Origin of the sequence: Yersinia kristensenii (assembly GCF_900460525.1) — a bacterium.
Lineage (GTDB): Bacteria > Pseudomonadota > Gammaproteobacteria > Enterobacterales > Enterobacteriaceae > Yersinia > Yersinia kristensenii.
Genome location: NZ_UHIY01000001.1, coordinates 4,377,741 through 4,435,411, shown reverse-complemented (window position 1 = coordinate 4,435,411; position 57,671 = coordinate 4,377,741). Strand labels below are relative to the sequence as shown.

Below are 57,671 nucleotides of genomic sequence, written 5' to 3'. Positions count from 1 at the left end.
GCCATGTCGGCGGCGATCGGCTTGTCACATAATATGTTTGACGGCGCTTTGTATCTCGGCGTGTGCGACAAAATTGTCCCGGGGCTGCTGATGGCAGCGCTGTCATTCGGTCATTTACCGGCGGTTTTCGTTCCGGCCGGGCCAATGGCCAGCGGCTTGTCCAATAAAGAAAAAGTGCGCGTGCGCCAACTGTTTGCCGAGGGGAAAGTCGACCGACATGCTCTGCTGGAGGCGGAGTCAGCCTCTTATCACAGCGCGGGAACCTGCACATTTTACGGTACCGCCAATTCGAATCAGATGGTGATGGAAGTGATGGGGCTACATTTGCCCGGTTCCTCCTTTATCCAGCCCAATACTCCACTACGTGATGCGCTGACCGCCGCTGCGGCACGACAAGTCACGCGCTTGACGCAAACCAGCGGCAATTATCTGCCGGTCGGCCAATTAGTGGATGAAAAAGTGGTGGTGAATGGCATGGTGGCGCTGCTGGCAACCGGCGGTTCGACCAATCACACCATGCATTTGGTGGCGATGGCGCGTTCGGCAGGCATTATCATTGATTGGGATGATTTTTCCGAATTGTCGGAAGTGATTCCGCAGTTATGTCGCATTTATCCTAATGGCCCGGCGGATATTAACTATTTCCAGGCCGCTGGCGGGGTAGCATTGTTGGTAAAAGAGTTATTGCAAGGCGGTTTGCTGCATGAAGATGTTCACACGGTGGCTGGTTTTGGCCTGCAACGTTACACGCAGGAACCTTATCTGGAGGAGGGGCAGTTGCAATGGCGTAGCGGGCCAGAGTGCTCACTGGATGACAGCGTGATTGCCAGTATCACCAAACCTTTCTCGCCCCATGGCGGCACCAAAGTATTGAGTGGCAATCTGGGGAGAGCAGTGATGAAAACCTCGGCAGTGCCGCATGATCATCAGATTATTGAAGGGCCAGCCGTGGTGTTTGACAGCCAACATGATGTCGGGCCAGCTTTTGAATCCGGTGCGCTGGATCGCGATTGTGTGGTGGTGGTGCGCTATCAAGGGCCACGGGCTATTGGTATGCCGGAGTTGCATAAACTGATGCCGCCGCTGGGGGTATTATTGGATCGTGGTTTTAAGGTAGCGTTAGTCACCGATGGCCGTTTGTCTGGCGCATCCGGTAAAGTGCCGTCAGCTATTCATGTCACACCAGAAGCGTATTGCGGTGGTTTACTGGCGAAAATCCGCAATGGTGACCGGCTGCGGGTCGATGGTGTCAGTGGGGAGCTTTCGCTGCTGGTGGATGAAGCCGAGCTGGCAATCCGTTTGCCCACAGCCCCGGATATCTCGGCTTTCCATGTGGGATGCGGCCGTGAGTTGTTTGGTGCTTTGCGAGAACAATTGAGCGGCGCGGAGCAAGGAGCGTGCTGCATCCGTTTCTGATGGTTTGTGAGTGGCAAAAGGGGCTTCAATTCCCCTTTTTGCACTCAAAATATTTGCTATACAGATTAATCCTGAAAATTCCTATCCCGCCCTGAATCAATACCGCGCTGACTATTTTCGACTAAGCTTAAAAAATGCACTTTTTTCACTCATGGAGAATCTACATGAACCGAGATAAAGAACAGCAAACTTCGCTGGACGACGATCTGACTATGCTCACTGATACGCTGGAAGAAGTGTTGCGCGCCTCGGGCGATGCGGCTAATGAAAGCTATAAGGAAATCAAAGCTCGCGCGGAAAAAGCCCTAAAGGAGGTTCAATACCGTTTGAGTGGCCGCAGTAAATGCTATATCAAACGGGCGAAAACGCTCGCGTGTTGTACTGATGATTATGTGCGCGACAAACCTTGGTGCAGTGTCGGGATTGGGGCGACCGTCGGGCTGGTGGTTGGGCTATTGCTGGCGCGACGTTAAACAGGCTAAACCATATAGAGGGTGTTGTTATTTGCACCCTTTCCCTCTATTAACTCCCTCTATTAACTCCCCCTATTAAGAGGTAAAGATTTGCGTCGACATCAAAGATTAGTGTGATAACTCACAATAACTTTTCAATCTGACTTTTCTTATTATTCACGGCCCGTATAATCCCACTCTTTCTGTTGATTTGCCGAGGTGGTCGTGAAGCAACTTTCTGGTTTGTTGGGTGAATTACGGCAAAAGTTACGCGCCGGCTTCCCTGACCAGGCGGGTATTCGGCAAATTACCTTGCCCGCACCGGGGCAGGTGGGTAATCAATTGCTTGAGTGGCTTGCCGCACAAGACCATTTTCCTCAATTCTATTGGTATCATCGCGATGGCCATGAAGAGGCGGCGGTCTGTGGTCAAACCCGGCAATTTAACGATGCGCAAGCGGCGGACCAATTTATCCGGCAGCATGGTATTATCCAACAAAATAGTGCAGTGACAGGGTTACGCATTTGGGGGCTGAATGCGTTTGAGCCGGTCACTATTATTGTTGAAACAGCACATATTGTCGCGCCCGCCGCTGAAGCCCCGCAGCAAACCCAGACCAGTTTCTTGTTTTTACCGCGCATTGAAATTTTGCGGCGCGGTAATCATACCCATTTGACCCTTAATCTGGTGAGTGACTATTCCCTCGCGCAAGACGCACTGCTCGCCATCGCTTTTATTGACCAATTGGTTGCCGCCAAGCCCCTGCCCACATTGGACGTGGTAGTTGAAGATGCCAGCCATATGCCGGAATACCCACAGTGGAGCCGCCTTATTGAGCGGGCATTGGGCGATATTGAGCAGCAAAAAATGGAGAAAGTGGTGCTGGCGCGGGCGACCCGCTTGCAACTGGATAAACCGCTCTCTTGCACGGCTTTTATGGCCGCCAGCCGCCAGGTCAACCACCACTGTTTCCACTTTATGCTGCGTTTTGATGATTCGCGGGCATTTTTGGGTTCCAGCCCTGAGCGCCTGTATTTGCGCCAGCTTCACCACCTGGAAACAGAAGCTTTGGCGGGCACCGCGTCAAACGATGACGACACCGCGCAAGCCGCTGAGTTGGCTGATTGGTTAATGCATGATGAAAAAAATCAGCGCGAAAATTTGCTGGTGGTCGATGATATATGCCAGCGCTTACAAGGCGGGGTAGTGGCGGTGGATGTGATGCCACCAGAAATCATCCGCTTGCGAAAAGTGCAACATTTGCGCCGCCGTATTCATGCGCAGCTTAACCGCGCCAATGATGCTGATTGCCTACAGCGACTGCAACCGACGGCAGCGGTGGCTGGGCTGCCACGCAATGTTGCCCGCCAGTTTATTAGCGAAAATGAGCCTTTTTCTCGTGGCTGGTATGCCGGTTCGGCGGGCTATCTTTCCCTGAAACAAACCGAATTCACGGTGACATTGCGTTCGGCATGGCTGGAAGAGAGACAAATTCATCTGTATGCCGGTGCCGGTATTGTCGCCGGTTCGGATGCTGAGCAGGAATGGCAGGAAATTAACAATAAATCGGCGGGGTTACATACCTTGCTGACTAATAATTATAATCCTAAAATAGAGTAAATAACCGCACTTACCATGTGGTCGAATGATGGCTCCTATGGCGGTTTTGGGTAGATAACGATAAAAATTTTACTATTAATCAGTCACTCCGGGCTTTTTCAGAGGAAAACATCTTCCTCATGCTGATTATCTGGATCGCAGTGTCTGTTAACTGACTTTTGGGCGAACCATGTCGACAAGCGTTTTTAACCGTCGTTGGGCGGCATTGCTACTGGAGGCGTTAAGTCGCCACGGTGTGCGTCATATTTGTATTGCACCGGGTTCCCGTTCGACACCGCTAACCTTAGCGGCGGCGGCCAATCCCTCACTGGTTTGCCATACCCATTTTGATGAGCGCGGCTTAGGGCATCTGGCATTAGGGTTAGCAAAAGCGTCAACTGAGCCGGTGGCGGTGATTGTCACGTCCGGCACGGCAGCGGCCAACCTTTATCCGGCCTTAATTGAAGCTGGATTGACCGGTGAGCGCCTGATTTTATTGACCGCCGATCGCCCGCCGGAATTGATTGATTGTGGTGCTAATCAGGCCATTCGTCAGCAAGGGCTGTTTGCCAGCCACCCGACGGTCAGCCTTAATTTACCCCGGCCAACACCGGATATTCCCGCCCGTTGGCTGGTTTCCACTATCGACAGTGCCATGGCGCAATTACACCATGGCGGGCTGCATATTAACTGCCCGTTTGCTGAACCGCTGTATGGCGGCGATGAGCAACTTTATGCTGACTGGTCTGCGACCTTGGGGGACTGGTGGCAAGATTGCCATCCTTGGCTGCGCCAATCCGGTTATTTGCCGCAAATTCAGCAAGCTGACTGGTTTGTCTGGCGTCAAAAGCGCGGGGTTATTATTGCCGGGCGCATGAGCGCAGAAGAGGGGGAACAGCTAGCGGAATGGGCAGAATTACTCGGCTGGTCATTGATTGGTGATGTGCTCTCACAGACCGGCCAGCCGCTACCTTGTGCGGAGTTGTGGCTCCAGGATCCCGATGCGCAGCGCGTGCTGGCGCAGGCGCAGATTGTCTTGCAGTTTGGCAGCAGCCTGACCGGCAAGCACCTGTTGCAATGGCAAGAGCAATGCCAGCCGCAAGAATACTGGCTGGTCGATAACTTACCGGGCCGCCTTGATCCCGCGAATCATCGTGGGCGCAGAATTATTTCTCCGGTGAATGAATGGCTGAAGCAACACCCGGCACAGCGCCGCACCCCTTGGGCTGGCGAACTTATTTTATTGTCGGAAAACGCTCATGCTCATGTCGCTGAGGCGCTGAACGAACAATTCAGTGAGGCGGCGGTGGCCCATCTGCTGGCTGAATTATTACCCGAAAATGGGCAGCTTTTTGTCGGTAACAGCTTGATTGTCCGCTTGATTGATGCACTTGGTCAATTACCGGCGGGCTACCCGGTTTACAGCAACCGCGGTGCCAGTGGCATTGATGGTTTGCTGTCGACCGCCGCCGGTGTCCAGCGCGCCACCGCCAAGCCGACGCTGGCTATTGTCGGGGATTTATCCGCCCTCTATGACCTTAATGCGCTGGCCTTATTGCGCCAAAGTTCCGCCCCCATGGTGTTGTTGGTGGTGAACAATAATGGCGGGCAGATTTTCTCTCTGCTGCCAACCCCAGAGGCCGACCGCCAGCGTTTTTATTGCATGCCGCAAAATGTGAGTTTTGAGCATGCCGCCGCGATGTTTGGTTTAGGTTATGCCCGCCCAGAGAGCTGGCTGATGCTCCAGCAACAGGTAGAACAATGCTGGCACCACGGCGGTGTCACACTGATTGAAATACAGGTGCCGCCGAGTCAAGGGGCAGAAACCCTGCAACAACTGGCGCAACAGGTGGCCCAATTATGACGCTGGCATGCCGGAAACTCAGCCCGCATTCCCAATCTTCGGCGCAGCAATATAGCGGGCCGTGGCTGGTATGGCTGCATGGTTTGTTGGGAAGCGGCGAGGATTGGCTGCCCGTTGCACAATTATGCGGCGACATTCCCTCACTGCTGGTCGATTTGCCGGGCCATGGCAAATCGGTGGCCCTGACCACCCGTGGCTTTGAAGATATCAGCCGCCAGTTAAGTGAAACATTGCAAGCTAATGGCATTCGCGAATATTGGCTGGCGGGCTATTCTTTAGGCGGCAGAATCGCGATGTTTCATGCGGGTTATGGCAACCCTGTTGGCTTGCAAGGGCTATTGGTCGAAGGGGGCAACCTTGGGCTGGAAAGTGATGAGCGGCGAGAAGCGCGCTTTCAGCAAGATAGCCAATGGGCAGAGCGCTTTCGCCATGAACCTTTGCCACAAGTGCTCACCGACTGGTATCAGCAGGAGGTATTTGCTGACTTAGCGCCACAACAGCGTGAGCAATGGGTGGCGGTGCGCGCCAATAATTATGGCCCAGCGGTGGCTGATATGCTGGAAGCCACCTCACTTGGGCATCAGCCTTGGTTGCTACCGGCGCTGCAACAGCTTCGCGTCCCGTACACTTATCTGTGTGGTGAGCGCGACCACAAATTCCAGCAATTAGCTCATCAATATACATTGCCATTACGAACACTGGCCCGTGCCGGACACAATGCTCATCGGGCGAACCCCGGCGCATTTGCTGCACAGGTGCTGTCGTTTTTGTCGCAGTCTTCATATTTATCATTTACCCGTTAAAGGAATGCTTATTATGCTTTATCCGAGCGAAGAACAACTGTACGCCGCGATTGACTGGCAGGATTGCTCCGCCGGATTTGAAGATATTCGCTATCACAAATCCAGTGATGGGATCGCCAAGATCACCATCAACCGCCCTCATGTGCGTAATGCATTCCGCCCATTGACGGTGAAAGAAATGATTCAGGCGCTGGCGGATGCTCGTTATGATGACAATATCGGCGTCATCATTTTGACTGGCGAGGGCGACAAAGCTTTCTGCTCCGGTGGTGATCAGAAAGTTCGTGGCGACTACGGCGGCTATCAGGATGCCAGCGGGACTCATCATCTGAATGTGCTGGATTTCCAGCGCCAGATCCGCACCTGTCCGAAACCTATTGTAGCAATGGTTGCCGGTTATTCTATTGGCGGCGGGCATGTATTGCATATGATGTGCGACCTCACTGTGGCGGCTGATAATGCCATTTTTGGTCAGACCGGGCCAAAAGTCGGTTCATTCGACGGCGGCTGGGGTGCGGCCTATATGGCGCGCATTGTCGGCCAGAAAAAAGCGCGCGAAATCTGGTTCTTATGCCGCCAGTATGATGCTAAACAAGCATTGGATATGGGGCTAGTGAATACCGTGGTGCCCGTCGCTGATCTGGAAAAAGAGACAGTGCGCTGGTGCCGTGAAATGCTGGAAAACAGCCCGATGGCACTGCGCTGCTTGAAAGCGGCATTGAATGCCGATTGCGATGGTCAAGCGGGCCTGCAAGAGCTGGCGGGCAACGCCACCATGCTGTTCTATATGACCGAGGAAGGTCAGGAGGGGCGCAATGCATTTAATGAGAAACGCCAGCCAGACTTCAGCAAATTCAAGCGTAATCCGTAATGCGCGCGGCCACACTCTACCGCTATAGCATCCCGATGGAAGCGGGGGTGATACTGCGCCATCAGCGGCTAAAAAGCCGCGATGGATTGTTGGTTAAATTGCAGCAAGGCGAGCAGACCGGCTGGGGGGAGATTGCGCCCTTGCCGGAGTTCAGTCAGGAAACCTTGGCAGAGGCGCAAGCTGGTGCTATCACCGAGTTACAGCGCTGGGTCAATGGCGAACAGCCGGAACTCAGCGTATTGCCTTCCGTGGCCTTTGGCCTCAGTTGCGCGCTGGCGGAGCTTGCAGAATTATTGCCGCTGACGGCGGATTACCGCAAAGCTCCGCTGTGTACTGGTGATCCAGACGAGCTGTTTGCCGTGTTACAGGCTTTGCCGGGCGAGAAAGTCGCCAAGGTGAAAGTCGGGCTGTATGAAGCAGTGCGTGATGGCATGATTGTCAATGTGCTGCTGGAAGCCTTGCCGGATTTAACCTTGCGATTAGATGCCAATCGCAGTTGGACACGTGCTAAAGCCGAGGGTTTTGCCAAGTATGTGAACCCCGAACTGCGCTCCCGCATTGCGTTTTTGGAAGAACCCTGCAAAACCCGCGCCGAATCCCGTGAATTTGCCCGTGACACTGGCATTGCTATCGCCTGGGATGAAAGTGTGCGCGAGGCGGATTTCAAGGTAGAAGCCGAGCCCGGTGTGGCGGCGATTGTCATCAAACCGATGCTGGTGGGCAGTATCGCCCGCTGCCAGCAATTGGTGCAGCAAGCGCATCAAGCGGGGTTGGTGGCGGTTATCAGCTCGAGCATTGAGTCGAGTTTGGGATTGACTCAACTGGCCCGACTGGCGGCTTGGTTAACTCCAGCAACCGTGCCGGGGCTGGACACCTTGAACTTGATGCAAGCGCAAGTTGTTCGTCAGTGGCCGGACAGCGCTCTGCCATTGGTGACAACCGATCAACTGGACGTGCTATGGCACCGCTAGAGGATTGGCTTGGGGGGAATTTATTTCCATGGCAGCACTGGGCCAATCTGCAACCTCGGGCGACAGCTATTCGTTCGGGGTCGCAACGGATCAGTTGGCAACAATTAGCCACTGAGATTGATAATCTGGCGGCGGGGTTTCAACAGCAGGGGGTGATTCCCGGCTGTAGTATCGTGCTGCGGGGCAAAAACAGTGATTCACTGCTGCTGGGCTATTTGGCGGCCTTGCAGTGCGGCGCGCGCGTTTTACCGCTCAATCCGCAATTACCCGAGCCATTGCTAGCACAACTCCTGCCGCAGTTAGCTATTGATTTTATGCTGAATTTTTCCGAACCGCTGCCCGCGCAACTCAGCTTCATCCCGTTGGATTTCAATACTGAACCTGGCGCGCCAGACTTTGTGAACTGGGATAGCCAACGGCTGGCGACCATGACACTGACCTCTGGTTCCTCTGGCCTACCCAAAGCGGCGGTACACACATTGGCTGCCCACCTTGCCAGCGCTCACGGCGTATTACGATTGATGAATTTTACCGCTAATGACAGTTGGTTGCTGTCATTACCGCTGTTTCATGTCTCGGGGCAGGGCATTGTTTGGCGCTGGTTAAGTGCTGGCGCGGGCTTAGTGATGCAAGCGGGGATGCCGCTATCTGACGCGCTGGTTGGGTGCAGCCATGCTTCACTGGTGCCAACCCAACTTTGGCGTTTGTTGGCGAGTGCAGACCAAGCGCTCACCTTAAAAGAAGTGTTGCTGGGGGGCGCGACTATTCCAACTGCGCTGACCGCGCAAGCTGAAGCCCGTGGGGTTCGCTGCTGGTGCGGTTATGGTCTGACGGAATTAGCCTCGACGGTGTGTGCTAAACGCGCGGATGGTTTAACCGGCGTGGGTATCCCGCTAGAAAGGCGGCAAGTGAAGCTGGTTGACGGTGAAGTGTGGGTGAAAGCAGATTGTCTGGCCGCCGGTTATTGGCGACAGGGTCAGTTGCAACCCATAACCGACAGCGATGGTTGGTTCCATACCCGTGACCGTGGTGAATGGCAACAAGGCGAACTGCGGATTCTTGGGCGGTTGGATAATCTGTTTTTCAGTGGTGGCGAGGGTATTCAACCCGAGGATATTGAACGCGTTTTGTTGCAGTATCCGGGGGTGCAGCAAGCTTTTGTTATTCCTGTCGCGGACACAGAATTTGGTCAGCGGCCCGTGGCGGTGATTGATGCTGATGAGGCGGTGGATGATGCCGTTTTAGCGAACTGGTTAGCGCCGCAGTTGGCAATATTCCAGCGCCCGGTGGCCTTTTACCGCTTACCGGTGGAGCTTAAAAATGGCGGGATTAAGATCTCGCGGCGGAGTGTGGCTGATTGGGTGGTTACGTTGAATTGAATTCAATGGGTGATTGGGTTAATTGGGTTCGGTTGTTAAAACTTCACGGCTCACTTAATCTCCATCGCCTCAACCGCCAAAGGGGTTACAAGCGCGTAACCCCCTTGGAACCCCTGCGCTGGCGCGAAATATTGCCCTGCGGGTAAACCTCCTGCGTCTTTCGGGCTGACGAGCCAGCGCGATGGGCGTCCTTGCCCGCTCACTCTACCCTCCTCCTTGTCGGCAATATTCCTGATTGCGCTTCAACGTCAAAAGCCAAAAGCCAATTCAAAACCACGGTTTTAGGTTTTGACGTTAAAAGCACATTTGAGCAGCCGAGTGAAGAGTGTAGCAAGGGAAATCCGGCATGGACGCCGGATTTAGGCGTCACGCGGAGAGACCCGCGACAACACTGCGAAGCTGTTTTGAACAACGCTTGCGTTGGCCCGGAGGGTAGCCTCGAAGAGGCTATAATAGCCGTCCCGTCAGCGAAATGATGAGTGAGGGAATCCACGTAGTGGACAAGCGATACGTGCGCAAGCGTGGGATTGTCAAGGGTGTGCGCTTACACACCCTTGACCGGTTGAGGCTACGGAGGTTAAGTAAACTCAGTTGCTTTAACAACCGAACCCGACTACCTAATTAACAACCGCCCCCTCTGACCTAATAGTAATAAACAAAAACGCTAATTTAACCCAAGAGCCTTCTTCACACCGTCACCATAATCAGGGTGAACTTGTGTAAATAATGCTACCTGACGGCGTTGAATTTCCTCAGGAACTTGTGATAACTCACCGGCAATACGGGCGAACATCCGCTGATGCTCCTCTGCACTAAGTAAGTTGAATAGCGCCCGTGGCTGAGAGAAATAATCAGTATCTTCACGGTGATTCCAGTGATCTGCGGCCCCTTCCAGCGTTAATGGTGGCTCACTGAAATCAGGTTGTTCCTGGAATAAACCAAAACTGTTTGGCTCGTAAGTTGCCCCATTGCCACTGTTACCATCAACGCGCATAGCGCCGTCACGGTGATAATTATGGAACGGGCATTTGGCACTGTTCACTGGGATTTGATGATGATTCACCCCTAAGCGATAACGCGCGGCGTCACCGTAGGAGAACAGACGGCCTTGCAACATACGGTCAGGAGAGAAACTTACCCCCGGCACCACGTTGGCAGGGTTGAATGCGGCTTGTTCTACTTCAGCAAAATAGTTTTCTGGATTGCGGTTCAGTTCGAAGAAACCGACATCAATCAGCGGATAATCGCCGTGCGGCCACACTTTGGTTAGGTCAAATGGGTTATACGGGGTTTGTGATGCTTCATGCTCTGGCATCACCTGAATTTGTAGGTTCCAGCGCGGGAAATCACCGCGTTCGATTGCTTCATACAGATCACGTTGGGAGCTTTCACGATCGGTCCCAACCAGTTTTTCAGCCTCATCATCCATCAGGTTTTCAATGCCTTGCTGGCAGCGGAAATGGAATTTAACCCAAAAACGCTCATTGGCGGCATTGATAAAACTGAAGGTATGACTGCCGAATCCGTGCATATGGCGATAAGATTTTGGTAGGCCGCGGTCACTGAAATCAATAGTGAGTTGGTGCAGAGATTCAGGAAGCTGGGAGAAGAAATCCCATTTATAAGTCGGGTTGCGCAGGTTGGTACGCGGGTCGCGTTTCACGACGTGGTTCAGATCCGGGAATTTCAATGGGTCACGTAAATAGAATACCGGTGTATCATTGCCGACCAAATCCCAATTGCCTTCCTCGGTGTAATATTTCATCGCAAAGCCACGAATATCACGTTCGGCATCGGCGGCCCCGCGCTCGCCCGCCACGGTTGAGAAACGCACAAACATTTCAGTTTGTTTGCCTATCTCGGCGAAAATTTTTGCGCGCGTATATCGGGTGATGTCGTGAGTGACAGTAAATGTACCGTAAGCGCCAGAACCTTTAGCATGCATGCGGCGTTCAGGGATAACTTCACGATCGAAATGGGCGAGTTTTTCCAGGAACCAGACATCTTGCAGTAACATGGGGCCACGTCGGCCAGCAGTGACGACATTATTATTATCAACGACGGGGGCGCCAGCTGCAGTGGTTAATCCTTTCTTTTTGCTCATCATTTTCTCCAGTATTGCTGTTGAATTGATTGCTTGTCGGGTGTTTTAAAGCATTACATTTCGCCAAAAGCCTGATTGGTAAAATAATAACTTAAACAACATCAGCGAGTTATTCCTTGATCTCCACACTAGTTGTAGCCTTATTAGCGGCATTCAGCAAATAGGCACGCCTTATCGTTATCATTGTTTGCATAAGCCACTTTAATGGCATAATGATTTACAATCATTTGAAATACTGTGGTATTTAATCGGTTTTTCCGTGTGTTCATGCTATTTTTTTCGGTTAAACTCGGTACAGGAAAATCTGTCGGCCAACAGTAGGTCACGGGTGACATCACGAATAATGAGAGAATAATATGAAGAAGCATTTAATCGCCTGCGCTGCCAGCTTGCTGTTTGTAGCAGGTTCAGCCAGTGCAATTAGTTTTAACGCTGAGACTGGGCGTCATTACACCAATTTAGGGTTCGGCCTTGGCACTAATACCGGCGGTTTGGCTATCAGTGGTAACTGGGCCCGCAGTGACCATGATGGTGATATCTACGGCATGGGCTTGGGCTTCAATTTACCTATTGGCCCCATGATGGCGACTGTCGGCGGGAAAGGCATTTATATGTCACCGGAAGATGGCAGCAATGGTGGTGCGATAGCGATTGGCGGCGGGTTAACTTACCCAATCAACAAGTCATTCAGCTTATACGGCGAGGGTTATTTCGCGCCAGAAGAGCTGACCAGTGGGATGAAATCCTATAGTGAAGCCAATGGTGGCCTGCGTTGGAATGTATTCCGCCCGCTGACTGTTGATGTCGGCTATCGCTATATCAATATGGAAGGTAAAGAAGGGCACCGCGATAACCGCCTGGCGGATGGGGTGTATATCGGCGCAGGTTTAGCATTCTGATTTAACACTGTTTCAAAAGGGCGCATTCCTGACAGGATATGCGCCCTTGTTGTATTGGCGGACTGAATTACCCAACAGCCGGTAATGCGCCAGTAACAATCCCCACCTGAATACCAATCACCAGCACGCCACAGGCAAATACCGCTGCCAGTGCCGGTTTCCCGCCCCAAACGCGGTAATTACCCCGATGGACTTTACGTGCTTTCCACGCCAACATTGCCGGTAGGATTAAGGCTAATACCGATAAGGCGACAGCGGCAAAGCCCAGCGCCATAATAAAACCACGCGGGTAAAACAGCGCAAACAGCAGTGGTGGCACAAAGGTGATTGCGCCGGTTTGCAGGCGGCCCCGCACTGAGTTGCGGCGTTTAAATAAATCAGCCAGATAATCAAACAGCCCCAGAGCGACCCCCAAGAATGAGGTTGCCAGCGCTAAATCGGCAAACAGGTGAACGGCCAGCTCAACATGGGGTGAGGCCACCACATCGCGCACAGCTTGTAATAACCCATTCAACCCGGCTTGCTGGGCTAATATTCCGACAAAAGTAGGGGAGGAAATTGCCCCTAATGTCGCTAACTGCCAGAAAATATACGCAATTAATGGGATCGCACTGCCGATAATAAACACCCAGCGCAGTTTGCGAATATTCCCGCCCATATAATTGACAATACTTGGCACGCTGCCATGGAAGCCAAATGAAGTGAAAATGACTGGGATAGCAGAAAGCGCTAACCCTTGTTCCAGCGGCAAGGTCAATAAGTTGGTTTTTTCGATATGCGGCATCATCAATGACAGCATGACTATCAGAAAGATAATTTTGGCGCTGAATAGAATGCGGTTAAATAAGTCCACAGAGTGGGTGCCAATACACACCACCCCACCAGCAACCAGTGTAAACAATAATACACCGAGATAAGTGGGGAATGATTGCTGAGTCCATTGGCTGATGCTGGTTGCCAGTAGCTCGCCTGCACCACTGATGTAGGCGGCAGTCAGCGCATACATCAAAAACATCATGCTGAAACCGGTGAGCCATTGCCCCCGATTGCCGAGATAGCGCTTAGCTAAAGTACCAAGCCCAGTATCTGCCGCTTCGTGCTGATAGACTTCTACCAAGAGTAATGCGGTGTAACACATTAATACCCAAAGAAAAACTAATAGTGCGAGGGTGACGCCGAAACCGACTCCCGCCGCCGCCAGCGGCATTGCCAGCATACCAGCACCAATAGTGGTACCCGCAACGATAAATATACTGCCCAGAGTGCGATTCTTCACGCTTTCCTCTACTACATGACGATTTATTGGAATTATTGAGCAAAAGAGGATAATGGATTGGCATATTTGTGTCAAACAAGCGTTACGATGGATGTAAACTTATAATTACGTAGATGGGGCATTGAAAATCGCCTTTCATTGGGGCTCATCATTCTGATGATGGATAAACGTTGTGTTTATGTAATCAGATTCATAAAGTAAATGCATGGGCAGCAACGGAGAAGAAAATGATCAGAGTTGAAATGTTGAGTACCGGAGATGAAGTGCTGCATGGGCAGATTATTGATACCAACGCCGCATGGCTGGCAGATTATTTATTTAATCAGGGTTTGCCAATCAGCAGCCGGGAAACTGTCGGTGACTCGCTTTCCGCTCTTATTGAGGTGTTGACGGAGCGGAGCCAGGTTGCTGATGTGCTGATTGTTAATGGTGGTCTGGGGCCGACCAGTGACGACTTGAGTGCTTTGGCCGCGGCGCGCGCTGCCGGGACGGAGCTTATCGAGCATCCAGAATGGATTGCGCGGATGGAGGCTTTCTTTCAAGAGCGCGGCCGCGTGATGTCATCGACTAACCGTAAACAAGCGCATATTCCGGCGAATGCCGAAATGCTGGATAACCCGGTCGGCACCGCTTGTGGTTTTGCTTTACAGCTCAATAAATGTTTGATGTTTTTCACCCCAGGTGTACCGTCTGAATTTAAAGTGATGGTTGAACAGCAGATTATGCCGCGTTTACGTCAACATTTTGATGTGGCAGAACCGCCATTATGTTTGCGAATGACCACCTTTGGCCGCTCGGAAAGTGATCTGGCACTTGAGTTAGACTCACTGCCGCTCCCGGACGGCGCGGTGCTGGGCTATCGCTCATCCGCTCCCATTATTGAATTGAAGCTCACCGGGCCAGCTTCGCAACAATCGGCGATGGAGGCGGTTTGGCAACAGGTCAAGGCGGTAGCGGGCGATAGCACAATATTTGAAGGCACGCGAGGCTTACCGGCGTTGCTGACTGAGCAATTGACTCAACGCGGGCTGTTATTAGCTGTCAGCGAACAATTTACCGGTGGGTTGCTGCACTGGCAGTTACAAAGCGCCGCCGCACCTTTGGCGGGAGGCGAGCTGTTACCGGCGCATTGTCAGGAATCATTAAACGAGGTTGCTGGCCGTGCGCAATCATTATCGATGTTATGTGGTGCGCAGGTGGTATTGGCAGTGAGTGCCATGCAAAACGATCGCCTGAGTATTGCGCTGCATACCCCTGAAGGGACTTTTGCCCAGACGGTAGCTTATCAGGCCAGCCGCCATAGTTTGCGTATCCGCCAAGAAAGCAGTGCTATGCTGGCCTTAGATATGCTGCGCCGTTGGCTGAAAGGCAGCCCAGTTTGTGGACAGCACGGTTGGCTGGAGGTGGTTGAGATTTTGTAATTTTCACTGAGGGGCTGTAACACAACACCGAAAAAGGCCGAGTCAGCCTTTTCCGGTGTTCGTGTGGATTATTTCACTTGCGCATTTCTGACTTCGTTGCCAGCTTCCCAAATCCGGTATTTCACATCAACCCCCTGTGGTACATAAACCACGATTGGCAGGCGGCTGTTATAACGCTGCATGGCGGCGTCACCCAGATTAGCGGCAATAAATTGCGGGCGACGAGTGTTATCTGAGCACGCCATCATGGTAGAGGCAGGTTCTGAGATTTTATCCATCACCAGGTAATCAAAACCCCAGCCCGATAAGGTTCTGGTTTCCAGATTGCCACTGAGCATATGGCGGTTGCAGTCAACTTCAATAGTTTTTCCGATCAGTAATTCCACTTTGAAGCGGTTTTCATCTTCTTGTGGATCGAGGAAAATGACCTGACGGCTCATGCCTTTTTCTGCTGCGGGATAAGGCGCAATCTTCTCTAACGGCTGTTGCTGATTAAGCGGTGGCTCTGTAGCGGCAATAGTGCTGGCCGATGCTACCATTAACAGACTGGTTATTGCGATTGACAGTCTTTTCATCTTTTGTCCCTATGATTTTGATTCCAGATGCAAAAATATCATCTATTCAGCTTACTGATTATAGGTGAAATCCGATTAGAAGGAATATTCCTTTTATGTCCTCAATAATTCGAGTTGCAGGAAGGCGGCAACTGAATAACAAATCGGTCTGGAACCGATTTGAACCGCATTTATGCTAGCCCGCAGGGTAAGCCTCAAGGATGAGGCTCATTAATCCCCGAGAGTCAGGATCAGTTGAAGACAGTGGCTTGCAGCTTGAAGTATGACGGGGAGATTAAAGTTCGATTTCAATATCGCCCTTTGGCTGACAGCAACAGGGCAGAATCTCGCCGGCCTGAATAAAAGCTAAAGGTTGCTGCAAATAGCACACTTCGCCTTTGAGCAAGCGCAGGCGGCAAGAGCCGCAATAGCCGGAGCGGCATTGGTATTCTATTTGTACCTGATGGTGTTCAAGTGTTTCTAATAAATTTCGGCTATTAGCGGGGCAATTCAGTTGAGCACCGGTGGTGCTCAACTTCACAATATCCCCGTCATCTTTCAAGTTGCAGCGGTGTTGGCTGCCATCACTTACCCAAGTCATTGAGTTATCTCAACTCCTTGGATGCATTCAGTTGCCGCCTGGCTGCAACTCGAAATCTATTGGGTATAAGCTTCATGGATTACAGCTCGAAATCACTCAGGTCGTCAGCACTGATTTCTGAATCAATTTGGCCGACCAGATAAGAACTGACTTCAACTTCCTGCGGTGCAACCTGCACGTTATCAGACACTAACCAGGAGTTGATCCATGGGATTGGGTTGGTGCGGGTATTAAATGGCACACCCAGACCGACCGCCTGCATGCGGATGTTAGTGATATATTCCACATATTGGCACAGGATCTCTTTGTTCAGACCAATCATTGAGCCGTCACGGAACAGGTATTCTGCCCACTCTTTTTCTTGTTGCGCCGCCAGAACAAACAGGTCATAGCATTGTTGCTGGCATTCTTCAGCAATTTCAGCCATTTCCGGGTCATCTTCCCCTGAGCGCATTAAGTTAATAATATGCTGGGTGCCCGTCAAATGTAGGGCTTCATCGCGAGCAATCATTTTGATGATTTTGGCGTTGCCTTCCATCAGTTCGCGCTCGGCAAAGGCAAAGGAGCAGGCGAAACTGACATAGAAACGGATAGCTTCCAGCGCATTCACACTCATTACACACAGATAAAGCTGCTTTTTCAGCTCGCGCAGATTGACCACCACGGTTTTACCATTGACCTGATGGGTACCTTCACCCAGCAGATGGTAGTAACTGGTCATCTCAATCAAATCGTCGTAATACCCTGAGATATCTTTGGCGCGTTTGAGGATCTCTTCGTTGGTCACGATATCATCGAAAACAATCGAAGGGTCGTTAACGATATTGCGGATGATATGAGTGTAAGAACGCGAGTGAATAGTTTCAGAAAACGACCAGGTTTCTATCCAGGTTTCCAGCTCAGGGATGGAAACTAGCGGCAACAAGGCCACGTTAGGGCTACGGCCCTGAATAGAATCCAGCAAGGTTTGGTATTTCAGGTTGCTGATAAAAATGTGTTTTTCGTGATCTGGCAGGGCGTTGTAGTCGATACGATCACGGGAGACGTCAATTTCTTCCGGACGCCAGAAAAACGAGAGTTGTTTCTCAATCAGTTTTTCGAAAATAGCGTGTTTTTGTTGGTCGAAACGCGCCACGTTGACGGATTGACCAAAAAACATCGGCTCGAGTAACTGGTTGTTTTTATTTTGCGAAAAAGTGGTATAGGCCATGATTTCCTCAGGGGCAAATGAAGAGGCCGCGCGATGAATGCATTGGCTATCATCGCGCAGGCCTGAACTCAAAATCAGATCTTACATGCACCGCCTTCGCAGTCATCATCACCCGGCTGACTTTGGATATCTTCCTGTACATCATCAGCCCCATCACGGGTGTTTTGATAGTAAAGGGTTTTTACGCCAAATTTGTAAGTGGTGAGCAAATCTTTTAGCAACTGCTTCATCGGTACTTTGCCAGACGGGAAGCGGGTTGGGTCGTAATTAGTGTTCGCTGAAATTGCCTGGTCGACGAATTTCTGCATCAAACCCACCAATTGTAGATAACCATCGTTATTTGGCATTTCCCACAGCAGCTCATAAGCATCTTTCAGGCGCTCATATTCAGGAACAACCTGACGCAGAATACCATCTTTCGAGGCTTTGATACTGACATAGCCACGTGGCGGTTCAATGCCATTGGTGGCATTGGAGATCTGCGAGGATGTCTCGGACGGCATCAGCGCGGACAGTGTGGAGTTACGCAGGCCGTGAGTTTGAATGTCCTTACGCAGCGTTTCCCAATCGTAATGCAGAGGTTCGTCGCTGATAGTATCCAAATCTTTCTTATAGGTATCAATTGGCAAAATACCCTGTGAATAGGTGGTTTCGTTGAACCACTGGCAAGCGCCTTGCTCACGGGCCAGCGCATTGGAGGCTTTCAGCAAATAGTACTGAATGGCTTCAAAGGTGCGGTGAGTCAGATTGTTGGCACTGCCATCGGAGTAACGGACGCCATTCTTCGCCAGATAATAAGCAAAGTTAATCACACCGATACCCAAGGTACGGCGGCCCATGGCACCACGTTGTGCTGCGGCAATCGGGTAATCCTGATAATCGAGCAGGGCATCCAGCGCACGTACGGCCAGTACAGCTAAGTCTTCTAAATCATCAAGGCTGTCAATGGCACCCAAGTTAAACGCCGACAAAGTACAGAGCGCGATTTCACCATTTTCGTCGTTGATGTCATTCAACGGCTTGGTTGGCAAGGCAATTTCTAAACACAGGTTTGACTGGCGCACCGGCGCAATTTTCGGGTCAAACGGGCTGTGGGTGTTGCAGTGATCCACATTCTGAATATAGATACGGCCAGTAGAAGCACGCTCTTGCATCATCAGGGAGAATAACTCAACCGCTTTTACGCGCTGCTTGCGGATGCTGCTATCTTGCTCGTATTTGACATAAAGGCGCTCAAACTCGTCTTGATCGGCGAAGAACGCGTCATACAGGCCCGGAACATCGGATGGGCTGAACAGGGTGATGTCTTCGCCTTTCAGCAAGCGCTGATACATCAGTTTGTTGATTTGTACGCCGTAATCCATATGACGCACGCGGTTGCCTTCAACCCCCCGGTTGTTTTTCAGCACCAACAGGCTTTCAACTTCCAAGTGCCACATTGGGTAGAACAACGTGGCCGCACCGCCACGTACACCGCCCTGCGAGCAGGATTTCACCGCAGTTTGGAAGTGTTTATAGAATGGAATACAACCGGTATGGAAAGCTTCGCCGCCGCGAATTGGGCTGCCCAGGGCTCGGATCCGGCCCGCATTGATACCAATACCGGCGCGTTGTGACACATATTTCACAATGGCGCTGGAGGTGGCATTGATAGAATCCAGGCTGTCGCCGCACTCAATCAACACACAAGAGCTGAACTGACGGGTTGGGGTGCGCACGCCGGACATAATTGGCGTCGGCAATGAGATCTTGAAGGTAGAAATCGCATCATAGAAACGCTTGATGTAATCCATCCGGGTTTCGCGCGGGTAATTAGAGAACAAGCAGGCGGAAACCAGAATGTACAGGAATTGGGCGCTTTCATAGATCTCGCCGCTGACGCGGTTTTGCACCAAATATTTGCCTTCCAACTGCTTAACCGCAGCATAGGAGAAGTTCATATCGCGCCAATGGTCGATGAAAGTGTCCATCTGTTCGAACTCTTCTGCGGTGTAGTCTTCCAGCAGATGTTTGTCGTATTTGCCCATATCCACCATTTTCGTCACATGGGCGAATAATTTTGGTGGCTCAAACTGGCCATAGGCTTTTTTGCGCAGGTGGAAGATAGCCAGACGCGCCGCCAGATATTGGTAATCCGGTGCATCGCGTGAGATCAAATCTGCAGCAGCTTTGATGATAGTTTCATGGATATCAGCGGTTTTAATGCCATCATAAAACTGAATGTGTGAACGCAATTCTACTTGAGATACTGAGACGTTATGTAAACCTTCCGCGGCCCAGTCGATGACCCGGTGGATTTTATCCAGATTGATGCGTTCTTTACTGCCATCGCGTTTAGTAACAAGTAGGCTTTGGTTCATGTATTCGTGACCTTTTTTCCCCTGATTTCGTGTCCACACAGCACAAATTAACGCTCTCCATGACTGAAATAATCATTGAGGGCGTAGTGTGTTGTTCAGTATGTAAACACAATATATAGGGGGTGGGTAGTGGATAGATAACAAGATAGTGATTATTGATACTTTTGGCAAGTGAACAAAATCGCTATATTGTGTGGATAACTTGGGGGTGAATTGTTACGAAAGGCTCACAAGCAGCGCCGTTACTGGCGCTCACCTCCCGTCACTCTAGGGGATAAGATTTTACTGAAAATCTTAAAAATTTGATCGTTTGCCGGTTTATTAAACATTAGAAAAAAAATGGCATAACTTATCGTTTTTATTGTTTAAAAAAACAGTTTCTGTCGAATTTCATGGTTGACGGCGTATAAATCAACAAATGGGTGTGCTAATACGCAAAAAATGGTCACATCAAGCGCAATCAGCCCTCAAGGAGCCGCCGAGTGCTGGCTCCTTGAGAGGAAATAATCAGCGCCTTATTCTTCTTCTCGTTGAGTATGCACCATATAGTTCACATCAACATTGCGGCCCAGCTTGAAATGGTCTGTTATCGGGTTGTAATGCAAGCCAATAATATGGCGTTCGCGCAGTGGCGTTTGGTCAACCCAACCAATCAACTCTGACGGGCGAATAAACTTTTTCGAGTCATGGGTGCCTTTGGGCACTATCTTCAATATATATTCAGCGCCCACCACTGCCATTAGCCAGGATTTGGTATTGCGGTTGATGGTCGAAAAGAAAACATGCCCACCGGGTTTGACCAATTGTGCACAGGCGCGAATAACCGAAGCAGGGTCAGGGACGTGTTCGAGCATCTCCATACAGGTCACCACGTCGTAATGTTGCGGGTGCTTTTGTGCGTGGCTTTCAACCGTTTCCTGAACATAATCGAGTTTGGTGCCGGTTTCCAATGCATGCAGCCGCGCAACTTGTAGTGGCTCATAACCCATATCCAGCCCGGTAACCTGAGCGCCTTCATGCGCCATGCTTTCAGCCAGAATGCCGCCCCCGCAACCGACATCCAGCACTTTTTTGTCGAAAATACCACCAGCGCGCTGCAAAATATAATCAAGGCGCAGCGGGTTGATACGATGGAGAGGCTTAAACTCACCCTCTAAATCCCACCAGCGGGAGGCTACTGCTTCAAATTTAGCAATTTCTTGTTCATCGACGTTTATCTGTTCAGCAACTTGACGATGGGGGGCGGTGGTCTCTATAGACATGGCGAGTTCTCTCTGTTTTATTTCTTTGCGCAGATTATACATATTCCCCGTCAATTGGCGCAGTTTTGTCTATAAGGCGTACACGGGGCGATATGCGGTAATAGTAGTTTCGACAATCATCATGTAGTTTCGCCAAAATCAGGGTTTTGTGATATAGTTTCGTACCTTTAAATCCGGTAATTAGTAGAGGGATAGCGGCTCAATGAGCGACCTTGCCAGAGAAATAACACCGGTCAACATCGAGGAAGAGCTGAAAAGCTCCTATCTGGATTACGCGATGTCCGTTATTGTCGGACGTGCATTACCAGATGTCCGGGATGGACTGAAGCCCGTTCACCGTCGCGTACTGTTTGCGATGAATGTACTGGGTAATGACTGGAATAAACCATACAAAAAATCGGCCCGTGTAGTCGGGGACGTTATCGGTAAATATCACCCGCATGGTGACAGCGCGGTCTACGACACTATCGTGCGTATGGCTCAGCCGTTCTCACTGCGCTATATGCTGGTGGATGGGCAGGGTAACTTCGGTTCCGTTGATGGCGACTCCGCCGCAGCGATGCGTTATACCGAAATCCGTATGTCTAAAATTGCTCACGAATTGTTAGCGGATTTAGAAAAAGACACCGTCGACTTCGTGCCTAACTATGACGGTACGGAGCAAATTCCTGCCGTAATGCCAACCAAAATCCCTAACTTGCTGGTTAACGGCTCGTCAGGTATTGCCGTCGGGATGGCCACCAATATTCCGCCGCATAACCTTTCTGAGGTTATTGATGGCTGCCTGGCCTATATCGAAGATGAAAACATCACCATTGAAGGGTTGATGGAGTACATCCCTGGGCCAGACTTCCCAACTGCTGCGATTATCAATGGTCGCCGTGGTATTGAAGAAGCTTATCGTACTGGCCGTGGCAAGATTTATGTTCGTGCCCGTGCTGAAGTCGAAGCTGATGCTAAAACCGGCCGTGAAACTATTATTGTTCACGAGATCCCGTATCAGGTGAACAAAGCGCGGTTGATTGAGAAAATCGCCGAGCTGGTCAAAGAAAAACGCGTTGAAGGCATCAGTGCATTGCGTGATGAGTCTGATAAAGACGGCATGCGTATCGTGATTGAAATCAAACGTGATGCTGTTGGGGAAGTGGTGCTGAATAACCTCTACTCTCTGACGCAATTGCAGGTGACTTTCGGTATCAATATGGTGGCTCTGTCTCAAGGGCAGCCTAAATTGCTTAACCTGAAAGACATCTTGGTGGCCTTTGTTCGCCATCGCCGTGAAGTGGTGACGCGTCGGACTATTTTTGAACTGCGTAAAGCACGTGACCGCGCGCATATCCTTGAAGCGCTGGCTATTGCATTGGCTAATATCGATCCGATTATCGAATTGATTCGCCGTGCTGCAACCCCTGCCGAAGCGAAAGCCGGCCTGATTGCCAGCCCATGGGAATTAGGTAACGTCGCGTCAATGCTGGAACGTGCTGGTGATGATGCTGCCCGCCCTGAATGGCTGGAAGAAGAGTTCGGGATCCGTGACGGCAAATATTACCTCACCGAGCAGCAAGCTCAGGCCATTTTGGATCTGCGTTTGCAGAAACTGACCGGTCTGGAGCATGAAAAACTGCTGGATGAGTATAAAGAGCTGCTGACCGTCATTGGTGAGTTGATCTTTATTCTGGAAAACCCAGAGCGCTTGATGGAAGTTATTCGCGAAGAGTTAGTCGCCATTAAAGAGCTATATAATGATGCGCGCCGTACAGAAATAACTGCGAATACCTCCGACATTAATATTGAAGACCTGATTAATCAGGAAGATGTGGTTGTGACACTGTCCCATCAGGGTTATGTCAAATATCAACCACTGACTGATTACGAAGCTCAGCGTCGTGGTGGTAAAGGTAAGTCGGCTGCCCGTATCAAAGAAGAAGACTTCATTGATCGCCTGCTGGTCGCCAACACCCACGATACTATTTTGTGCTTCTCCAGCCGTGGCCGCCTCTATTGGATGAAAGTCTATCAGTTGCCGGAAGCTAGCCGTGGTGCGCGTGGTCGTCCGATCGTCAACTTGTTGCCGCTTGAGCCAAATGAGCGAATCACCGCCATTCTGCCAGTGCGGGAATATGAAGAAGGCCGTCACATCTTTATGGCTACCGCCAGCGGTACTGTGAAGAAAACTGCGCTGACCGAGTTCAGTCGCCCACGCAGTGCCGGTATTATTGCCGTCAACCTGAATGAAGGCGATGAGCTGATCGGTGTCGATCTGACCGATGGCAGCAATGAAGTGATGCTGTTCTCCGCATTGGGTAAAGTGGTTCGCTTCCCTGAATCGCAGGTTCGTTCTATGGGCCGTACTGCGACCGGTGTACGTGGTATCAACCTCAATGGCGACGATCGGGTTATTTCTCTTATCATCCCACGAGGTGATGGTGAAATCCTGACCGTGACTGAAAACGGTTATGGTAAGCGTACCGCAGTGGAAGAATATCCAACTAAGTCGCGTGCGACTCAAGGGGTTATCTCCATTAAAGTCAGTGAGCGTAATGGTAAGGTTGTTGGGGCTGTGCAAGTGGCGCCGACCGACCAGATCATGATGATCACCGATGCCGGTACACTGGTGCGCACCCGCGTATCTGAAGTGAGCGTCGTGGGCCGAAATACCCAAGGTGTGACACTGATCCGTACCGCTGAAGACGAGCATGTGGTCGGTCTGCAACGTGTTGCTGAGCCGGAAGAGGATGATGAAATCCTTGATGGTGAATCATTAGATGGTGAAGAGGGCAGTGAAGAAAAGACTGCGCTGAATACTCCGGAAGATGAAGATGCTGCTGACGAAGCAAAAGACGGTGACGACGAGGACAACAACGCATAATGCGCTGTTGATACTCATTCATTGTTAAAACCAAGAGCCAGCTTACGAGCTGGCTTTTTTATGCTGACTTTTTAATGAGTCGTGGGTAGTGTATTCTGTAGGCCACTCAGCCTGCCCGGCGATGCTTTCACCATGGTATCAGATTGAAATATCTTTCTTCATTTCGCACGACACTGAAAATTTCCCGTTACTTATTTCGGGTTCTGGCTGTCATGTTATGGTCCCTTGGCGCACTGCTGACCACTTTTTATATCCTGAACATCCTTAACGAGAAAAAATCTGACATTCGTCAGGAATATAATACTAACTTCGATTTAGCACAGAGCTATATTCGACATTCTTCCGATATTATCCGTGATATCAAATATATGGCGGAAAACAGGTTAAACCACAATACTGCGAGCAGTGATATCGCGGCTGGTGCATTTATTAAAAGTAAAGCCACGCCCAAATATTACCCACTCAATCCAGCGGCCGATTGCGCCACACTTAATGCGTCTCGTCACTCGTCATTAGATTCTCTCAGTAATCTTATCTTGTATTGGAAAGAGAACTTTGCGGCCGCCTATGATCTTAACCGGATATTTTTTATTGGCAGCGACACCATGTGTATGGTGGATTTCGATATTCGAAATGTTCCGATAGAGCAAGAGAGTCTGCTTAAGTCGTTGAATGAACACATTGCAAAATATCGTGAGGCAAATAATCAGGATAAAGACAGCCCGTTGTATTGGATTGTCCCTGGTGTGCGGCCTGAAATTGGCACCTTATATGTGCTAAGCCCGCTTTATGCGGGCAATAAGTTAGAAGCATTGGTGGGGACAGAACAGACTATTCGGCTGGAGGATTTCATCTCTCCTGGGCCTCTACCTGTTGGTGTGACTTTGCTGGATGAAAATAATGAGCCCGTATTGCGCCTTGCAACCGGGGAGCGCTACGCCTCAATGTTGGATGACTATCCTGATTCACCCTCTTATTTTGGTTATGTAGATGATTATAATTATCTGATTCTGAAAAAGAATTTACTGCCGTCCTCGCTCAGCATTGCCTATTCTTTGCCGGTTAGAACTATAATAGACATATTCAAGCTATTAATTTTTAATGCATTATTGCTGAATGCGTTATCTGCTGCGGTGATATTCACTCTGGCCTGGTTGTTTGAACGGAAAATGTTCCATCCGGCTGAAGATAATGCTTTGCGACTGGAAGAACATGAACAATTTAACCGTAAAATTGTTGCTTCTGCGCCGGTGGGTATTTCTATATTACGCATCAGCGACGGCACCAATATCCTCAGTAACGAACTAGCACATAACTATATTAATTTACTGACAAATGAGGATCGTGAACGTATTACCCGCATTATTTGTGAGCAGCAGGCAAACTTTGTTGATGTGATGACCAGTAATAATAACAATCTACAAATCAGCTTTGTTCACTCCCGCTATCGTAATGAAAATGTAGCGATTTGTGTGCTGGTGGATGTCAGTTCACGGGTGAAAATGGAAGAGTCATTGCAAGAAATGGCGGCGGCGGCAGAGCAGGCCAGCCAATCGAAATCCATGTTTTTGGCAACCGTCAGTCACGAACTGCGCACCCCACTGTATGGCATTATCGGCAATCTCGACTTATTACAAACCAAAGAGTTGCCACACGGGGTTGAGCGGTTGGTGACAGCGATGAACAATTCTTCTGGGCTATTACTCAAAATTATCAGTGATATTCTCGATTTCTCTAAAATAGAATCTGAGCAACTGAAAATTGAGCCGATCGAGTTTTCTACTGTCGAGGTAATAACACATATCACGGCGAACTATTTACCGCTGGTGGTGAAGAAGCGCTTGGGTTTGTACTGTTTTATTGAACCGAATGTTCCGCGGATGATGGTGGGTGATGCTGTTCGTCTACAACAAGTTATTTCTAACTTGCTGAACAATGCTATTAAATTTACCGATACTGGCTGCATTATTTTGCAAGTCAGGGTGCGCGGTTATTATTTGGAATTCCGTGTGCGGGATACCGGTGTGGGTATTAACTCACGTGAGATAAATCAGTTATTTGATCCTTTCTTCCAGGTGGGAACCGGGGTGCAGCGCCATTTCCAGGGAACCGGTTTAGGGTTAGCAATTTGTGAGAAATTGATCAACTTGATGGACGGCGATGTTGAGGTGGTTTCTGAGCTGGGAATGGGCAGTATCTTTGCTATTCGTATTCCTTTGTATTTGAAAGAAAGTCAGTATCAGGCCCAAAATGCAGTTTTGCCGGAGAGTGATCGCTGGCAAGGAAAGATATTGTGGCTGGATATTCGCAATGCTCGCCTGGAAAGCTATTTACTCGATCTTTTAAGCCATTTCGGTGCCACTATCCAACGTTACAGCAATGAGCAAACGTTACAGGATCAAGTGCTTATTTGTGATTACTTACCACAAATAAACGCGCCATTATCGACCTGGATTCAGATATCCATTGAGCATATTGGTTTGCCACAAGAAACACGGCCCGGTTATTGGTTGTTGAGTACCGCCACATTGCTGGAAATCATCCCGTTATTAGATTGTATACTGCAGGAACAGCCTGCAGTTGAAGAAGCCCCGCTCGCGTTACCAGCAGCGAAAACCAATCAGGATGATAATGATGACCTGCAAATTCTGGTGGTGGATGACCATCCGATTAATCGGCGGTTATTGGCTGATCAACTGACAACTTTAGGTTATCGGGTCATTACGGCGAATGATGGCTTGGATGCTCTGGCAGTGTTGAATGCCAATAGTGTTGATATTGTGCTGACTGATGTGAATATGCCGAATATGGATGGTTATCGTCTGACACAGCGCTTACGGCAACTGAATCATAATTTCCCGGTAATTGGTGTCACAGCCAATGCATTGGCGGAAGGTAAACAACGCTGTCTTGAAGCCGGTATGGATAACTGTTTATCTAAGCCAGTCACATTGGATACCTTGCGCCAGATGCTGCGTTATTACGGCGATAAAGTGCGGAAAGCGCGCTAGAGCCTTTGTACTTGAAGCTGCAGGGTTATTGCTACACCTACTCACCCGAATCACTTACGTGAGTAAGCTCATTGGGAATAATTAGCCTCATCCGTGAGGTTCACCCTGCGGGTTAGCATCAATGCTGTTCAAATCGCTTCCCGACCGATTTGTCTCTCGTTTGCTGCCTACCTACAACTCTAATTACTTTGGCTTATAGTTTTGAATTTGAAAGTGCAGGGTTGTTATAACGATAATTAATGGATTGATAGAAATGGGTAAAACCCGGCACTGCTGGACAATACCGGGTTGGGGGACAACTGTTATTCTTTATCTTGGCCAATAGTGACAGACGAAAGGTAGTTTAACAGGGCAATATCATTATCCACGCCCAGCTTCAGCATCGCCGACTTCTTCTGGCTACTGATGGTTTTAATGCTGCGATTAAGTTTTCTGGCAATCTCAGTGACCAGAAAACCTTCAGCAAATAACCGTAAAACTTCACTTTCTTTTGGTGATAAACGCTTATCACCGTAGCCATTAGCGCTGATTTTTTCTAGCAGTTTAGCCACACTTTCAGGAGTGAATTTTTTCCCTTTCTGTAATGCTGCCAAAGCCTTAGGTAAATCAGCGGGCGCGCCTTGTTTTAATACAATCCCGTCAATGTCCAAGTCCAAAACTGAACTGAGAATAGCCGGGTTATTATTCATTGTTAGTACAATTATGGCTAAATCCGGGTAATGCCGTTTTATATATTTTATCAATGTGATGCCATCACCGTACTTATCTCCAGGCATGGAGAGGTCGGTAATTAGCACATTGGCATCAAGCTTAGACAAATTGTTAATAAGCGCTGTTGAGTCTTCAAACTCCCCAACAACATTTACCCACTCAATTTGTTCGAGTGACTTTCGGATGCCAAACAAAACAATTGGATGGTCATCAGCAATAATTACATTAAGGTTGTTCATGGTTATGGGTTACCTTGCTGCAACAGTCTGGTGACGAAAGAATCAATTTGACTGATGCTATTTTCGATCTTCAACCGATCGCCATCTGCGATATGCTGTTCTAATGTTTCACATAGTTGTTTGCCGAGATGCAAATTCAACATAGCAAATACGCCTTTCAATCGATGTGCGGTCTGCGAAAGCGATATGAAATCACGTTGCTGAAGTTCAGTATACAGTTTCTTCAGATCTACCGGTACTGTCTCAACAAATAAGGAATAATAGTCACTGGACTTTAGTTGTTGTTCATATGCATTTATATCACCATCAACAATGGATCCAGACTCATCGTTAGATTCGTCTGATAAAATTTGCTGTTCAATTAATAATAATATTGCATCAATGACTGCACTACCTAAATTATAATTTACCCGAATATAATTATCCTGCAACTGCTGCATTCCTATTTCATCAGGTGCAAGTAATAAGGTATATTTATCATAGTGTTGTGAGTTGTCTGTCACGGTTACATCATAGTCTCGCCCCGGTAAGCGGTCATCAACAATAATGCAGTTAGCGCCGAATGAATTCAATAATGTTGTGATTATAGAACGCACTTCTTCCGATGTTATGTCTAATAATACCGTCACACCATCCAATAATTTCTCTTGCTCCTCCTCTTGCGCATTTTGGATAGCAATCGTAACCCGGATTGTATAACGAGTACCTATATCAACTTTGCTGCGGATCTCTAATTGGCCATTTAATTTTTTACATAATTGGTTACATAAAAAGAAGGTTAATCCCGAACTGTGATTGTATCTGTCGGCCAATGTTTGGCTGAGGAAAGGATAATTAAGATTACTGATCTCTTCATCAGAAATACCTGCGCCGGTATCAGTTATTTGAATAATCAGTTGTTCTGGATGCCCAGGCTCATGGCCCACATTAAGGGTGATTTTTCCGTAAGCTGTCGTAATAACAGAATAATGCAGCAGTAACGAAAGTATTTTCCGTAATACTTTTTCATCTCCTATATAATTCTGTTCAATATCAACAAGATAATGATTAAATAGAGTTAAGCCTTTCTGATTAATCGCTGGAAGAATCTCCAGTAGGAGGCTATCGATTAATGCCGACAAGGAGAAACTATGCTGCTCAGGTTGCCAGTCTTGGATTTCCAAGCGAGTCAGCAGGGTAATATTATCAACCAGCTCAATAATACTTTCAGATTGTTCTACTAATTTAGCCGTTAGTTCATATCGCAGTGCTAAGTCAGTTGTGTTTTGTAATGCTTTAGCCGTCTGATTTAGATTAGTTAGGGGCTGATTCAGTTCAATACCAAGGTTATGCAACATGAGCTTACGCGCTTGCAGACTTTTGTCGTATTCACGCCTTGCCTGTTGCAGGCGTTTATTGACCAAGACTTCTTTATCTTGATCATGAAGCAAGAAAAGGTAGGTTTCGGGCGAAAACTTGCTGCGGAATATTCGGATTTCGTAAACTTCATTATTCACTGTGCCCTGAATCACCCCATGGTGTTGTTCCGCCATATGTGCAATTTTCTGCAGATTAAGGTGCGGCATCAGGTTATCAGCTATCTGATTACTGGCGACAATGGCATTAGTGCTGAAGTTATATACCAATAGCCCTTGCGGCAAGCTGGTAATGATTTCCTGACTCAGTGATTTCTGGGCCTCTAATTGTTCAATCATATCTGAACTTGGGCGAACAAATTGACGGCGAGCTAAATAGGCCCCTAAGATTGCCAGGAATAACAGCAATATATTGGTCAGAATCAGCCAGAAATTATTCCTTAATAAATCAATGGTCAGCACGGTAACAGGCACACGATAAACAATTTTCAGTGAGGTGTTAGCCAGTGGTGCAGAGACTTCAACCCAATAGCCATTTAACGCTACGCTGGCAGCGGTGGTGTCCTCCGGTGCCATTCCCTCATTAATAGGCGTTTTGTCGGGTTGGAGGAGGAAGTTTGATCGCGCCATGTTCGGCGGGATTAAGTCATTAATTGGCAAGTCAAAGGCAATGACTGTCGCCAAATGGCCGGGATGGTTAAAGGTGGTTCGGATAGTAAAATAGTAGGCGTTCTGAAAGCGTAATTTCCGTAATGGCGAGAAACTCTCACGCTCATCTAATGTATTGGCCTGTTGCAGCATTTCTGCACGCCGAGACTCGGCGGCGGCGGTCAGGTAACTCTCTTTAAAACGCGATGTAATTTCTTTTAACGGCTGTGTGGTAATGAGCGCCAGGCTATTGTCCTGGCCATTAAGGTAATACATCGAGTAAGTATCATTCTGCGCTCCCCAATGGTTGTCGAGATAGTCCGACAACTGCAAGGTCATGGCCAGTGTCGCGGGGGTATGATTACCAAAAATAACGGCATCAGTTTTTTTGCGTGGTTTTTCAATATAATAAATATCAGGACGCAGACGGGTTTCTTGGACGTTGAGAATACTCTTGTCCGAAATATCTGGATTATTGGCAAAATCGTATATCTGGTAGGTATGGTAACGATAATCATCAATACGCTGCTGCAAACCGGTAGCAATATAGGCCAATGTGTGTTTTTTTTCTGTCAGGTAAGCATTGGTATAGTTGTAACCATACAGCCCCATCGAGATGAGCAGCAATACGATAAACAGCCAGAAACAACGTGTAATGTTAGCTGAACTGGGTGATAACGAGTTATTTTGCATAAAGATAATGCAGTTCCCTTGGTTAGCGCGTGACGGCTTTGGCGCTGGCAGTGACAGTCAGTAACAACAGTGCCACGCAGCCAAAAGCGACCGATAAATTACTGACCTGGGCGACAAAACCAATTGCCGCAGGGCCTGCCAGAATACCGGCATAACCGATGGTGGTGATGGATGCGACGGCTAAATTTGCCGGCATCACGGTTTGGTTACCCGCAGCGGTAAACAGGATCGGCACCACATTCGATGCACCTAACCCCACAAGCATAAAGCCAATCAGGGCCGCAATTGAGTTATCAATGCTTATCGCGGTAATAATCCCCACGGCCGCACATAAGCTCCCACCTAATAATACCTTGTATCGGCCCAATCCGTTGACTATCCGATCACCATTTAAACGGCCCAATGTCATGGCAATAGCAAATACTGCATAACCCATACCGGCTTGTGAGGGATCCATACCGCGCAGTGTGGTCAGGAAGACCGCACTCCAGTCGAGCATTGAGCCTTCAGCCAGGAACATCACAAAGCATAAAAAGCCGATAAACATCACCCATCCGCGCGGGAAGACAAATAAGGGGCCATCATGCGGCTCTCCACTGCCCTGTAACAGGTTTTTATTGGCGGTCAGTAATAAGATAATCATTAATGCGACGGTGGTAAGAATCGCTGTCAGGGGGCTTAAACCGAGCCACAATAATGCGCTCACGCCGCCCGCGCCCGCAATCCCGCCGACGCTGAATAGCCCGTGGAAGCCGGACATCATCGCCCGGCCACTCGCTTTCTCAACAATGACCGCTTGAATATTCATGGCGACATCTATTATGCCCATTGCCGCCCCGAAGACTAACAAGGCGAGTGCCATCGTGACGGGAGTATTCATCAAAACCAGCAAGGGGAGGTCAAGACAAAGTACCGCTCCAGCCAATAAAATCACTGCCCGACACCCCCATTTAGCGGTTAGCACCCCCGTCAAGGGCATTGCAAGCATCGAACCGACACCAATACACAATAACAGTAAGCCCAGTGAAGCATCATTCAGACCAATACGTTCTTTGGCAAAGGGCACTAACGGCGCCCAGGCAGCCATCCCTAATCCGGAGATAAAAAATGCGAGCCGAGTCGAGATTTGCTGTGCAACACCTGGCTGCGATATGGATTGACGTGTTTTGGCGGTCATGAGGTATAGGATCTGCGATTGATACGAATAATAAATATAGACAGACGTTTCTATCACAAAGCGAAATGCGGGTCGAAGGGATTTATCTGGATTATCACAATACTTGGCCACCTTGTTCATCATGCTGTCGGTTTTATCATTGACTTGCTCAAATATTAATCAATCAGCAGATTTATGATAACAATACAATAAAGCTAAGCTATGGTGGAATCTGTATTGCCGGATAGCTGGCAAGATGAGGTCAAGCGAGATCAATTTTACTCTCGGATGTATGTTCATACTAATCGCGCCGACCTGGCTAATAAAGCGAGCAAATTATTTCCCATATCACCGGGCATGGTGGCCAGTACAGCGAGCTAATTCTCCAATTTTCATATAAACCTTAACAGCATTGTTAAAGTTCAATACTATCCTCCTGTTAATGTGTTGAATAGCGGCGAGCTTCTTAGACAATTTCATATCCTATAAGCCCGATATTTTCATAAATTATCGGGGGATGTTTTATCTTATATTGTCTGACTTACACAGTAGCTCAGTTTGCATTCACACTAATGACAAAGCCAATAATATGAAAAAAAACCAATAAAGATGAAGGCAATAATTAGCCGTTCAGGTTAATTATTGTGCTTAATTATTTAAGCTATTCGTGCTCAAATATAGCTGTGAAACTATATTATTTATCTATAATTTGATTGTGTAAGTATTATCAAAATAATAAATATACATTTTGATAATGTGGCGCGGGCAATAAAAAAGCCGGTCAAAGACCGGCCGTAACACTAACGAATTATCTGGCTGCGCGAGCCACAATGAAGGAAATAGTAAAATAATGATGATAGCGGATTTATTATAGTTCCTCGATGTTAGATATTGCTTGTCAATTTGTGCTATTAATATATTTATATATGTGTTTGATTTATAAAGTTAAAAATTATTTATTGATTATGGGTGCTATATTTTATAGTGTTTTTAAATTCTGTTAAAGTTCGCTATAATTAACATGTTGAAATACTTTATAGACATATGAAACATTATCCGAGACTTCGTAGCATTTTCTGTATAGATTAATCCTAATATTATTACCACAATAGAATAACCCGATTGGGATAATATGCTCGTAAGAGCAGTGGCATAGTTAGATCTAATAATTAGAGGATAATAACGATGAAACTTCGAGTTCTTTCCCTGCTTGTTCCCGCTTTATTAGTTGCAGGTAGTGCAGGCGCAGCTGAAATTTACAACAAAGACGGTAACAAACTGGATCTGTACGGTAAGGTCGATGGTCTGCATTATTTTTCTGACGACAAAAGCAAAGATGGTGACCAATCTTACATGCGTTTTGGTCTGAAAGGCGAAACCCAAATCAGTGATCAACTGACCGGTTATGGCCAGTGGGAATATCAAGCAAATCTAAACAAAGCGGAAGACCAAGACCAAGGTAACTTCACCCGTGTTGGCTTTGCTGGTTTGAAATTTGCTGATTTCGGTTCTTTCGACTACGGCCGTAACTATGGTGTGCTGTACGACGTAACTTCATGGACTGACGTACTGCCAGAATTCGGTGGTGATACTTACGGTGCTGACAACTTCCTGTCACAACGTGGTAACGGCATGGCGACTTACCGTAACACCAACTTCTTTGGTCTGGTGGATGGCCTGAACTTTGCTCTGCAATATCAGGGCAAAAATGGCAGCGGTACTGAAACCAACAATGGCCGTGATGTACAAGGTCAGAATGGTGACGGCTATGGTATGTCCGTTTCTTATGATTTGGGCTGGGGCGTGAGCGCATCTGCTGCGATGGCCAGTTCTAAACGTACTGATGACCAGAATAAACTGGCATTTGGCCATGGTGATCGCGCTGACGCGTACACCGGTGGTTTGAAATATGATGCGAACAATGTCTATCTGGCCGCAAATTATGCCCAGACTTACAACTTGACTCGCTTCGGTAACTTCAACAATGACACTGACTCAGGTTTTGCCAACAAAGCACAAAACATCGAGTTAGTGGCTCAGTATCAGTTTGACTTCGGCCTGCGCCCATCCGTGGCTTACCTGCAATCTAAAGGTAAAGACCTTGGCAACGGCTATGGTGACCAGGATCTGCTGAAATATGTTGATGTCGGCGCGACTTACTACTTCAACAAAAATATGTCCACCTATGTTGATTACAAAATCAACCTGTTGGATGAAAATACCTTTACCAAAAATGCCGGTATCAACACTGATGATATCGTAGCGGTTGGTTTGGTTTACCAGTTCTAATCCTGCTGACAGGGTGGTTCTGATAAAACGCGGTCATTTGGCCGCGTTTTTTGTACCCGCGCTTTGTTGTTAGTCGGCTGAAATCCCCATTCACACATGGGCGCATTTTTAATCATTTTGCTTTTTTTTGACCAGTTTTGGCATGAACTTTAACCAAACGAACTAAAATTTCATTTTTTTTGAATGAAACACTAGACATATCATCACGCTATAGATGATAATCCCGCTCATTGGAAGGATGGCCGAGTGGTTTAAGGCAACGGTCTTGAAAACCGTCGACTGTAACAGGTCCTAGAGTTCGAATCTCTATCCTTCCGCCAAATTACGCCGGCATAGCTCAGTTGGTAGAGCAACTGACTTGTAATCAGTAGGTCCCGAGTTCGACTCTTGGTGCCGGCACCAATTAAAATCCCGTTATCTGAATAAGATAACGGGATTTTTGCTTTCCGACAAATTTGCATCGCGGCAGGATTTCTCACTGCCGCTGATTGAGTCAGCTATTCTTCGCCAACTGTGCAACCAACCGATTCACGCCATCACTCATATTGGTGAACTTCGTCAGTTGCGTGCGGGTGACCACCACGAAAACTGCAATATTCTTCTCGGGGATCATCGCCATATAAGTAATAAATCCACCACCGCCACCGGTTTTTTGCATAATACCCGGCAGTTCAGCATTGGGTGCCATATAGACCCAGCCTAGCCCCAGGGCATCGGCCTGGCCAGCTACATCCATCCCTTTTAATGACACTAAATCACGGCGTTGGAAATACAGCGCTTGTTCGCGTTTAGCGGTGTTTTTACGTGCACTGTTATTTGACGCTAAGAATTGCTGCATCCAGCGCTGCATATCTTCCGGTGTTGAATAAACCCCGCCACTACCCGCTGCTGCAATGGTGTTTTCACAGCGACTACTGCCCACGCCAACCATCAAACGGCTACATTGCTCTGCTGTAGGGGTGAGAGTGGTATTTCGCATACCCAGTGGAGCGGTAATTTTATCTCGTAATAAGCTGGTATAAGGTTTCCCGGAGGCGCGAGATAGCGCGTCTGCCAGCAAATCGTAAGCTAAATTCGAATAAGCCGCTTTCACGCCAGGGGGAACAGTCATATTGGCCAGTTTCAACCATTGCCAGCGGTTATCTTTAGTCGGCCAGGTAAACACCGGCCTTTTTTGCGGGCCACCGGGCTGTTCTCGGGGCAAGCCGCTGGTGTGGCTGGCCAGATTGAGCAAGGTAATCGGCTGTTTCGCATTATAAGCTGGGACTCTGGCTCCTTTAGGGGCCCATTTTTGCAAAGGATCGGTTAATTTTACCGTGCCATCCTCAGCCAGCTTTACCATGACTTCACTGGTCATCAGCTTGGTAATAGAGGCAATGCGGATTAATGAATCTGGCCGCGGGCGCAAATTGTTACCGGGTTTGGTTTCGCCAAAACTGCGGTTAACCACTTGATTATTATCAATAACAACCAGTGCCATCCCCATGGCTCCGCTGTTATAGAAGATATGTTCGGCATATTGATCAACAACTTGTGATGTCAAAAGCTCGGTGTTGGCGTAGCCGTGCAACGGAATAGTAAACAGAGCAGCGGCCAGTAACGGGGAAGAAAAATGTTTCAGCAATCTTTTGTCCAAGGTCAAAAAGTAAAATAAGCGTCATGGACTTATAGTAATCGGATATCTGCATAAAACATGCTGAAATTTTCAAGCAGACGAATAATTTACATTACCGGGAAGTACTTGCCCGGAGTGACACCAAAAACACGTTGAAATTGCTCAATAAAAGCGCTGAGATTATCGTAGCCAACATCTAAAGCGACATGGGTCACCGGTATTTTCTCTGCCAGCATTTCCAATGCTCGCATTAAACGTGCGCGTTGCCGCCAGTGGCTAAAACTGTAGCCAGTTTCAATGATAAAACGGCGGCTCAAAGTGCGTGGAGACATTCCTGCCCACTGCGCCCATTGCTCCATCCTTTGCTTATTAGCCAAATCATTCAGTAACGCCCGGGCAACTTTGAGTAACCGGGAGTCTTGCGGCATGGGCAATTCAAAAGGTTCTGCGGGCAGTGAGGCAATCTCATCGAGTATTACCGCAATAATCCGCTGCTGTTTCTCATCTAACTCGGTAGGGTGCCATTGTGCCGCTCGACTCACTGTTTCTCGTAGTAATCCACTTAACTGCATGGTGCGCGGAAGTTGCGGTAAAGGCGCGCAGGCGTCTTCACGAACATAGACACTCCAGCCGCGAAAAGGGCCGTGAGAGTAAAAACCATGTTCTTGGTGAGGAGGCAGCCACACCACATGGGTGGCGGGTACCACCCACTGACCCTCAGGCAGGGTCACGGTCAACAACCCATTGATCGCCCCTAATAACTGACCCGCACTGTGGCGATGTGGCTCGGTTATTCGCGGCTGTGGGTCGTGGCGCTGTATCACCGTTAGCAGCGGCATTTCTGTCGGCTGAAGTATTGACGAGTTTATTAAAGTGGGTTTCATGGCGTTAAAACCGTATTGAATGACCTGAATACGTTATCAAGGTCATGAAGATATTGCTAGTCTGGTTTTCTCAATAGTGAGTGGGATAACGGGACGATAAAAATGAATTCACAGCAAGCAAAACAATTTCTCCAGCAGGTATTTACGGCCTTGGTCGATCCGGCCTTCACAGCTCAGGAGGTTGCCGCCTTCTTTTCTAAGGATTATCAACAAAATGCGGACGGTAATTTATTAAATTATGAAGAGTTTATTCAACATGCGCAGGTATTGAAAAATACCTTGATCAGCGGGAAAGTCACTCTTGAAAAGGTCATTGCCGAGGGTGACCGGGTAGCCAGTGTGCATCTGGTTGAGGCAGTGAAAAAGAATGGGCAAAAAGTGCTGATGAAAGTGATTGCTTTCTACCAAATAGAAAATGGCTTGATAACCTCAGTCGAGGAATTGACCCATATGATCCACGGCGAAGCTCAGGATCGTGACTTAGGTTCACGCGTTTCGCATTAATCATGCAGTTAAAAAACCGCAGCGGGCAGGGCCGTTGCGGTTTGGGATATCTATTGAAATGAATTAGCTTTCAGTGACCGGCTTGGGGATCACATTGGATGATTCTTTCATGCCCAGAGGGTTATTCCCCCAGCACTGCTCATACTTCCAACCGGTGAGTTCTTCCGCCACCACTCTGGCATGGGCCGGAATATCTGCCATGGCACCACCATTCTTAATCCGATCAATTTCTTCCAGCAGAATTTTATGATTCTTGCGGTCCAGTTTCATCTGCGTGGTGTAGTAGATTGCCACCAGCGCCAGTGAGATAACCCCGATGGCAAATACCCCGACAATGGCTTGTACCGCGACTTCCGGTTGGTTGGATTGGCCGGAAACAAAGCCAAAGCGGCTTAATGTCCAGCCCATAGCGAAGACAATAATTGAGCGCACCATTTTGCCAGCAAACGTCATGGCTCCGGCATAAATCCCTTCACGGCGACGCCCCGTCAAAACTTCGTCCACATCCGCCAGGAAAGTATAAACCGTCCATGGAATGTAGTAGATACCGCCGGTACTTAAACCGAAAACAGCAGTAATGCAGAACAACACAATCACTGTCGTGGCTTGAGACCAACCGGTGAAATAGAGCGCCGCATAGGCAATCACACTGACAATCACCACTTGCAGGGCAATACGGAACGGGCGAGCAAAGCCCATTTTGACGCAAATACCGATAAAGATAGCGGTAGAAATCAACTGCATGATTGAACTGAAACTGTTGAGCTGGGAAACCAGCGCCGCATCCTGACCCAGGCCAAAAATAATAAAGTATGTGAATGCAGACGCGAACAGCCATTCAGCTCCAAAACCGAACAGGTACATCCCCAGGTGTTTGCGGAAAATTCGTAGATGAAAAGTGGAGGTCATATCCACACACAGTTTTTTCAAAGCCTGGCCCAAGCTGCTGGTGGTTTCTTTCACCACTTCGCTGGCCGGACGCTCCCAGGATGAGCTGTAAAGCCAGATCATGGCGCAACACATAATCAAGCCGTAGGCGATACCGGTATAGAGGAAGGGGGTTGCTGAATCTTTACCATAAATAGCAATAAACTGGCCGGGGATAAAAGCTGCCAGGAAGTTGGCGACTTTGCCGAAAATAGCTTTAGAACCGGTCAATTTCGAGCGTTTGGCGAAATCGGTGGTCATCTCGGTCGCCAGTGTTTCATACGGCACCATGATGGAGGTGTAAATCAGTTCAAACAGCGCGTAGGTCAGGAGGTAATACCAGAAACCAAATCCGCTCATCCACAGCATGGGATAGACCAATACCAGTGGAATACCTAGCAAGATAAAGAAGCGGCGTCGGCCAAATATGCGGCCAAGTCGTGTATTGTAAAAGTTATCAGTGATATAACCCATTACTGGATTACTGATGGCATCGAGAATACTGGCGATTGAAAAAATAGTGGCCGCTTCTACCACTGATAGCCCGCAAAAGGTGGTGTAGAAATACATTAACCAGGCACCGCTGATTGCCAGTGCCCCGCTTCCCAGTAAGTTGGCGCTCCCATACGCCAACGTATGTCTTGTTGTAATAGCTTTACTCATTCTTACTGCCACCTCAAATTAAAACAACGTTTCATTAATAATGGATAATTGTTTTGTTTATAAAGGAGTGTTGCTATTAAAAATGAGCGTTGGATCACGAAAAAGGGTTTTGTCGCCGGAGATGGCGCGTATTGCAGTAAAAATTGATATGAATCAATTTAGTAGAAAGGTGGAAATATTCAGTAAAAAACAAAATATCCATAAGAATATGAATGAGTGATAATGCCTGCTTATGACAATTGTGACCGTGATAAGTGTGGCAAGATTTAAATCAGACTTCTGAAGTATCATCATCGACATTAAATTCTATTGTTTAGGCGACTTGTCCAGCGGGTGAAAGCATTCATATTGGGCAAGCGTGAACTATGACGGGCATGGCCCATGAATGTATTCTGGCTGCAAGAGTGGCTAGCAGTGAAGGACGTAAAATGGCGAAGAAAAACCCTTATTATGATGCCAGTAAGCCACACCACACAGAGTTTGGATTTCAGAATCTGGAGCCAGTTGTCCATCATTCGCAAGATTTGAAACGCTGGCGTGAGGAACGAAAGCGCCAGTCCTTACCGAAACCCCCGCAGCAGGGTTATGCGCAGTTTGTCACTGACTGGTGGCAACCGGCAGATTTCAGCGGTCAACAAGATGCTTTGTGGTGGCTGGGCCATGCTTCGTTATTATTGCGCGTAAGTGGCAAAACCGTGCTGTTTGATCCGGTGCTTTCCAGCCGGGCTTCACCGCTCAATTTTTATGGCCCAGAGCGCAGGACGCCGGTACCTGCCAGCGTAAAGGAGTTGCCGCATATTGATGTGATTGTGATTTCCCATAATCATTATGACCATTTGGATGTCAGAACCATTACTCAATTATTACGCCGTTTCCCCGACGTGACTTTTTTAGCGCCACTGGGGCTGAAAAGTTGGTTTCTGCATCATGGTGCTCGCCATGTTCACGAATTGGATTGGTGGGACAGCCATCTTGCCGCCGAATTTGAGTTTCATTGTGTGCCCGCGCGGCACTGGAGCATGCGCACACCGTGGGATCGTAACCAAAGTTTGTGGTCGGGCTGGGTGGTTAAGCGCGATGCTATCAATTTCTATTTCACCGGTGACACCGGGTATAGCCCGCAATTACTCACCATTGGTGAAAAATTAGGGCCATTTAACTATGCAGCTTTACCGATTGGCGCTTATGCCCCGCGTTGGTTTATGAATGCGCAGCATATGGATCCGCAGCAATCAGTGCAGTTATTTAAACAATTACAGCAACCTGTGACGGTGCCTATCCACTGGGGCGTGTTTGAGTTGGCTGATGAATCACTGGATGAGCCGCCACAACAACTGAAGCTCGCATTAACAGAAGCGGGGATCGAGACAGACAATTTTGTACCGCTGAAAATTGGCGCGCGGATATTACTTGAGTCAGGTCGTGCTTGAGTAGAGCGTTTCAGCGGGTTAAAGGTGACCCGCTGAAACGGAAGGTCATTAGATCCTGAATTGGTTCACAGCACCGGTCAAATCAGCTGCTTGAGCTTGCAATGCCGCAGAGGCCGCAGTTGATTCCTGCACCAATGCGGCATTTTGTTGCACCATGGTATCCAATTGTGCAACTGCGCTATTGATTTCATGAATGCCGCGCATTTGTTCATCTGCCGCATTAGTGATTTCTGACATAATTGTCGTGACATCAGACACGCTGCTCACAATTTCGGTCATGGTATTACTGGCTTGCCGCACCTGACCAGATCCAGAGGCAACACTGCTTACCGTCGAGTCAATCAGTGTTTTGATCTCTTTTGCCGCTTGTGCGCTGCGTTGCGCCAATGTCCGGACTTCTCCCGCCACCACGGCAAATCCACGGCCTTGTTCACCGGCGCGCGCTGCTTCGACAGCCGCATTCAGCGCCAGAATATTGGTCTGGAAAGCGATACCATCAATGACACTGGTGATATCACCGATTTTGCCCGATGCCGCCTCAATGGACTCCATGGTCGTGATAACTTTCGCGATAACTTCGCCGCCACGAGAAGCATCATTGGCGGCTGAGAGAACCGCAGTATTAGCTTGCCTTGCTGCACTGGCTGATTGCGCCACGGTGGCCGAGATTTGTTCTAATGCCGCTGAAGTTTGTTGCAAGCTGGCAGCGGCTGACTCTGTGCGGCCAGACAAATCCTGATTACCTGCTGCGATCTCATTGGCTGCAATACTGACAGACTCGCTGGTATTGCGGATCTGCGCCATGACGCTGCTGAGTTTGTCGGCAAAGTTATTGAATGAAATCGCTATTTTTGCCACTTCATCGCGGCCTTCGACCGGCAGGCGCTGGGTTAAGTCCTCCGTGCCTGAACTGATAGCATCCATAGCTTTATGGACATGGGTCAGTGGCGTCAGGGCGCGCTGGGTAATCAGGCTAATAATTACCACAGCAATTAAGATAATGACAATCAGGGTCACCAGGGATGTGGTCAATAATGAGCGCATACCCGCAGTGGCGTGGGCTTTATCCAGTGCGACGACGGTAAACCACTGGGTACCGGGTACGGCTTGTGCGAGTAACAACTTGGTGCTGCCATCAATTTCGGCAGCGGTAGGGGAGCTTGCGGTCAACAGGGTTTTAAGATCCAGTGTTGGCGCAATTTCACTTAATGGTTTTAGGGTTAATTGCGCGTCTGGGTGGGCGATAATTGTGCCGTCAGTATCAATTAACATACCAAAACTACCCTCTGTTGGATGGATAGATTTTACGTTTGTAATCACGCTGTCCATGGTGACATCGGCAGCTAATACCCCTTTCACACTGCCATCCTGAATAATCGGCAATGCAAAAGTTACGACTAACTGATTAGTCCCAGCATCAATATAAGGGGGCGTCACCACTGGACTTCCCGCTTTCACTGCTTGTAAATACCAAGGGCGACCGGTGGGGTCATAGCCAGCAGGGATACCATCTGGATTAGAAAAAATGGCCGTCTTATTTGCGTAACCAATATAAACGTTAATGAAGTTACCTGCCGCAGCCACTTGGCGTAAAGCTGCAATAGGGTCAGCTGTCAGTGAACTCTCCTTAAGAGACACAATCATCTGTGTTTTCATCGCCACCCAATCTGCAATCCCAACCCCATGGCTGGCAGTAACCGCTTTCAAGGTATTATCGATGGCACTATTGTTATATTTGTTGGCAACCGAGTAGTTAAAATAAGTATTAATGGCAAGCGAGCCAGCCACGATGATAATACAGGCAGCCAGAATACGTGAACGAATGGAATCAAGCATAGAGCGTCCTAAAGGTAGGGGAGGGCATGATTCAAGTAACGGCTTGATATAGGAAAACTTGAACTGAATCACAGTAACAAACTGCCATTCATGCACCATTGTTAATTCTTCTTTATGTAATAGTGACGAGGTGGGGGAATTTTGTTGATATTGATATTCAATAAAAACAGAAGGTTGGCCGTCCTTGTAAACTTAACTTAGCTGTAAGAATTCCAATAAAGTTGAAAAAAATAGTGACATTTAAAGTGAAAAATAAGCATCAATACTGCTGAAACAGGGTATTTCACACCACATTGATGCTGACGATGTATCGCTACGTGGGAGCCAGTGGGTTAAAACGTGTATAAAAAACCAATGGCGATAGTTTGGTTTTTTTGGGCGCTACCTGAGCCATCAAGATTATTCACTGAGGTGCCAGTGTTATGCTCAAGGGTTTGTGTTCCCCCTTTACCTTCGCTGTATTGGTTCCAAGCCACTTCGGCAAATAATTTGGTATTCGAGGTGATGTGGTATCCCGCATCAACCACCACTGCGTAATAACGCGAACTTTTGCTGTTGTCTTTGAATGAAATATTGCGTACATAATGTTCATCCTGCGCGTTGGTATTGACCCAACGGCTGTATTTCAGCAAAGTATTGAACTCGAATTTTTGATAATTATAGCTTCCTGCCAGACCAAGATAGGACATATCAAATCTTTGTTTATAGCCAATGGCGGTAACATTATCTGGAGCGGTAAAAATATTATTGCCATTATTGTAATAATAGCTGCCGCCATAAGCTGTCCAACTATTATTATTTTTTTGATAGCCGGACATGGCAGCAATGCGGTAATTATCTTGCTTTAAAAACCAAAACTTTGCATTCAGATCAATTTCGTTAGCATAATTCAAATCGGTTTTTTCATGGTGAGACCAATCAGTCCACTTGGTTTGGTCTGGTTTTTGCCAATCATAATCATTCATAACACCTTTTGTGGTGGATAATGTCGACCATCCGCGAGCCGTTAAGGTTAAACGTGAGAGCAGGTTCCATGATATATCTATCTTAATAATAGGGGTGTTTTGTGCTTTCCAATCTAACTGACTTAATTTTCGGTTTTTGTGGTCATAAACATATTCATTTGATTCGGTATTTAATAACCCCAGCGAGGAACTGATAGCCAAACTATCAGTCATGTTAGTCTGATGGCTGGCTACCACAGAGTGAGATAAGGCAAGTAGTATGAATATGCTCAAGCTTTGTTTTATTGCACTATTAACTTTCATCATTGACCTTTAATTTATTTAAATCCTGATGAGGAAAGTTAACATTGCGAGGGATTTTAAATTGTTAATTAAAGATTAAAAGAAAATTAAGAATATTAAATTTAACTATGACTATAACATTAGAGTGACTATGGGCCGGGCTGGGTTACCCGGCTTAATCGGGATTAAAACTCACTCACTAACCATTGATCTGCTTCATCAAACATCTCTTCTACCAAACGATTGAGCACCGATTTCTCTTGTTTAGTCGCATCAGTATTAATACCGTTGGCTTGCATCGGTTTAACCTTGACCTCGGCATCTGGAAACACCTGATGCACCCGTTTGGTCAGCTCCGCTTTAATCATTTCATTGGCATTCGTCAGGCCGGCGACATTCCGTTTGTCATAAATTAATTCAACTCGCATCGCTTCTTTCCTAAGTGAAAAACACTGGTTTAATATACAGTTCTGTGTGAGGTAAAACAACCGAGTTTTAGCCATTTTAGCGCAAAATGAGGTTAAATAATTTCTTTGGTGATATAAAAAAAAACCGCCAGTGATTTTAAGGTTAATCACTGGCGGTTATTTTTGTATATTATTTTATCTGCTTGTTTATACAGGTGATTTAGATTTTACCTGTTAATAGCGTAATAGATGTCTCTGGCTAATCTATTTCTAACCAACGGGCATCAACTACCACTCCCAATATCTTGCAGTTGCCATTGAGTTCAATTAAACGGTAAGCAGGATTCAATGGTTTCAAGTACTTAACACCGGCATCAACAATGAGTTTTTTAAATGTTGCTTCGTTATCGTCAGTCAATTTGGCGACAACAAAATTACCCGGCAGAGGTTCTTTTTCCGGGTCGACCAGGATAATCATGCCTTCCGGAAAACTAATTCCTGACGATGAAGTCATGGAGTCGCCTTTTACACTTAACCAAAATGCATTGTCGTGCGCATTTTTGGTCGACTCCGGCCAAATTTCAATATCACGCAGTTGATAAGGTTCGATTGCCTCATACCAGTTCCCCGCGCTTACCCAACTAATTAATGGGTAACTGTTGGCAATGGATCCGGTCGGCTTGTCGTAGAGCTTGGTTGAGTGCGAAATAGACAAACTTTCTGCCATTTTTGCCAATTCTTTTGCTAAAGAGGGGCTAAAGCTGCTGATTGGCTCATTTAGCACTTTGGCAAAAGCTGCCGCATTGGTCACATTAAGCGGGTTTATCCCATTTAAGAATTGGTTAACCGCACTTTGGCCGACCCCCAATTCATGCGCAACAGATTCCTGGGATATACCCAGTGCTTTTTTCTTGGCATTAAACAGCTCTTTCAGCCGCTTAGCGTCGTCTAACTGTTCTGGCGTCAATGGCTTCTTTTTCATGAGTCAATTTTATTACCGTTAGCAATAATATCCAATCACCTGCGGTATTGACTATAAAATCACTTGCGGTAATAATCAATCAAAATATATAAGAGAAACGCATAGAATCGCACCTGCATCACGCCCTGTCAGCACTATCAGAGGCATACGCGGCATGATTTCTCTGATTATCACAAGAAGACGGCGACCAGGCTTATCGGTGGTTGCCGTTATTGAGCAATCGATAGGCTGAGGTGTCATCAAATGATCCCGCCTTTTGTGGAGTAGTCATATATGAGTTCAATCAACGGCACCGAAGCCGACAGCCACAGCCAGAAGAGTATCAGAGACATTCAATTAGTATTAGCGCGCTGGGGGGTATGGGCGAGATACAGTTCAGGCTTGGATTATTCCTCTATTGCCGCAGGTTTCAAAGGACTCTTGCCCGATACGGCTAAAAGTAAGGCGTCATGCTGCGATGATGATGGTTTAGTGGTGGATGGTTGTGTCGCCCGATTAAAACAATATCGACCAGATGAGTATGACTTAATTATTCGCCACTATGTGCTGAATCAATCAAAGCGCGCTATTGCTCGCCAGCAAAAAAGAGATGAAAAGCTGATTAGGATTAATATGCAAATGGCTGAGGGGTTTATTGATGGTTGCCTGGCAATGTTGAATGTAAAATTAGAAATGGACCCCCTGATAGAAAATTTACATATTTATGAAAAAACATTAACGCGGTCCGCAAAAAGTGTATTAGTCTGACATTGCTGGTTCATTAGTTACGCAACAATAACAATTTAAAATCTCGCCTTTGCGGGATTTTTTCATTTTAGAATTCTTATTTTGGATGCGGGAAATTGATGCCGAAAATAAATTTTAAAATAGTGAAAAAAAGACTAACGCGGTCCGCAGAAAGTGTATTAGTCTGATATCACTGGTTAGTTACACACTGATTGAATAACAGGAAAGCCCCGCATTGTCGGGGCTTTCCTGTTTCTGTTAGTCATACACGCCAGTGTAACGGAGAGAGGTCATAAATGAATGAACAAAGTCAGCTTCCGTATTGGTGGACTGGGTCACTGGCATTATTCTCGGCTCTGAGTTTACAAGATTATATCTTTATTCTCGGTACTGTGATTAGCGTGATTTTTACTGTCAAAACCTATTACGTCAATTTACGAGAAAAAGACGCATTAATTAAAGAAGAGAAACGTAGAACTGAAATATTAAGAGATTTCTTGCGCAATAAAACAGTAGAAAGTATTCCAGCCGCCATTGCGGCCTGTCATGACGCATTGCGCAAAATGGAGGGCTAATATGACCCCAATGCTACGCAAAAAGGTTGTTGGGGCGGTGGCGGGTGGCGCTATGGCTATCGCCGCAGCTTTACTCGGTGGGCATGAGGGTCTCGAAGGGCGCAAATACACTGCCTATTATGATGTCGCAGGCGTCCTGACGCTGTGTGATGGTCATACCGGTCACGATATTATTCGCGGTAAACACTATAGCGATCAGGAGTGTGATGCATTGCTGCAACGCGACCTACAACCGGTGAAAAAGTGGGTCGACAATGCTGTGCAAGTGCCGATTGGTGATTATACCCGTGCGGCGCTCTATTCATTTACTTATAACGTAGGCTACTCCGCATTTATTCAATCAACCTTACTTAAGAAACTCAATAGTGGTGATATTTCTGCCGCTTGTGATGAATTACGCCGCTGGATTATGGCGGGGGGGCAGCGCTGGCAGGGGTTGATTAACCGGCGCGAGGTTGAACGCGAGCTGTGTTTAATGCCGCCGCTGATAAAAGCCACGGAGGGCTAATGAATCGACAAACCCTCATCATGGCGTTGCTGGCGCTATTACTCATGGGGCTGACGGCAAATAGTTACCGTCTCAGCGCGAAGCAGCAACAAGAACATGCTCAGTTGCAGGTTGCGCGGGTAGTTAATCAAACATTGGCTGACATTATCGATGCCTATCAGTTGAACGCGGCGGCGAATCGAGTTGCGGTTGTCCGGCAACTGGAAAGTGAAAGGACGTTACGACATGAAACTGAGGATCGCCTTAAGCGCTTCACGGCGGCGGCAGCCAATGATAACTGTGCTGTTAGCCGTATGCCTGAGTCTGGTATTAGCATCCTGCGCGAATAGATCGCCGCCATCGCGAGTTAAGCCAATGCTGTTATTGCCGCCAGAATCGACGATGGCTGAATGTGAAATTCCTGAGTTTACCGGCACCACATGGGGTGACAGTGCTTTATATGCCCTGATTCTCAAGCGGGAGCTGCGTATTTGTAAAGGGCGGTTGGATGAAGTTATCCATTGGCGTAACAGTCAGATAAATCAACAGTTATTACAAGGAGGTGCTGCAGTTATCCCCATAAGGGGCCATCAATTATCAGGAGAATCTCCCGTACAGGTATTAATGGCGGAGTTTTCCTTTCTCATCGGGTGAAATCATGAATGCAGCTCAAATCAGGCAACTGGCGGCCGCAGCGTTAACAGGTAAAACAGATGCTGAAGGCCGTATCTATTCAACTGATATATGGCCAGTAACCACTTATCCGGCGATTTTGTTACAAACGCCAGTGGAAGTTAAAGAGTCGATTGGCCGCAATGCGCCACAGTTCAAGACCATGACGACATTGCGAATCAGCGGGCATATTCAATTAAGTGAGGCAGATAATCGAGTCACCGAAGCCGCATTGGCACTGGAGCGTTTGTGTGAACAAATTCAACGGGCGGTGATTAATAGCTATGAATTGACCCGTCAGATTCAGCAGTTTGCCAAGGTCCGCACTACCATGGGGATCGACAGCAACAGCGAACCCCATTTTGCCCAAGTGACGGTGGAGTTAGACCTTGAATATTACCAAGGACCAGAGGATTTCTTCCTGCTGGAAACCACCCAGTTGACGGGCCTCGACGTCACGATTGATATGCCCGATGGTACGACCGCTCCCCTGGTCGCTATTACCTTCCCGGAGTAACCCTATGTTCGTAAAACCAACGGCGGGTCGCGCGGTGCGTGACCCGGTCAAGGGCACCTTTTTGCCTGAATCTGGCACAGAGGTTCCAGATAACTCATTTTGGCACCGTCGTATACAAGACGGTGATGTGGTGCAGATCCCTGCTAAATCAGTGATATCTGCATTTGAAGTGTTAACAACGGAGAGTACAAAACTATGACCATTCCTTTCACTAATATTCCGAGTAACTTGCGCACGCCACTGTTCTTTGCAGAGTTTGATAATTCCCAGGCCAACACGGCAAGCACCACTCAGCGCACTTTGATTATCGGGCAAACATTGCCGGAAAGTACCTTGCCAGCCAATATTCCGGTGCTGGTTTCATCAACGGCTACGGTTGCCGGTTTAGCGGGGGCCGGGTCGATGTTACACGGGCAGATGGCGGCTTATTTGGCCAATGACACTGCCGGCGAAGTGTATCTTTTGCCGCTGAGTGATGCCGATAGCATGACGGCGGCGGTCGGCAAAATCACGGTGACGACGCCAGCCGCCGCGACGGGGGTTATTTCACTGTATATCGGCGGTATTCGGGTGCAAACCACGGTGGTCGCAACTGACGATGTGAATACCATTGCTGCCGCGTTGACTGCTGCAATTGAGAGCAAACCTGAGCTGCCAGTATCCGTGGTGCATACCGGCGAGACGGTATCTGAAGATGCAGTCGTGGTATTGGCCGCGAAAAATAAAGGGGCTCATGGCAATAACATTGATCTGCGGCTGAATTATCTTGGCAGCGCGGGCGGTGAAACCACCCCTGACAGTCTGGTATTGACCATCACACCAATGGCGGGTGGTGCGGGGGCACCTGATTTGGCCAGCGGCCTGGCGAATTTGCAGGATCGCACTTTCGATTTCATTATCAACCCTTACACCGATACGGCGTCACTGGATGCAATCAAAGCTTTCTTGTCCGATAGCACCGGACGTTGGAGCTACAGCCAACAATTGTATGGTCACAGCTTCGCGGCTCAATCGGGGACTTATGGGCAACTGACCGCCGCAGGCGAACTGCGCAATGATCAGCATGCTTCTCTGTTGGGGGTTTACAACTCCCCGACTCCGGCCTACATCTGGGCGGCGGCCTATGTGGGCGCTATTGCACAAAGTTTGCGCAATGATCCAGGGCGTCCACTGCAAACACTGGCGGTGAATGGGGTATTGGCAGCGCCATTGTCCAGCCGCTTTACCCTGACGGAACGTAATAACCTGCTGCACAGCGGTATTTCCACAGTGACAGTGGCGGATGACGGCACGGTTCAAGTGGAAAATATCATTACTACTTATCAGACCAACAAATACGGTGCTGAGGATGATAGTTATCTGCAAATTGAGACTTTGTTCTTGCTGATGTTTGTCACCCGTTATTTGCGCACTCAAGTGACCTCCAAGTTTGCCCGCATGAAGTTGGCGGCTGATGGCACCCGTTTCGCTGCGGGTTCAGCAATTATCACGCCCAATGTGATTCGTGCCGAGCTAATTGCGCAGTATCAAACTTTGGAATTTAACGGCTACGTTCAGGATGCCAAAGGTTTCGCCCGCGGGTTGATTGTCGAGAAAAACGCCAGTAATCCCAATCGGGTTGATGTTTTGTGGACTGGCGTGCTGATTAATCAGTTGCGTATTTTCGCTGTGCTCAATCAATTCCGTCTGCAAGCGACGGCTTAACTCTCCGACTCTCGAATAGTCGGCTCTTTAGCAGCCGACTCTTTCAGCATAAAAAAGGAAATAAATTATGAGCAATACTTCAAACCGCCTGGCGGGTACCGCCTATGTCACTGTTGATGGCATTACCATTATGGTGGCCGGTCAGTTCAAATACAGTCCGTCAAAAGTTAAACGCGAAACGGTCATGGGGATGGACGGCATACACGGCTATAAAGAAACCGTAGTTGCGCCATCCATTTCTTGCACTATCCGCGATAGCGGCGGAGTTTCTATCAGTGACTTCAATGACCAAACCAATGTCAATATCGTGTGTGAATTGGCGAATGGCAAAACTATTATCGGTAGTGGAATGTGGTCGGTGAGCACCTTGGTGGTGGACAGCACTGAGGGCACGGTGGATGTCAGTTGGGAAGGCGGTTCGGTGACGGAGAACTGATATGTCTGAATTGGAACGCAGTAAAACGATTTCACTGGTTAAACCCCTTTCGCACGAGGCCACCAAGACCACTTATGAGGTGGTCGAACTCAGCGAGCCGACACTGTTGCAAGTACAGCAATTCTACGATGAGCAAACCAAGGCCGGTTCGCTCAGCGGCATGGGGTTGCTGATTGCTTTGGTGTCAGGGGTGCCGCGTGAGGCGATTAAAAAAATGGCTTTCACCGACTATAAAGCCAGTGAGGTCTACATGATGGGTTTTTTAGCCTACTCCCCAACGGGGGACGATGGCGCGAAATAATCGCTGACGTCACTTATTACTATAGCTGGGGGCCGGGCGACGCCTGGTCCCTGACCTACAGTCAATTAATGTGGTGGTGCCAGCAGGCCGAGCGGATTAATAAAATTAAGGCTGGCAAAAATGGCTGATAAATACAAGATTGATGGAGTTCCTCCTCAGAATAATGTCGCAGGGACGGAAATACCGGCATATAAAAAACACTCTTCAAAAGTAAGACCTATATTACGTAATATACCTTCTCAAACTTTCAATGGTTATAGACTGATTCGGACAGGAAATATTGCAATTGCAGCTGGTTCTATAGGAATGCATTGGCTCAATGGAGAAGCGGACGAAGCACATGAAATAAGTACCGCTGCACAAGATGTTGGGGCTCCTGTTGACCAATTCAGTTACATAAGCGGCGCTATGCAAATTCGCGGTGCGGATAGAAGTACTGCTATTCAATCGTCTGAGCAACTATATAGAACATTTAATAATATTTTGTTGGGAAAGGATAAAGAAACAGCTGATCTGCTTCAAAAATATAATGTTGATATTGTTAAAAATGAAAACAATACAGTTAATTTGCCTAAAACCATGGAGAATTTAGCGCCAGTTTTTAAGAGTCAAATGGATATGCGGGAGAAAGATACATTAATTAATACGTTAGCAGGAAATAGTGAAGGTGTAGGGCTATTACGAGAAGGACTTGAGATAAAAAATTTATTAAGTGCTTCAAGTCGCTTTGGCTTAACAGTTGATCCAGAGGTGATTGCCAAACTTCAAGAAATGAGGCTCAGAACCACTGAGTTTGGTGCTGCTATAGATGGAATCCAACAGAAAATAGCGAATACTGTCAGTGATACACTGACGTTCAAAAATGCTTTAGCAAATACTATTGGTGGGCTGACAGATATAATGACTTATGGCCCAGATAATTTTTCATTTATGCATACTTTAGGGCTTACAAGTGGATATGAATCAGAAAAATTAAGGGATGCCTATAATAGTAATGATTTTTATCAAAAATTGAGTCTATATGAGAAAATCATGCTTGATTTTGGCCTAATGACTGATGGTTTCCGGGAAAAATACCATGCTTATATTGAGTCTAAAAATGCAGATACAATAGTTTATAAGGATGTTGACTTTTTCCCTGGGTTTAAATTGCCACAAGCTGAGCTTAATCCTCTGACGAATAGTTTCAATTTTGGGGGTGAGTCTGGTTCTGATGAATATATATTTAATGAGAGTATTGGTGATACTTGGAGTAAGAATCAGCTAATCAATTCGAATGCTAAAGAACATTATTCTTTTAGGCCATCACCTTCGGTTTTATCCGAAAATAATATGTTTACTGCTCATAATGATAGCTCTACGGTGGAGACTGTCGTCAGTCACTCCACGGATACTTCACGCAGTGACAATATTATTAGTCATTATGCAGGTACACTGCCAGATAGCGATGTAGTCACTAACCCTATTGGCGCATTACCCGGCGATAATATTCCCAACACGCCAATGGGAATATCACCAAACGGCAGTATTGTCGCTGGCCCAGTAATGGGATCGCCTATTTATGCTGGGTCGGCGAATGGTGATAATTTCAACGCCAATGTTATTGCTGATGTGATTGCCACTGCCATGCAGAATAACCGCGTGCAGATCGAACTGACATTAATCGATGGCCGGACGGGAGAGACTTCCGTGTTGTTAGGGCAGGGTGGCGGCAGAATTACCTATGCCATGGCTATGCCGATGTAATTCAGTGCGCCATTCCACTCCGTCTTTGTATTAACCCGCTTCTTGGCGGGTTTTTTACTTTCTATCGGTCAGCATCCTGAACAGGAGAATGAAATGTCATTTATCGGTAATACCTTATCAGCACTATTAGGCGGTGCTGACGACAGCTGGCAATGGTCGGAACATCTGCATCAGGCCTCGTTTCGTGGTGTTCCTTTTGTCATTAATAAAAGCACCGGTACTTTTGGTCGCCGCCAGGTCGTACACAGCTACCCCTATCGCGACACCAGCTATATCGAAGATCTGGGCCGCAGTGCGCGCAGCATCGTCTTAACGGGTTTTCTGGTACAAAACAGCCAAATTTACACCGCGCCAGATGTGATGACGCAGCGTGATTCTTTGATAGCTGCTTGTGAAATGTCGGGGGCAGGCACATTAGTTCACCCCACTCTGGGTGAAATGACCGTCAGTGTCAGTGAACTGAAAATTGATGAAGACACCGCCGGTGGGCGGATATTTTCATTCACCTTAACTGCGGTTGAATCGGGCTTGCGGGCCTTTGCTATCACTGGTGCGGCCGAGATGGGGGCATCCGTCCAATCTTCCTGGTTGGGGCTAAGTGCCAAAGCGGTCGCCGGTTTTATTGCCACGGTGAAAGGGGAAATGCGCTCGGCGACTCAAGCGATAAAAACACTGAAAAACACGGCTGCATTTTGGGGCCGAATGGTCACAAACACCGCCAATGAAGCCAGCAACCTGGGTAATGCACTGCGATCCACTTTCGGTCGCAACCGCTATGGCCGCTATAACCATGGCACGGTGGGCGGGAGTAGCTCGGGCGCGACGGCCACTGTCAGTCAGCAAAATGACACGACCAACCTATCATTGCTGGTGGCACAGCGGTTGGCCTTTACCGTCGAAGGGCAAGCGGCGGTCAATACGGCGCTTAATGAGCTACTTGATGCTAACAGCATTGAGCGCCATGGCGAGAAAATGTTGCTGTTGGTTAATACATTGCAAAGCAGTGGCATCAGTACGTTAGATGTTATCCGCATGATGGAAAACTTGGTCGTAACGCAAGACGATACATTCCACGCTAATGGGAGTGATAGGGCCGTTGCTGATGCCAGCCATCATTTAATGACGACCTTATGCGCCGGTGGGATGGTCTGCGCAGCGGCGCAATATCAACCGGAAAGCTATGACGATGCAGTCAGGGTGCTGGGGCGAGTTTGCGAGGTTATTGACAACACGGCACTGGCCGCCGCCGACCGTGGAAATGATGAAACCTACGGCGCATTGATGCTGATGCGGGAATCTATCGTGCTGCTCTTGCAACAAGCTGGGGCGAATTTATCGCGGGTGGGTGAAGTGAATTTTAACCGCTCGCTACCCGCCCTAATGCTGGCAAACCGGCTCTATCAGGATGCATCTCGTGGTGATGGGCTGGTGAAAATGGCTAATCCGATTCATCCGGCATTTATGCCCACCCGATTTAAGGCATTGAACTTATGAATGATGAACGCGTAAGTGATGACTTAACACTGGAAGTGGGCGGCAGGGCGATAACCGGTTGGAGTAAAATTCAGGTCACACGGAGCATTGAAAAATTACCCAGCAGCTTTGAACTCTCTTTGATGGACCGCTACCCCGCCAGTGAGTGGCAACAATGGGTCAATCCCGGTGATGCCTGCGTGGTTAAGTTGGGCAATGACGCGGTGCTTACCGGCTATATCGACAGTTGGGATAACAAAATTTCCGGCACCACCCATGAAGTGACCGCCAAAGGGCGCAGCAAGTGCCAGGATTTAGTGGATTGCTCCGCCGAGTGGCCGAACAGTGTTATCAGCCAATCCACGGTATTACAGATTGCACAAAAACTGGCAGAACCTTACGGCATCAAAGTGACCTCGGATATTGCCGATATGGCCGTGGTACCTAAATTCACTCTTAACTGGGGGGAGACGGCGCAAGCGGTGATTGAACATGTGACTCGCTGGGCGGCATTACTCTATTACGACCAACCGGATGGCAATTTATATCTGACCCGTGTCGGGAAACGCAAAGCTGCCAGTGGCGTGGAGCAGGGCGTCAATATTCTCAGTGCCAACCTGCATACGGATATCAATCAGCGCTTTATTGATTACACCGGTGTGGCGCTTTCCAACAATGCGGTGGCCCGCCGCTCTGCTTCGGGGGGGAATAACATCTCGGCTTTGGTCAGAACTCAGGATACCGAGTTGGCGCAGCAGTTGCCGAATCGCCATCGTAATAAAATTATCATCGTCGAAAGCACAATGAACTCCGAGAACTTGGTGAGGAATAGTCTCGATTGGAGCATAAACCGTAATAACGGCCGTTCCAAAATGCTCAGTGTGCAAGTTGATCATTGGCGTGACAGGAATAATCAATTATGGGAAACCAACTCACTGATCCCTATCACTATTCCATCCATGGGATTGAAAGATGAGTTATGGCTGTTATCCAGTGTGACTTATCTAAAAGACGCCAATGGAACCGTGGCCAATATGACCTTGATGCCACCTGAAGCCTTTGCCGTTCAGCCCTATAAAATCAAATGAAACAGGGGATTAACTATGAATGATGTCAGTGGACAAATCTCGACCCTGTACCGACAGATAAAAATGCTGTTGGGAATAGGGCGGGCGACCGCTTTTGACGACAGTGGCGGGTTGCAAACTGTGCAATATCAAACCGCACTGGAGGTCCACAGTGATACCCCGCGGCTCGCGGAGTTTGGCTTTTCGTCGGGTTTACCTGCTGGAAGTGATGTGGTGATCGGCTTTCTGGGCGGCGATCGCTCCAGCGGCATGATAGTCGCTTCTAACCACGCGTCTTACCGCCATATGGGGCTAAATGCCGGGGAAACGGTGATTTATTCCCAATGGGGGCAGTTTATTAAATTGACCGAAAGTGGCGTGATTATTGAGGCCCATAATCAACCGGTGACAGTCAATAATGCCACGGAGGTGACGGTAAATGCCTCGGTAAAAGTGCGGCTAAACACGCCATTACTGGAGGTCAGCGGTGATATTGTCGATAACGCTGGCAGCAATGCGACCACGCTCAAAACCTTGCGTGACACCTATAACAGCCACAATCATCAACTCAAAAACGTGCAGTCGGGGAGTGCCACACTCACCAGTGAGACACCTGCTAAGGTGGTGCGATGACAACCGACATTAAAACTGTTTGGGATGTCGATGCCTCCCTGGGGGATTGGCGAGCAGGTCATGGCGGTTTGCTGGATGGCGATGATCTGCATACCGCTATTTTACTGAGTTTATTCACCGACCGATTAGCACGCAGTGATGATGACATTGATGGTGATGATCGTCGCGGCTGGTGGGGGGACAGCGGGGCGACATCGGCTATTGGTTCGCGGCTTTGGCTACTGCGGCGGCAAAAACTCACCACGCAGGTTGCTATTAAAGCGGAAGATTATGCTGCGGAAGCCCTGGCCTGGTTGATTGAAGATGCTGTTGTGGCATCAATCAGCATTCGAACACAAATCATTTTCCCCAATAAATTGCTGCTGCTGATTGATTATCAACAACCGGGCCAAACTCAATCAGCGGCTAATCCTTCATCAATAAAGTTTTCATGGGTATGGGAGGAGTAATTCATGCCATTTAATCGACCCACATTAAGCGAATTGCGACAACGCAATCAGTCCTATATCCAGTCGGAACTGAAGACGGGCGGCAATTTATTGCGCTTTTCTAACATCGGTGTGATCAGTGATGCCGATGCTGGGATGGCGCATCTGCATTACGGCTATCTGGATTATATTGCCCGGCAGGCCACGCCCTATAACGCCACTGATGAATACCTGGCGGCGTGGGCGGCTCTGAAAGATGTGTTCCGCAAAGCGGCCAGTCCGGCACGGGGTACTGACGTCCGTTTTAGTGGCATTGCCGGGCGCATTATTCCTGCCGGGCGACGGCTCAATCGGGCGGATGGCTATCAGTATCGGCTGGAAAATGAAGTCAAAATTGCTGCTGATGGCAGCGCATTGGGGGAAATCACTGCGCTTTTACCTAGCCCACTGGAGGATGTGACGGGAGGAGGAAGCCTTGGCAACAGTGCCGCCGGGACGGTTCTTACACTGGATATTGCTATTGATGGTGTTCAGGCCACGGCCACTGCATTGACCAACATCACCGGCGGGGCAAATATTGAGTCCGAAGATGCATTTCGCTCACGTATGTTATTGGCTTACCAGAATATCCCGCAAGGTGGTAATGACACTGACTATCAATCATGGGCACTGGCGGTGCCGGGAGTGACGCGATGCTGGGTTAAACGGCGCTTGATGGGGGCGGGCACTGTCGGCATCTATATTATGTGTGATGATAATGGCCATGGCGGTTTCCCACAGGGCACTGACGGCATTTCATCCCTCGAACAATGGGGGGCGGTAAAAGCAACCGGAGATCAGGGGCGGGTGGCGGACAGTATTTATCCGCAACAACCGATTGTTGCGCTGGTGTATGTGTGTGCGCCGGCGGCTCAACCCATTAATTTTGTGATTAGCGGCATCTCATATGCTGACAGTGCCACCACTGCCGCGATCAATGCCGCTATCGACCAGGTCTTTTTCACGGAAGGTGAGCCCGGTGGCAAAATTCTGTGGTCATCCCTGTTGCTGGCCATTGGCGAAGTCGCGGGTACCGGGGGTTTTATTATGCAATCTCCGGCCGCCAATATTGAGCTACAAACCGGCAAACTCCCCGTTAGGGGTACAGTGAGCTACCTATGAGCCGCTATTCTGTCAGTGAATATACTGAAGCATTACAGGCACTAATGCCGATGGGTTTGGTCTGGCCGCGCCAGCCCGAAGGCATACAAACTCAAGTCTTGCGTGCACTGGCCAATGCTTATCGGCGCAGTGATGAAGATGCGCAGGACTTGTTGTCAGCCGCTTTTCCGCTCACCGCCACGGCAATGTTACCTGAATGGGAAGCGACCCTCGGGTTACCGGATCTCTGTGCTATCGGCGAAATCGACAGCATGATCCAGCGCCAACGGGCGGTGGTGTCGAAATTATTTGGCATCGGCGGGCAATCAGCGGCTTATTTTATCCGTGTGGCGAAAGCGCTGGGTTATTCCATTGGTATTACGCAATACCGGCAAGCTTGCACGGGTATGGCGGTGTGTCGCGATGCACTGAACGGCGAGGAATGGCCTTTTACCTGGTTCATTACCGCCCCTGAAACCACGATTAACTCTGCCCAGTGTAGTTTGACATATTGCAGTGATCCGCTGCGTTCATGGGGGAATAAACAACTGGAATGCCGTTTGGCGGTATTAAATCCATCTCATAGTATTCTGAAGTTTGGTTATACCCTTTCTACTTGATGCTTCAGTGTTATTAGCTGCTGAGCTGAAACACCAATAACTTCGGACATATAAATAAATTAATCATTTAAGCGCCTTAACGGGTGAGGATTTTCTATGCAAAAAATTGGAAGTATTCCCAATACACGCGCTGACAGTAACGGTGAGTTTACCGACGGCAATGTCGCGGGTGGTGTGCCGCCAACAATATTACCGGCCGAATGGTTTAATACTATTCAGCGGGAATTAATCAATATTTTAGCTGCCGCAGGCATTACACCTGATAGCAAGAAATTCGATCAGGTAACAAAGGCGATATCGACATTGGTCGATAAAGGTGAGTTTCTAAAGATAAAAAATAATCTGAGTGAAATTAAAGCAGCCGGGCCAGGCGCGGTAGCAACTGCAATCGCCAATCTCGGATTAACAGATACCGCCGCCACTGCTGCCGGTGCGTTGCAAAAAACGCAAAATCTAAATGATGTTGCGAACAAAGCAACAGCGCTGGCAAATCTTGGGGCATTAGCGGCAAACGGCACAGCTGCCGCAGCGACAAAGCTTGCGACAGCCAGAACGATAGCGGGTAAATCGTTTGATGGAACTGCGAATATATCAATTGGTGCAGCGGATGTTGGGGCTTTGCCATTATTGGGAGGTAC

51 protein-coding genes, 2 tRNA genes and 1 pseudogene (2 of these 54 cut by a window edge) are annotated in these 57,671 nt (G+C 48.2%); 36 read left to right on the top strand and 18 right to left on the bottom strand.

Annotation, left to right across the window (positions count from 1 at the left end; all coding sequences use genetic code 11):
* The 8 genes from edd to menE form a co-directional block, all read left to right on the top strand.
* A protein-coding gene (edd, locus tag DX162_RS20595; RefSeq protein ID WP_172460439.1) for a phosphogluconate dehydratase crosses the window boundary here: on the top strand, positions 1-1,416 show its 3' portion. It extends 396 nt beyond the left edge of the window; the window shows 1,416 of its 1,812 coding nt (coding positions 397-1,812); its start codon lies beyond the left edge, outside the window; the stop codon is at positions 1,414-1,416.
* Positions 1,417-1,580: 164 nt separating this feature from the next.
* Positions 1,581-1,889: an ElaB/YgaM/YqjD family protein gene (locus DX162_RS20590; RefSeq protein ID WP_004389413.1), complete on the top strand. Its 309-nt coding sequence runs from the start codon at positions 1,581-1,583 to the stop codon at positions 1,887-1,889.
* Positions 1,890-2,093: 204 nt separating this feature from the next.
* Positions 2,094-3,488 (top strand): isochorismate synthase MenF, encoded by a 1,395-nt coding sequence (gene menF / locus DX162_RS20585; protein ID WP_032819374.1) that lies wholly within the window; start codon positions 2,094-2,096, stop codon positions 3,486-3,488.
* A 169-nt stretch (positions 3,489-3,657) separates the two neighbouring features.
* Complete coding sequence (gene menD / locus DX162_RS20580) at positions 3,658-5,331, top strand: 2-succinyl-5-enolpyruvyl-6-hydroxy-3-cyclohexene-1-carboxylic-acid synthase (RefSeq protein ID WP_004389415.1); 1,674 nt, start codon at positions 3,658-3,660, stop codon at positions 5,329-5,331.
* Positions 5,328-6,134: a 2-succinyl-6-hydroxy-2,4-cyclohexadiene-1-carboxylate synthase gene (menH, locus tag DX162_RS20575; protein ID WP_032819375.1), complete on the top strand. Its 807-nt coding sequence runs from the start codon at positions 5,328-5,330 to the stop codon at positions 6,132-6,134. Before menD ends, menH begins: the two co-directional genes overlap by 4 nt.
* Before the next feature lie 13 nt (positions 6,135-6,147).
* Complete coding sequence (gene menB, locus DX162_RS20570; protein ID WP_032819376.1) at positions 6,148-7,005, top strand: 1,4-dihydroxy-2-naphthoyl-CoA synthase; 858 nt, start codon at positions 6,148-6,150, stop codon at positions 7,003-7,005.
* Positions 7,005-7,976 (top strand): o-succinylbenzoate synthase, encoded by a 972-nt coding sequence (menC, locus tag DX162_RS20565; protein WP_004389417.1) that lies wholly within the window; start codon positions 7,005-7,007, stop codon positions 7,974-7,976. Before menB ends, menC begins: the two co-directional genes overlap by 1 nt.
* Positions 7,964-9,355, top strand: a complete 1,392-nt coding sequence (menE, locus tag DX162_RS20560; protein WP_032819378.1) for an o-succinylbenzoate--CoA ligase — start codon at positions 7,964-7,966, stop codon at positions 9,353-9,355. The genes menC and menE overlap by 13 nt, the downstream gene beginning before the upstream one ends.
* Positions 9,356-9,405: 50 nt before the next feature.
* On the opposite strand, the gene DX162_RS22380 is transcribed toward menE, so the two are convergent.
* Together DX162_RS22380 and DX162_RS20550 are read right to left on the bottom strand one after the other, a co-directional pair.
* Positions 9,406-9,558, bottom strand: a complete 153-nt coding sequence (locus tag DX162_RS22380; RefSeq protein WP_004389419.1) for a hypothetical protein — start codon at positions 9,556-9,558, stop codon at positions 9,406-9,408.
* 461 nt (positions 9,559-10,019) lie between these two features.
* Positions 10,020-11,459 (bottom strand): catalase, encoded by a 1,440-nt coding sequence (locus tag DX162_RS20550; protein WP_172439424.1) that lies wholly within the window; start codon positions 11,457-11,459, stop codon positions 10,020-10,022.
* A 356-nt stretch (positions 11,460-11,815) separates the two neighbouring features.
* Here DX162_RS20550 and DX162_RS20545 point away from each other — a divergent pair, with 356 nt between their 5' ends.
* Entirely contained in the window at positions 11,816-12,358 is a 543-nt protein-coding gene (locus tag DX162_RS20545) for a YfaZ family protein (protein WP_004389422.1), read from the top strand.
* 67 nt (positions 12,359-12,425) lie between these two features.
* Here DX162_RS20545 and tyrP read toward each other — a convergent pair whose 3' ends face one another.
* Complete coding sequence (tyrP, locus tag DX162_RS20540) at positions 12,426-13,634, bottom strand: tyrosine transporter TyrP (RefSeq protein WP_004389423.1); 1,209 nt, start codon at positions 13,632-13,634, stop codon at positions 12,426-12,428.
* Positions 13,635-13,861: 227 nt separating this feature from the next.
* Here tyrP and DX162_RS20530 point away from each other — a divergent pair, with 227 nt between their 5' ends.
* Positions 13,862-15,055: a nicotinamide mononucleotide deamidase-related protein YfaY gene (locus DX162_RS20530; protein WP_032819381.1), complete on the top strand. Its 1,194-nt coding sequence runs from the start codon at positions 13,862-13,864 to the stop codon at positions 15,053-15,055.
* 68 nt (positions 15,056-15,123) lie between these two features.
* Here DX162_RS20530 and eco read toward each other — a convergent pair whose 3' ends face one another.
* The 5 genes from eco to ubiG all read right to left on the bottom strand — a co-directional run bounded on the left by eco (position 15,124) and on the right by ubiG (position 21,042).
* Positions 15,124-15,630 carry a serine protease inhibitor ecotin gene (gene eco, locus DX162_RS20525; RefSeq protein WP_032819382.1) on the bottom strand — a complete coding sequence of 169 codons (507 nt, stop codon included), beginning with the start codon at positions 15,628-15,630 and terminating at the stop codon, positions 15,124-15,126.
* 274 nt (positions 15,631-15,904) lie between these two features.
* A complete protein-coding gene (yfaE, locus tag DX162_RS20520; RefSeq protein WP_004389427.1) occupies positions 15,905-16,210 on the bottom strand; it encodes a class I ribonucleotide reductase maintenance protein YfaE in 306 nt (101 codons plus the stop codon).
* Between the two features lie 79 nt (positions 16,211-16,289).
* A complete protein-coding gene (gene nrdB / locus DX162_RS20515) occupies positions 16,290-17,420 on the bottom strand; it encodes a class Ia ribonucleoside-diphosphate reductase subunit beta (protein WP_032819455.1) in 1,131 nt (376 codons plus the stop codon).
* Positions 17,421-17,494: 74 nt separating this feature from the next.
* A complete protein-coding gene (gene nrdA / locus DX162_RS20510; RefSeq protein WP_004389429.1) occupies positions 17,495-19,780 on the bottom strand; it encodes a class 1a ribonucleoside-diphosphate reductase subunit alpha in 2,286 nt (761 codons plus the stop codon).
* A 515-nt stretch (positions 19,781-20,295) separates the two neighbouring features.
* The gene (gene ubiG / locus DX162_RS20505; protein WP_032819456.1) at positions 20,296-21,042 is read right to left on the bottom strand and encodes a bifunctional 2-polyprenyl-6-hydroxyphenol methylase/3-demethylubiquinol 3-O-methyltransferase UbiG; all 747 of its coding nucleotides are present in this window, start codon (positions 21,040-21,042) and stop codon (positions 20,296-20,298) included.
* Between the two features lie 202 nt (positions 21,043-21,244).
* Here ubiG and gyrA point away from each other — a divergent pair, with 202 nt between their 5' ends.
* Positions 21,245-23,911: a DNA topoisomerase (ATP-hydrolyzing) subunit A gene (gene gyrA / locus DX162_RS20500; RefSeq protein ID WP_004389431.1), complete on the top strand. Its 2,667-nt coding sequence runs from the start codon at positions 21,245-21,247 to the stop codon at positions 23,909-23,911.
* A gap of 143 nt (positions 23,912-24,054) precedes the next feature.
* Positions 24,055-26,922, top strand: a complete 2,868-nt coding sequence (gene rcsC, locus DX162_RS20495) for a two-component system sensor histidine kinase RcsC (RefSeq protein ID WP_032819383.1) — start codon at positions 24,055-24,057, stop codon at positions 26,920-26,922.
* Positions 26,923-27,224: 302 nt separating this feature from the next.
* On the opposite strand, the gene rcsB is transcribed toward rcsC, so the two are convergent.
* From rcsB to DX162_RS20480, 3 genes are read right to left on the bottom strand one after another with little or no spacing between them, the layout of a single operon-like run.
* Positions 27,225-27,872, bottom strand: a complete 648-nt coding sequence (rcsB, locus tag DX162_RS20490; protein ID WP_004389433.1) for a response regulator transcription factor RcsB — start codon at positions 27,870-27,872, stop codon at positions 27,225-27,227.
* 2 nt (positions 27,873-27,874) lie between these two features.
* Entirely contained in the window at positions 27,875-30,568 is a 2,694-nt protein-coding gene (gene rcsD, locus DX162_RS20485; protein ID WP_004389434.1) for a phosphotransferase RcsD, read from the bottom strand.
* 22 nt (positions 30,569-30,590) lie between these two features.
* Positions 30,591-31,745 (bottom strand): MFS transporter, encoded by a 1,155-nt coding sequence (locus tag DX162_RS20480; protein ID WP_004389435.1) that lies wholly within the window; start codon positions 31,743-31,745, stop codon positions 30,591-30,593.
* A 204-nt stretch (positions 31,746-31,949) separates the two neighbouring features.
* Here DX162_RS20480 and DX162_RS22710 point away from each other — a divergent pair.
* The 4 genes and pseudogenes from DX162_RS22710 to DX162_RS20460 all read left to right on the top strand — a co-directional run.
* Positions 31,950-32,093: pseudogene (locus DX162_RS22710) on the top strand (secretion protein HlyD); the annotation flags it as partial.
* An 816-nt stretch (positions 32,094-32,909) separates the two neighbouring features.
* On the top strand, positions 32,910-34,013 hold the full coding sequence (locus tag DX162_RS20470; RefSeq protein WP_004389439.1) for a porin OmpC: 1,104 nt from the start codon (positions 32,910-32,912) through the stop codon (positions 34,011-34,013).
* Between the two features lie 232 nt (positions 34,014-34,245).
* Positions 34,246-34,333, top strand: a tRNA-Ser gene (locus DX162_RS20465).
* Between the two features lie 6 nt (positions 34,334-34,339).
* Positions 34,340-34,415, top strand: a tRNA-Thr gene (locus tag DX162_RS20460).
* 91 nt (positions 34,416-34,506) lie between these two features.
* Here DX162_RS20460 and ampH read toward each other — a convergent pair.
* Both ampH and DX162_RS20450 read right to left on the bottom strand, forming a co-directional pair.
* Complete coding sequence (gene ampH / locus DX162_RS20455) at positions 34,507-35,649, bottom strand: D-alanyl-D-alanine-carboxypeptidase/endopeptidase AmpH (protein ID WP_032819457.1); 1,143 nt, start codon at positions 35,647-35,649, stop codon at positions 34,507-34,509.
* A gap of 86 nt (positions 35,650-35,735) precedes the next feature.
* A complete protein-coding gene (locus DX162_RS20450) occupies positions 35,736-36,512 on the bottom strand; it encodes an AraC family transcriptional regulator (RefSeq protein ID WP_032819385.1) in 777 nt (258 codons plus the stop codon).
* Between the two features lie 102 nt (positions 36,513-36,614).
* Here DX162_RS20450 and DX162_RS20445 point away from each other — a divergent pair, with 102 nt between their 5' ends.
* Positions 36,615-37,016, top strand: a complete 402-nt coding sequence (locus DX162_RS20445) for a nuclear transport factor 2 family protein (protein ID WP_004389442.1) — start codon at positions 36,615-36,617, stop codon at positions 37,014-37,016.
* Between the two features lie 63 nt (positions 37,017-37,079).
* On the opposite strand, the gene DX162_RS20440 is transcribed toward DX162_RS20445, so the two are convergent.
* Positions 37,080-38,606 carry an MFS transporter gene (locus DX162_RS20440; RefSeq protein WP_032819386.1) on the bottom strand — a complete coding sequence of 509 codons (1,527 nt, stop codon included), beginning with the start codon at positions 38,604-38,606 and terminating at the stop codon, positions 37,080-37,082.
* Positions 38,607-39,034: 428 nt separating this feature from the next.
* Between DX162_RS20440 and DX162_RS20435 the strand changes: the two genes are divergently transcribed.
* On the top strand, positions 39,035-40,036 hold the full coding sequence (locus DX162_RS20435; protein WP_032819458.1) for an MBL fold metallo-hydrolase: 1,002 nt from the start codon (positions 39,035-39,037) through the stop codon (positions 40,034-40,036).
* Positions 40,037-40,084: 48 nt separating this feature from the next.
* Here the strand turns inward: DX162_RS20435 and DX162_RS20430 are convergent, their stop codons facing one another.
* The 4 genes from DX162_RS20430 to DX162_RS20415 all read right to left on the bottom strand — a co-directional run bounded on the left by DX162_RS20430 (position 40,085) and on the right by DX162_RS20415 (position 44,508).
* Complete coding sequence (locus DX162_RS20430) at positions 40,085-41,872, bottom strand: methyl-accepting chemotaxis protein (protein WP_004389446.1); 1,788 nt, start codon at positions 41,870-41,872, stop codon at positions 40,085-40,087.
* A 332-nt stretch (positions 41,873-42,204) separates the two neighbouring features.
* Positions 42,205-43,050, bottom strand: a complete 846-nt coding sequence (locus tag DX162_RS20425; RefSeq protein ID WP_276329938.1) for an omptin family outer membrane protease — start codon at positions 43,048-43,050, stop codon at positions 42,205-42,207.
* 254 nt (positions 43,051-43,304) lie between these two features.
* Positions 43,305-43,547, bottom strand: a complete 243-nt coding sequence (locus DX162_RS20420) for a DinI-like family protein (RefSeq protein WP_004389449.1) — start codon at positions 43,545-43,547, stop codon at positions 43,305-43,307.
* Between the two features lie 238 nt (positions 43,548-43,785).
* Positions 43,786-44,508 (bottom strand): LexA family protein, encoded by a 723-nt coding sequence (locus DX162_RS20415; protein ID WP_004389450.1) that lies wholly within the window; start codon positions 44,506-44,508, stop codon positions 43,786-43,788.
* 321 nt (positions 44,509-44,829) lie between these two features.
* Here DX162_RS20415 and DX162_RS20410 point away from each other — a divergent pair, with 321 nt between their 5' ends.
* The 18 genes from DX162_RS20410 to DX162_RS22975 all read left to right on the top strand — a co-directional run.
* On the top strand, positions 44,830-45,255 hold the full coding sequence (locus DX162_RS20410; RefSeq protein ID WP_265331455.1) for an antiterminator Q family protein: 426 nt from the start codon (positions 44,830-44,832) through the stop codon (positions 45,253-45,255).
* 275 nt (positions 45,256-45,530) lie between these two features.
* Positions 45,531-45,809, top strand: a complete 279-nt coding sequence (locus DX162_RS20405) for a hypothetical protein (RefSeq protein ID WP_004389452.1) — start codon at positions 45,531-45,533, stop codon at positions 45,807-45,809.
* Position 45,810: 1 nt separating this feature from the next.
* Positions 45,811-46,317: a lysozyme gene (locus DX162_RS20400; protein ID WP_004389454.1), complete on the top strand. Its 507-nt coding sequence runs from the start codon at positions 45,811-45,813 to the stop codon at positions 46,315-46,317.
* Complete coding sequence (locus DX162_RS20395) at positions 46,317-46,646, top strand: DUF2570 domain-containing protein (RefSeq protein WP_032819388.1); 330 nt, start codon at positions 46,317-46,319, stop codon at positions 46,644-46,646. The genes DX162_RS20400 and DX162_RS20395 overlap by 1 nt, the downstream gene beginning before the upstream one ends.
* Positions 46,588-46,950: an Rz1-like lysis system protein LysC gene (gene lysC, locus DX162_RS20390; RefSeq protein WP_127446272.1), complete on the top strand. Its 363-nt coding sequence runs from the start codon at positions 46,588-46,590 to the stop codon at positions 46,948-46,950. The genes DX162_RS20395 and lysC overlap by 59 nt, the downstream gene beginning before the upstream one ends.
* Before the next feature lie 4 nt (positions 46,951-46,954).
* Positions 46,955-47,485, top strand: coding sequence for a hypothetical protein (locus tag DX162_RS20385; protein ID WP_004389456.1), 531 nt, complete (start codon positions 46,955-46,957; stop codon positions 47,483-47,485).
* Between the two features lie 4 nt (positions 47,486-47,489).
* The gene (locus DX162_RS20380; protein ID WP_032819390.1) at positions 47,490-47,684 is read left to right on the top strand and encodes a DUF2635 domain-containing protein; all 195 of its coding nucleotides are present in this window, start codon (positions 47,490-47,492) and stop codon (positions 47,682-47,684) included.
* On the top strand, positions 47,681-49,189 hold the full coding sequence (locus DX162_RS20375) for a phage tail sheath subtilisin-like domain-containing protein (protein WP_004389457.1): 1,509 nt from the start codon (positions 47,681-47,683) through the stop codon (positions 49,187-49,189). Before DX162_RS20380 ends, DX162_RS20375 begins: the two co-directional genes overlap by 4 nt.
* Positions 49,190-49,256: 67 nt before the next feature.
* Positions 49,257-49,625: a phage tail tube protein gene (locus DX162_RS20370; RefSeq protein WP_004389460.1), complete on the top strand. Its 369-nt coding sequence runs from the start codon at positions 49,257-49,259 to the stop codon at positions 49,623-49,625.
* A gap of 1 nt (position 49,626) precedes the next feature.
* Positions 49,627-49,926, top strand: coding sequence for a phage tail assembly protein (locus DX162_RS20365; RefSeq protein ID WP_004389461.1), 300 nt, complete (start codon positions 49,627-49,629; stop codon positions 49,924-49,926).
* Positions 49,927-50,046: 120 nt separating this feature from the next.
* Positions 50,047-51,672: a chemotaxis protein gene (locus DX162_RS20360; RefSeq protein WP_050413792.1), complete on the top strand. Its 1,626-nt coding sequence runs from the start codon at positions 50,047-50,049 to the stop codon at positions 51,670-51,672.
* A 93-nt stretch (positions 51,673-51,765) separates the two neighbouring features.
* Positions 51,766-53,166, top strand: coding sequence for a DNA circularization protein (locus DX162_RS20350; protein ID WP_032819391.1), 1,401 nt, complete (start codon positions 51,766-51,768; stop codon positions 53,164-53,166).
* Positions 53,163-54,233, top strand: a complete 1,071-nt coding sequence (locus tag DX162_RS20345; RefSeq protein ID WP_032819392.1) for a phage baseplate assembly protein — start codon at positions 53,163-53,165, stop codon at positions 54,231-54,233. Before DX162_RS20350 ends, DX162_RS20345 begins: the two co-directional genes overlap by 4 nt.
* A gap of 15 nt (positions 54,234-54,248) precedes the next feature.
* Positions 54,249-54,845 carry a phage baseplate assembly protein domain-containing protein gene (locus tag DX162_RS20340; RefSeq protein ID WP_004389467.1) on the top strand — a complete coding sequence of 199 codons (597 nt, stop codon included), beginning with the start codon at positions 54,249-54,251 and terminating at the stop codon, positions 54,843-54,845.
* Entirely contained in the window at positions 54,842-55,294 is a 453-nt protein-coding gene (locus tag DX162_RS20335; protein WP_032819393.1) for a phage GP46 family protein, read from the top strand. Before DX162_RS20340 ends, DX162_RS20335 begins: the two co-directional genes overlap by 4 nt.
* A 3-nt stretch (positions 55,295-55,297) precedes the next feature.
* Positions 55,298-56,434 (top strand): baseplate J/gp47 family protein, encoded by a 1,137-nt coding sequence (locus tag DX162_RS20330; RefSeq protein WP_004389469.1) that lies wholly within the window; start codon positions 55,298-55,300, stop codon positions 56,432-56,434.
* Positions 56,431-57,033: a YmfQ family protein gene (locus DX162_RS20325; protein ID WP_032819394.1), complete on the top strand. Its 603-nt coding sequence runs from the start codon at positions 56,431-56,433 to the stop codon at positions 57,031-57,033. The genes DX162_RS20330 and DX162_RS20325 overlap by 4 nt, the downstream gene beginning before the upstream one ends.
* Before the next feature lie 96 nt (positions 57,034-57,129).
* On the top strand, positions 57,130-57,671 hold the start of the coding sequence (locus DX162_RS22975; RefSeq protein WP_004389471.1) for a phage tail protein. The gene runs 667 nt beyond the window's last position; 542 of the gene's 1,209 nt are visible here — the first part of the coding sequence; its start codon is at positions 57,130-57,132; the stop codon falls past the right edge of the window.

Bases quoted from the DNA above. Each gene is read 5' to 3' on its own strand.
- DX162_RS20590 (WP_004389413.1), top strand. From the start codon at position 1,581: ATGAACCGAGATAAAGAACAGCAAACTTCGCTGGACGACGATCTGACT.
- menD (WP_004389415.1), top strand. From the start codon at position 3,658: ATGTCGACAAGCGTTTTTAACCGTCGTTGGGCGGCATTGCTACTGGAG.
- menH (WP_032819375.1), top strand. From the start codon at position 5,328: ATGACGCTGGCATGCCGGAAACTCAGCCCGCATTCCCAATCTTCGGCG.
- menB (WP_032819376.1), top strand. From the start codon at position 6,148: ATGCTTTATCCGAGCGAAGAACAACTGTACGCCGCGATTGACTGGCAG.
- menC (WP_004389417.1), top strand. From the start codon at position 7,005: ATGCGCGCGGCCACACTCTACCGCTATAGCATCCCGATGGAAGCGGGG.
- menE (WP_032819378.1), top strand. From the start codon at position 7,964: ATGGCACCGCTAGAGGATTGGCTTGGGGGGAATTTATTTCCATGGCAG.
- DX162_RS20550 (WP_172439424.1), bottom strand. From the start codon at position 11,459: ATGAGCAAAAAGAAAGGATTAACCACTGCAGCTGGCGCCCCCGTCGTT.
- DX162_RS20545 (WP_004389422.1), top strand. From the start codon at position 11,816: ATGAAGAAGCATTTAATCGCCTGCGCTGCCAGCTTGCTGTTTGTAGCA.
- DX162_RS20530 (WP_032819381.1), top strand. From the start codon at position 13,862: ATGATCAGAGTTGAAATGTTGAGTACCGGAGATGAAGTGCTGCATGGG.
- eco (WP_032819382.1), bottom strand. From the start codon at position 15,630: ATGAAAAGACTGTCAATCGCAATAACCAGTCTGTTAATGGTAGCATCG.
- yfaE (WP_004389427.1), bottom strand. From the start codon at position 16,210: ATGACTTGGGTAAGTGATGGCAGCCAACACCGCTGCAACTTGAAAGAT.
- nrdB (WP_032819455.1), bottom strand. From the start codon at position 17,420: ATGGCCTATACCACTTTTTCGCAAAATAAAAACAACCAGTTACTCGAG.
- nrdA (WP_004389429.1), bottom strand. From the start codon at position 19,780: ATGAACCAAAGCCTACTTGTTACTAAACGCGATGGCAGTAAAGAACGC.
- ubiG (WP_032819456.1), bottom strand. From the start codon at position 21,042: ATGTCTATAGAGACCACCGCCCCCCATCGTCAAGTTGCTGAACAGATA.
- gyrA (WP_004389431.1), top strand. From the start codon at position 21,245: ATGAGCGACCTTGCCAGAGAAATAACACCGGTCAACATCGAGGAAGAG.
- rcsB (WP_004389433.1), bottom strand. From the start codon at position 27,872: ATGAACAACCTTAATGTAATTATTGCTGATGACCATCCAATTGTTTTG.
- rcsD (WP_004389434.1), bottom strand. From the start codon at position 30,568: ATGCAAAATAACTCGTTATCACCCAGTTCAGCTAACATTACACGTTGT.
- DX162_RS20480 (WP_004389435.1), bottom strand. From the start codon at position 31,745: ATGACCGCCAAAACACGTCAATCCATATCGCAGCCAGGTGTTGCACAG.
- DX162_RS20470 (WP_004389439.1), top strand. From the start codon at position 32,910: ATGAAACTTCGAGTTCTTTCCCTGCTTGTTCCCGCTTTATTAGTTGCA.
- DX162_RS20450 (WP_032819385.1), bottom strand. From the start codon at position 36,512: ATGAAACCCACTTTAATAAACTCGTCAATACTTCAGCCGACAGAAATG.
- DX162_RS20445 (WP_004389442.1), top strand. From the start codon at position 36,615: ATGAATTCACAGCAAGCAAAACAATTTCTCCAGCAGGTATTTACGGCC.
- DX162_RS20440 (WP_032819386.1), bottom strand. From the start codon at position 38,606: ATGAGTAAAGCTATTACAACAAGACATACGTTGGCGTATGGGAGCGCC.
- DX162_RS20435 (WP_032819458.1), top strand. From the start codon at position 39,035: ATGGCGAAGAAAAACCCTTATTATGATGCCAGTAAGCCACACCACACA.
- DX162_RS20430 (WP_004389446.1), bottom strand. From the start codon at position 41,872: ATGCTTGATTCCATTCGTTCACGTATTCTGGCTGCCTGTATTATCATC.
- DX162_RS20425 (WP_276329938.1), bottom strand. From the start codon at position 43,050: ATGACTGATAGTTTGGCTATCAGTTCCTCGCTGGGGTTATTAAATACC.
- DX162_RS20420 (WP_004389449.1), bottom strand. From the start codon at position 43,547: ATGCGAGTTGAATTAATTTATGACAAACGGAATGTCGCCGGCCTGACG.
- DX162_RS20415 (WP_004389450.1), bottom strand. From the start codon at position 44,508: ATGAAAAAGAAGCCATTGACGCCAGAACAGTTAGACGACGCTAAGCGG.
- DX162_RS20405 (WP_004389452.1), top strand. From the start codon at position 45,531: ATGAATGAACAAAGTCAGCTTCCGTATTGGTGGACTGGGTCACTGGCA.
- DX162_RS20400 (WP_004389454.1), top strand. From the start codon at position 45,811: ATGACCCCAATGCTACGCAAAAAGGTTGTTGGGGCGGTGGCGGGTGGC.
- DX162_RS20395 (WP_032819388.1), top strand. From the start codon at position 46,317: ATGAATCGACAAACCCTCATCATGGCGTTGCTGGCGCTATTACTCATG.
- lysC (WP_127446272.1), top strand. From the start codon at position 46,588: ATGATAACTGTGCTGTTAGCCGTATGCCTGAGTCTGGTATTAGCATCC.
- DX162_RS20385 (WP_004389456.1), top strand. From the start codon at position 46,955: ATGAATGCAGCTCAAATCAGGCAACTGGCGGCCGCAGCGTTAACAGGT.
- DX162_RS20380 (WP_032819390.1), top strand. From the start codon at position 47,490: ATGTTCGTAAAACCAACGGCGGGTCGCGCGGTGCGTGACCCGGTCAAG.
- DX162_RS20375 (WP_004389457.1), top strand. From the start codon at position 47,681: ATGACCATTCCTTTCACTAATATTCCGAGTAACTTGCGCACGCCACTG.
- DX162_RS20370 (WP_004389460.1), top strand. From the start codon at position 49,257: ATGAGCAATACTTCAAACCGCCTGGCGGGTACCGCCTATGTCACTGTT.
- DX162_RS20365 (WP_004389461.1), top strand. From the start codon at position 49,627: ATGTCTGAATTGGAACGCAGTAAAACGATTTCACTGGTTAAACCCCTT.
- DX162_RS20360 (WP_050413792.1), top strand. From the start codon at position 50,047: ATGGCTGATAAATACAAGATTGATGGAGTTCCTCCTCAGAATAATGTC.
- DX162_RS20350 (WP_032819391.1), top strand. From the start codon at position 51,766: ATGTCATTTATCGGTAATACCTTATCAGCACTATTAGGCGGTGCTGAC.
- DX162_RS20345 (WP_032819392.1), top strand. From the start codon at position 53,163: ATGAATGATGAACGCGTAAGTGATGACTTAACACTGGAAGTGGGCGGC.
- DX162_RS20340 (WP_004389467.1), top strand. From the start codon at position 54,249: ATGAATGATGTCAGTGGACAAATCTCGACCCTGTACCGACAGATAAAA.
- DX162_RS20335 (WP_032819393.1), top strand. From the start codon at position 54,842: ATGACAACCGACATTAAAACTGTTTGGGATGTCGATGCCTCCCTGGGG.
- DX162_RS20330 (WP_004389469.1), top strand. From the start codon at position 55,298: ATGCCATTTAATCGACCCACATTAAGCGAATTGCGACAACGCAATCAG.
- DX162_RS20325 (WP_032819394.1), top strand. From the start codon at position 56,431: ATGAGCCGCTATTCTGTCAGTGAATATACTGAAGCATTACAGGCACTA.